The 55771-nt window shown below is 41.5% G+C and carries 40 protein-coding genes (1 of these 40 only partly in view); 24 read left to right on the top strand and 16 right to left on the bottom strand.

The window, feature by feature from the left end; all coding sequences use genetic code 11:
* Both ORQ98_RS09735 and ORQ98_RS09730 read left to right on the top strand, forming a co-directional pair.
* Positions 1-1662: LamG-like jellyroll fold domain-containing protein (locus ORQ98_RS09735; protein WP_274688612.1), on the top strand; the 1662-nt coding region annotated here is incomplete at its 5' end.
* 55 nt (positions 1663-1717) lie between these two features.
* Positions 1718-3556 (top strand): hypothetical protein, encoded by a 1839-nt coding sequence (locus tag ORQ98_RS09730; RefSeq protein WP_274688611.1) that lies wholly within the window; start codon positions 1718-1720, stop codon positions 3554-3556.
* Positions 3557-3571: 15 nt separating this feature from the next.
* Here ORQ98_RS09730 and ORQ98_RS09725 read toward each other — a convergent pair whose 3' ends face one another.
* Both ORQ98_RS09725 and ORQ98_RS09720 read right to left on the bottom strand, forming a co-directional pair.
* Positions 3572-4600 (bottom strand): ABC transporter substrate-binding protein, encoded by a 1029-nt coding sequence (locus tag ORQ98_RS09725; protein ID WP_274688610.1) that lies wholly within the window; start codon positions 4598-4600, stop codon positions 3572-3574.
* 786 nt (positions 4601-5386) lie between these two features.
* Positions 5387-6016, bottom strand: a complete 630-nt coding sequence (locus ORQ98_RS09720; protein ID WP_274688609.1) for a ceramidase domain-containing protein — start codon at positions 6014-6016, stop codon at positions 5387-5389.
* A gap of 528 nt (positions 6017-6544) precedes the next feature.
* Between ORQ98_RS09720 and ORQ98_RS09715 the strand changes: the two genes are divergently transcribed.
* On the top strand, positions 6545-7990 hold the full coding sequence (locus ORQ98_RS09715; RefSeq protein ID WP_274688608.1) for a hypothetical protein: 1446 nt from the start codon (positions 6545-6547) through the stop codon (positions 7988-7990).
* A 129-nt stretch (positions 7991-8119) separates the two neighbouring features.
* Complete coding sequence (locus tag ORQ98_RS09710; protein ID WP_274688607.1) at positions 8120-8692, top strand: DNA-3-methyladenine glycosylase I; 573 nt, start codon at positions 8120-8122, stop codon at positions 8690-8692.
* Here ORQ98_RS09710 and ORQ98_RS09705 read toward each other — a convergent pair.
* On the bottom strand, positions 8672-9295 hold the full coding sequence (locus tag ORQ98_RS09705; protein ID WP_274688613.1) for a LysE family translocator: 624 nt from the start codon (positions 9293-9295) through the stop codon (positions 8672-8674). The two genes, ORQ98_RS09710 and ORQ98_RS09705, sit on opposite strands and share 21 nt — an antisense overlap.
* A gap of 298 nt (positions 9296-9593) precedes the next feature.
* Here ORQ98_RS09705 and ORQ98_RS09700 point away from each other — a divergent pair, with 298 nt between their 5' ends.
* The 13 genes from ORQ98_RS09700 to ORQ98_RS09640 all read left to right on the top strand — a co-directional run bounded on the left by ORQ98_RS09700 (position 9594) and on the right by ORQ98_RS09640 (position 29982).
* Complete coding sequence (locus tag ORQ98_RS09700; RefSeq protein ID WP_274688606.1) at positions 9594-9764, top strand: tRNA (uracil-5-)-methyltransferase; 171 nt, start codon at positions 9594-9596, stop codon at positions 9762-9764.
* Between the two features lie 264 nt (positions 9765-10028).
* Entirely contained in the window at positions 10029-10817 is a 789-nt protein-coding gene (locus ORQ98_RS09695; protein ID WP_274688605.1) for an efflux RND transporter periplasmic adaptor subunit, read from the top strand.
* 18 nt (positions 10818-10835) lie between these two features.
* Entirely contained in the window at positions 10836-12230 is a 1395-nt protein-coding gene (locus ORQ98_RS09690) for an efflux RND transporter periplasmic adaptor subunit (protein WP_274688604.1), read from the top strand.
* Between the two features lie 35 nt (positions 12231-12265).
* Positions 12266-14395 (top strand): site-2 protease family protein, encoded by a 2130-nt coding sequence (locus ORQ98_RS09685; protein WP_274688603.1) that lies wholly within the window; start codon positions 12266-12268, stop codon positions 14393-14395.
* A 124-nt stretch (positions 14396-14519) separates the two neighbouring features.
* Positions 14520-15038: a GNAT family N-acetyltransferase gene (locus tag ORQ98_RS09680; protein ID WP_274688602.1), complete on the top strand. Its 519-nt coding sequence runs from the start codon at positions 14520-14522 to the stop codon at positions 15036-15038.
* 64 nt (positions 15039-15102) lie between these two features.
* The gene (locus ORQ98_RS09675; protein WP_274688601.1) at positions 15103-15606 is read left to right on the top strand and encodes a phage tail protein; all 504 of its coding nucleotides are present in this window, start codon (positions 15103-15105) and stop codon (positions 15604-15606) included.
* 78 nt (positions 15607-15684) lie between these two features.
* Entirely contained in the window at positions 15685-16200 is a 516-nt protein-coding gene (locus ORQ98_RS09670) for a phage tail protein (RefSeq protein WP_274688600.1), read from the top strand.
* 64 nt (positions 16201-16264) lie between these two features.
* Positions 16265-16810 carry a phage tail protein gene (locus tag ORQ98_RS09665; protein ID WP_274688599.1) on the top strand — a complete coding sequence of 182 codons (546 nt, stop codon included), beginning with the start codon at positions 16265-16267 and terminating at the stop codon, positions 16808-16810.
* 93 nt (positions 16811-16903) lie between these two features.
* Complete coding sequence (locus ORQ98_RS09660) at positions 16904-17218, top strand: DUF6916 family protein (protein ID WP_274688598.1); 315 nt, start codon at positions 16904-16906, stop codon at positions 17216-17218.
* 90 nt (positions 17219-17308) lie between these two features.
* Complete coding sequence (locus ORQ98_RS09655; RefSeq protein ID WP_274688597.1) at positions 17309-25036, top strand: DUF4347 domain-containing protein; 7728 nt, start codon at positions 17309-17311, stop codon at positions 25034-25036.
* Between the two features lie 76 nt (positions 25037-25112).
* Positions 25113-26696: a TolC family protein gene (locus ORQ98_RS09650; RefSeq protein WP_274688596.1), complete on the top strand. Its 1584-nt coding sequence runs from the start codon at positions 25113-25115 to the stop codon at positions 26694-26696.
* 118 nt (positions 26697-26814) lie between these two features.
* Positions 26815-27303, top strand: a complete 489-nt coding sequence (locus ORQ98_RS09645) for a type III secretion system chaperone (protein WP_274688595.1) — start codon at positions 26815-26817, stop codon at positions 27301-27303.
* A gap of 12 nt (positions 27304-27315) precedes the next feature.
* Positions 27316-29982, top strand: coding sequence for a hypothetical protein (locus tag ORQ98_RS09640; RefSeq protein ID WP_274688594.1), 2667 nt, complete (start codon positions 27316-27318; stop codon positions 29980-29982).
* Positions 29983-30070: 88 nt separating this feature from the next.
* Here the strand turns inward: ORQ98_RS09640 and ORQ98_RS09635 are convergent, their stop codons facing one another.
* From ORQ98_RS09635 to ORQ98_RS09625, 3 genes are all read right to left on the bottom strand, one after another.
* Positions 30071-31024, bottom strand: a complete 954-nt coding sequence (locus ORQ98_RS09635) for a S8/S53 family peptidase (protein WP_274688593.1) — start codon at positions 31022-31024, stop codon at positions 30071-30073.
* Between the two features lie 299 nt (positions 31025-31323).
* The gene (locus ORQ98_RS09630; RefSeq protein WP_274688592.1) at positions 31324-33159 is read right to left on the bottom strand and encodes a M2 family metallopeptidase; all 1836 of its coding nucleotides are present in this window, start codon (positions 33157-33159) and stop codon (positions 31324-31326) included.
* 404 nt (positions 33160-33563) lie between these two features.
* Positions 33564-35132, bottom strand: coding sequence for a M14 family zinc carboxypeptidase (locus ORQ98_RS09625; protein WP_274688591.1), 1569 nt, complete (start codon positions 35130-35132; stop codon positions 33564-33566).
* A 226-nt stretch (positions 35133-35358) separates the two neighbouring features.
* Here ORQ98_RS09625 and ORQ98_RS09620 point away from each other — a divergent pair, with 226 nt between their 5' ends.
* Positions 35359-35670: an MTH1187 family thiamine-binding protein gene (locus ORQ98_RS09620; protein WP_274688590.1), complete on the top strand. Its 312-nt coding sequence runs from the start codon at positions 35359-35361 to the stop codon at positions 35668-35670.
* A 17-nt stretch (positions 35671-35687) separates the two neighbouring features.
* On the opposite strand, the gene ORQ98_RS09615 is transcribed toward ORQ98_RS09620, so the two are convergent.
* The 3 genes from ORQ98_RS09615 to ORQ98_RS09605 form a co-directional block, all read right to left on the bottom strand.
* Positions 35688-37328: an adenylate/guanylate cyclase domain-containing protein gene (locus tag ORQ98_RS09615; protein ID WP_274688589.1), complete on the bottom strand. Its 1641-nt coding sequence runs from the start codon at positions 37326-37328 to the stop codon at positions 35688-35690.
* Between the two features lie 153 nt (positions 37329-37481).
* Positions 37482-38630, bottom strand: coding sequence for a zinc-dependent metalloprotease (locus ORQ98_RS09610; protein WP_274688588.1), 1149 nt, complete (start codon positions 38628-38630; stop codon positions 37482-37484).
* Positions 38631-38814: 184 nt separating this feature from the next.
* A complete protein-coding gene (locus tag ORQ98_RS09605; protein WP_274688587.1) occupies positions 38815-39549 on the bottom strand; it encodes a hypothetical protein in 735 nt (244 codons plus the stop codon).
* A 316-nt stretch (positions 39550-39865) separates the two neighbouring features.
* Between ORQ98_RS09605 and ORQ98_RS09600 the strand changes: the two genes are divergently transcribed.
* Positions 39866-41551 (top strand): acyl-CoA dehydrogenase family protein, encoded by a 1686-nt coding sequence (locus ORQ98_RS09600; protein ID WP_274688586.1) that lies wholly within the window; start codon positions 39866-39868, stop codon positions 41549-41551.
* Positions 41552-41585: 34 nt separating this feature from the next.
* On the opposite strand, the gene ORQ98_RS09595 is transcribed toward ORQ98_RS09600, so the two are convergent.
* Together ORQ98_RS09595 and ORQ98_RS09590 are read right to left on the bottom strand one after the other, a co-directional pair.
* Positions 41586-42296 carry a L,D-transpeptidase gene (locus ORQ98_RS09595; protein ID WP_274688585.1) on the bottom strand — a complete coding sequence of 237 codons (711 nt, stop codon included), beginning with the start codon at positions 42294-42296 and terminating at the stop codon, positions 41586-41588.
* A gap of 453 nt (positions 42297-42749) precedes the next feature.
* Complete coding sequence (locus ORQ98_RS09590) at positions 42750-42920, bottom strand: hypothetical protein (protein WP_274688584.1); 171 nt, start codon at positions 42918-42920, stop codon at positions 42750-42752.
* A gap of 200 nt (positions 42921-43120) precedes the next feature.
* On the opposite strand from ORQ98_RS09590, the gene ORQ98_RS09585 reads away from it, so the two are divergent.
* From ORQ98_RS09585 to ORQ98_RS09575, 3 genes are all read left to right on the top strand, one after another.
* On the top strand, positions 43121-43855 hold the full coding sequence (locus ORQ98_RS09585) for a substrate-binding periplasmic protein (RefSeq protein WP_274688583.1): 735 nt from the start codon (positions 43121-43123) through the stop codon (positions 43853-43855).
* Between the two features lie 479 nt (positions 43856-44334).
* Positions 44335-45723, top strand: a complete 1389-nt coding sequence (locus ORQ98_RS09580) for a S28 family serine protease (protein WP_274688582.1) — start codon at positions 44335-44337, stop codon at positions 45721-45723.
* Positions 45724-46146: 423 nt separating this feature from the next.
* Positions 46147-46683, top strand: coding sequence for a PEP-CTERM sorting domain-containing protein (locus ORQ98_RS09575; protein WP_274688581.1), 537 nt, complete (start codon positions 46147-46149; stop codon positions 46681-46683).
* A gap of 258 nt (positions 46684-46941) precedes the next feature.
* On the opposite strand, the gene ORQ98_RS09570 is transcribed toward ORQ98_RS09575, so the two are convergent.
* Both ORQ98_RS09570 and ORQ98_RS09565 read right to left on the bottom strand, forming a co-directional pair.
* Complete coding sequence (locus tag ORQ98_RS09570; RefSeq protein ID WP_274688580.1) at positions 46942-50235, bottom strand: M60 family metallopeptidase; 3294 nt, start codon at positions 50233-50235, stop codon at positions 46942-46944.
* 435 nt (positions 50236-50670) lie between these two features.
* Entirely contained in the window at positions 50671-51558 is an 888-nt protein-coding gene (locus tag ORQ98_RS09565; RefSeq protein ID WP_274688579.1) for a LysR family transcriptional regulator, read from the bottom strand.
* Positions 51559-51715: 157 nt separating this feature from the next.
* On the opposite strand from ORQ98_RS09565, the gene ORQ98_RS09560 reads away from it, so the two are divergent.
* Together ORQ98_RS09560 and ORQ98_RS09555 are read left to right on the top strand one after the other, a co-directional pair.
* Entirely contained in the window at positions 51716-52018 is a 303-nt protein-coding gene (locus ORQ98_RS09560; protein WP_274688578.1) for a putative quinol monooxygenase, read from the top strand.
* A 10-nt stretch (positions 52019-52028) separates the two neighbouring features.
* Positions 52029-53042 (top strand): zinc-binding alcohol dehydrogenase family protein, encoded by a 1014-nt coding sequence (locus tag ORQ98_RS09555; protein ID WP_274688577.1) that lies wholly within the window; start codon positions 52029-52031, stop codon positions 53040-53042.
* A gap of 278 nt (positions 53043-53320) precedes the next feature.
* Here the strand turns inward: ORQ98_RS09555 and ORQ98_RS09550 are convergent, their stop codons facing one another.
* The 3 genes in view from ORQ98_RS09550 to ORQ98_RS09540 are tightly spaced (at most 9 nt apart) and all read right to left on the bottom strand, a layout consistent with a single transcriptional unit that may run on beyond the window.
* Positions 53321-54484, bottom strand: a complete 1164-nt coding sequence (locus ORQ98_RS09550) for a quaternary amine ABC transporter ATP-binding protein (protein ID WP_274688576.1) — start codon at positions 54482-54484, stop codon at positions 53321-53323.
* 5 nt (positions 54485-54489) lie between these two features.
* Positions 54490-55341 carry an ABC transporter permease gene (locus ORQ98_RS09545; RefSeq protein WP_274688575.1) on the bottom strand — a complete coding sequence of 284 codons (852 nt, stop codon included), beginning with the start codon at positions 55339-55341 and terminating at the stop codon, positions 54490-54492.
* Between the two features lie 9 nt (positions 55342-55350).
* Positions 55351-55771, bottom strand: the 3' portion of a protein-coding gene (locus ORQ98_RS09540) for an ABC transporter substrate-binding protein (protein ID WP_274688574.1). The gene runs 563 nt beyond the window's last position; only the last 421 of its 984 coding nucleotides appear in the window; the start codon falls outside the window, past its right edge; the stop codon is at positions 55351-55353.

Below are 55771 nucleotides of genomic sequence, written 5' to 3'. Positions count from 1 at the left end.
CAAGGGCAAGATACGTATATTATTGGCAGAAATGGCGATACAACCGCTAACCCTGCTGAAAAGGTGATTAATAATATTGCTACGCCAGCTCAGGCGCCAGATGACAATAGTCAAGCAAGCTATGAACAAGATTATTTGGTATTAGCAGGTGTGCGTCGCGATAATATTCTGTTAATTCGTAATAATGATGATTTACTGGTTAAAGGTTTGAAAGATAATGGCCATCAGGAAACAGTAAGAATTAAACAGTTTTTTAAAGGTGAAGCCTATCAACATATTTCCATCGTTGATGAAAAAGGTGGTCAGTCTGCCATTGAATTGGATGAGCGAGGAAATGCTGTTTTATCAAATAGTGCGGTGATCTCTGGTACAAACAGTGCTGATGATTTATACACGACTGAGCGAGAACAAGGCAGTTATACGCTATTGGGGGAGGCTGGTGATGATCGGCTACAGGCAAAACATACGGTTGTTTCTCAAGCAGATAGCTATACGTTAACAGATGGCGACATTTTGATAGGCGGAGAAGGGAATGACACATTAAGAGATAGCTTGGCTAATGATGTACTGATTGGCGGAGAAGACGACGACATTATTATCAGTTCTTGGGGGGATGACCAAATTGACACAGGAACGGGTCGTAATCAGGTTCGCTTTGCTTCGAATGCCCAGGGAGTGAAGGTAGTTGATGCTAACAGCAGTGAGCAAACAACCTTATGGGTGCCATTTGCCCTGAAGGATGCGAAATATCGCTATGAGCAAAATAGTTTTATAATAGAAGGAAAAGCCCCTAAAAGTGAAGCAGGTAAAAGCTTAACAATCATTTTACCTAATTACCTACAAAATAAGCCAAATGTGGTATTAAAAAGCTATGATGGTAGCCAGGTAGATGGGGAAATGCCAAATCAATATTCTGCCATGGCCCATGGTGCGTATGCCTTAAACCAAGGGGGTAATGACCAATATTTGACTCTAGAAAACTCACCGCTAGCTGGGTTAGATGAGTTTACCGTACAAATGACGTTTAAGTCTGATCGCCACCAGCTAAGTGGTAGTGATTATGTACCCCTAATGTCTTATGCTGGCAGTCGTACTGCTAATGAGTTTTTATTAGGGGTTTACCCTGGTGGTTTGAATGTATGGATAAAGGGCAAGCAATATACCACGTCTGTTAAAGCCACTGAGCTACTTGATGGCCAATATCATGATGTGACGACTAGTTGGAGTAATAACACGGGTAAATTGGATATTTATGTTGATGGTCAGCTACGCGATTCTGTAACCACGGAGCATCATGGTAAACTAGACTCAGCTGGTCGTTTTATCATTGGCCAGGAGCAGGATCAATTAAATGGTGGGTTTGATAAAAAACAGTTTTTCCAAGGTAGTTTGGGGGATGTAAAAATTCTTAGTCAGCAATTGACACCGGCTGCAGTCGCACAAGTGCATGGCTCAGAACTGCTGGCACACTGGAATTTTAACTATAACTGGTCAGATGTGTCGGGTAATGGGAATAATTTACAGCTGGCTCGAGTAGCTGATTTTACTCAAGCTATCGACCCTTATTTTACTTGGGAGCCGTTAACCGAGCAAGCAGTATACGAAGGGGATCAGTTATTACAATTGGCTGAGTTATATAGACAGCTAGATAGAAGTTTCTAGTATGAGTAAGAACTGGGCTTGTTTTATTGAGGAACTGCTATTATACCAATAAGTAGTGAATAAATTGTTATATAGAGCAGTATCATTAAAAATGAGTTTGTCTACCAAAAAGACTGCTGGTGTCTCCACCTCTAGCAGAGTGATTCGCACAACTGTTCTTCTATTACTTGGGCTTGTTATCCTCTATTATTTTGTTGAGATCAAACCAAAAGCCATCAGTGATATTGATTTTAAGGACGCTAACTTTAAAGCTTGTGTGTTAAACACTGGGGTAGAAAAAGCGGTGCAGGTTACAAAGCTGCTCTGTTCATATAAGAATATCACTGCCGTTGATGAAATTACGTTTTTTCCCAATTTAAAAGTGTTGGAGTTGCATGGTAATCAAATAGAGTCACTTGATATTTCAGATAATCAACTATTGGAATACCTGTATATTGAGTCTAATCGCCTGACAAAAATTGACGTTTTTCATAATCCACAGTTAGTGCTGTTAACGGTATATGGCAATAGCATATCGAGCATTGATGTCACGGCAAATACCAGATTAAAAAAGTTATATCTTGGTCGTAATAAGCTGAAATCACTAGACCTATCCAAGAATGTCAAGTTAACCTATTTAGAGGTAAGTGATAATCAGCTCGTTAACTTGGATTTAACCAAAAATAATAAGTTGCAATCTCTGTTAGCCAGTAAAAATAAATTAAAAACAATAGATTTGTCTAATAACAAAGAGCTGAAGGAGCTAACAATCGCCGCCAATCAAATTACTGAATTGAAACTCAATAAAAATATACGGCTGGAAAAACTTTATGTGGGCGATAATGGTTTATTAAATATTGATCTTTCCAAAAATACAAGACTTAAGTCATTAGCGGTAAACTCTAATAAACTTTCAGAAATAAATCTGTCGAGTAATGTGAGTTTAACAGAACTTTATGTGTTTAATAATAGCTTAACTAATTTAGAGTTAAGCAAAAATGCTAATATAAAGAAACTATGGGCTTCTTCTAATCATTTGAATGACCTTAATGTATCTAAGAACCTTGATCTAGAAGAGTTGTTTGTTTCTTTGAATAAACTGATAACACTTGATGTAAGCCATAATGATAATCTGAAAGTATTAAATGTGAGTGGCAATCAGTTAAAGGTAATAAACTTGGAAGAAAATAGAGCTTTGCTAAAGCTTAATGTTGAAAATAATAAAATGGCTGAATTGAATGTTTCAAAAAATATTGAGTTAAAAGAGTTAAGTGCTGGGTATAATGGGTTGAATTCCCTTGATCTTTCTCATAATACAAAGCTTGAAAGTATATACTTATTGTCTAACAATTTATCCGATTTGAATCTGGTAAACAATACAGAACTACATGAGCTTATGGTTAGTGCTAATAAATTAATAGATATAAACTTAAATAACAATAAAGAGTTGGCGGTGATATATGCAGCTAGTAACCAATTGACTTCGTTGGATTTATCTAATAATCGTAAGCTGGAAAAAATTTTTCTGATGGGAAATTTCCTTAGGAAGGTAGATGTTTCTAATAAGCCTGTTTTAAAAATTGTTGATTTAAGTCACAACAGGGTTAGTGAAATACAGTTGTATGAAAATCCGGTGTTAACTCACCTGGATATCAAGAATAACTTTCTAACAAATGTAGATTTGTCTCTTGTGCCAAGCTTGCAGACACTATCCGTGGATAATAATCGGTTAACATCGATTTATGTATTGAAAAATACTCAGCTGCAGAAAATTTTATTACGAAATAACCGTCTTAGAACAATTGAGTTACCTAATAGTGATCAACTTCAGGAAGTTGATCTTCGTGATAATCCTTTTGATCAGGCTACAATTGAATATTTAAAGGCAACAGGGCTATCTCAAATAAGGTTATAGTTCCTTATAGCTTACCTATTGGCCTCGCTGATAAAGTAATCGTAACAACACAAAAAATTTGGCTAATAGGTCTTCTGTATTGGCGTGGTTAGACTTACCTTTTTTACTACTGATATATAATAGCGGCTTGATGTCTTTACTGTTGATATTTTTGCGGGTGATCAAAATAGCTTCGGTAAATATTTTTTCTTTATTTGTTTTTGCCTTATTTTCCAAAATTTCATAAGCTTGTTTAACACCTAAATAGCCAATTTCTATTGGTTGTTGAAGCATGGTACCATTTAGCTTTCCTCTTTTTATTGCTTTTGCTAACTCTTGGCTAATATCAAAGCCAACCGTTTTAACCTTACTGCTAAGGCCTTTTTTCTTGAGTGCCCGAATTAAACCGGTTGTGGATGATTCATTGGGGGCAAAGATACCGTCGACTTTAGGTATATTTTTAAATACTCGCAGGAGGGTATGGTAGGTTGAGCCAACTGAGGTGCCTACATAATCATCATAAACTAATGTTAGCCCAGGGTATTTTTTCATCGTATCAAGAAAACCTTGTTCTCTCAGCATGGTAGAACTATTTCCTTGTTTATAACGGAGGAGCATTATGTGGCCTTGCTGGTTTAATAACTTGGCTAAATATTCTCCTGCTTGAGAGCCCGCCTGGTAATTGTCCGTTGCGATGAAGCTGCTATAACCACTGCCATCCATTCCAGAGTCAATAAGAACAACTTTAACCCCTGAAGCGACTAGCTGTTCAGTGATGGGAACTAAGTTTGACTGGTGGTTAGGGGCGATGACAAGTGCGCTTATGTTACTCTCTAGCATCCGTTGAACATAGCCAACTTGGGATTGGCTTTCATCTCTTGGGCCAGCCCAAGAGATGTTAATATTTAATTCTTTGGCTGCTTGTTTGGCCCCTACATGAACATAATCCCAGTAGATATGATTAGTACTTTTGGGAATGACTGCAATGGTATACTTTGGTTTAGCTTGGCTGTAGGTAACTAAAATACTTAGAAGAAATACTAGTAAGCTATAGGCATATCGCATGAAATAGTTAGCCTGAATACTTTGTAGGTGCAATAAAATTAAGTGTAGGTACAAACTAATAATTTCGGCAACTATTGATTTTTTATTGTGTTTTAATCAGCGCTTTCATTTATCTGACCTATAGTGTGTTAATAATATACTCAATGTACACAGATTTGTTCTTGGCGAAGTATTTAGGTGGGATCAACTAAAAAATAACCCTTCAATGGTGAAGGGTTGTTATTGAAGCTCATTATTTTTGCCTTAATAAGTAACAGTTAATTTTTTTTGTTCTCTTTGTTTGTTTTTTGGTGGCCGCAGGAAGGGCAGCCCAAAATATCGAAATAAAACCGTTTAACTGTTGAATTACACTTCGGACAAGTGGCTTCCAATACATCATCAATAATGAGGTTGTTAATCATCATGTGTTAAATCTCCGTGCAGATAATTTCGCTTAAAGACCCAGAAAAGGGACGTTATCAATGCCTTGTACAACGAGATAAAGCACGAAACAGAACAGACCGACCTTTACATAAGCGTTGTCAAATAAATACATCATGGGTTACCTCTCTATAACTTTATCCTACCTTGGATCGCTCTTGACATAAAATGTCTTTGATTGACGCGTATATTACATGTAATGTCATTTTATGTCAAAAGTTTTAGTTGTAATAACTGTCCAATTAGTAATAAGTATGAAAAATTAGATATATTTCAAACAGTTATATCTAGTCTGGTGGTTGAACTGCATCAAGGAGGCTAAGGAGGTTAGTGGTATAAGGAGGAAGTTATGACTTATACAGAGCGTTACTGGGTAGGCCAGTTTGTAACCAAGGCTTTCATGGTTAGATAAATCAGCCACCCATTACAAAGGTGCCAAAGAAAATGACTGCCAATGACTAAATAGGGGCAAATAGCATTATCTATCGTGCGGAAAAAGAGAGATGTCATAAAGACTGCGGTTGCCCAGATGAGAATTTGAGGGTTGTTTTTTTTCTGGTGAAAATGAAAGGCAGCTAGTACTGCAATAACAAATAATGTGGGGGCATACATCAGTGATCCATTAAGAAGGTTAGGGTATTGTCTGCTGAAATGACTAGCGACAAATAAAACGATCACAATAGCAACAGATTTGCTGTAATGTAGCCGCATAACTTTAAGGCTATAAAACCAAACAAAACACAATTGAAATAACAGGATGGGAATAACATCTGCCTGCATTGCCCAGGCAGTAGCAAAGGTATGAAATAACGTACTACCCATCCCAATCATGATGATTAAGCCAATCAGTAAATAGCCTTCATAATGTATGACTCTTAAAGGCTTAATGGCTTGCCAGCTTGCCCAAGCGGCGATAAAAAAAGCAATATTAGACAGTGCATTGATGGGCTCAGCAAGTAAGCCTGGTCCCAGTCGTTCACAATAAAGATCAATCATTTTATTGTTCTTTTTAATAGGTATATTGTCTTAGGATAGCCATTTTTTGTAATCAATATGTTTTGTGAATAACGCTTAGAAGCGGCTGTCAGCGCTTGTGGTCAAATTAACCCTCTATGAATCAGTTACCTTGATTATTATATCGTTACATGTAATGAACTTAAGTCAGCTTATGAGTTTAGAAGCGTTGTTGTGTGGAGGGCTGGCTATTATATAGAGACTCTACTTAGTGAATATCTGAAAACTTCAGATAAGGTTGTAATAAGGAGGAAAGGGCTATTCAAATTAGAAATAATGTAATTGAGCTTAATTCATATATGCTACAATAGAAACATATCTGAGCTAAGAGGGTAAAGGCTGGCATGAAATGTTCTGACTGGAATTGCACTATACCCTTCGCCAATGATTTTTAGGGGTTGCTGTCATCGTTCCTCACCTCAATCACCTATTATCTTATCTATAGGTTCATGGGGTTTCGTCATTCGACAGTTGTCCTAAAAGCCATGTGCATTGGGTATAAGTAAGAGTATGTTTTTTAAAAAGTATGGCCGTAGCCCAATAGCAAGAAAGTTGCTTTTTATCACTATTGGGGTTAGTACGCTAATTGCTTTTATTATCACTATATCTCAACTAGTATACGACTACTATCAAGACATTCAGCGTATAGAAAGATCCCTTCAGCAGATAAAAATTGCCAGTGTGCCGAGTATTGTTGTGTCTTTATGGAACCTTGATGATGAACAGGTTAAGGTTCAACTTCAATCACTCTTGAAAGTTTCTGAGGTTATTCGAGTAGAGGTTAATATACCTAATAAAAAATCAGTTATTTATGGCGAAGAAGCAAGCGAAGATTTTTTTTTAAAAAAGTATGATTTCGAGCTTTTATATACAAGGGATGACTCTACAAAAATTAACTTGGGTGTGCTGAGAGTTTTTTATGATTTCGAAAATATCTATATAGGGTTAATTGAAAAACTGATATTTATATTCTTGCTGAATTGTCTAAAGACCCTTGCAGTTTCATTTGTTATATTGTTTGTTTTTTGGAAGTTGGTTACCAATCACCTTGTCAGTATTTCTGATCAGCTCGATCGGCATAAAGAAATTTTACTAAATAAAGAACAAGTAGTACTAACAGATCAAGAAAATCTGGGAGAAATTAATATACTGATCAATAGTATTAATAAACTATGTAACTATGTGGTAGACGTTAAAACGGTAGAAGAAAATGAAAGGCAAGCGCAGGAGGATAGGCCGAAATTATTACAAGATGAATATATTGTAGACTACGGGCTGCTGCAGGCAAGATATGAAAAAAACTTTTCTCGAAGTGTCGTTTTTAGGGTAAATAATGAGTTAGCTAATGTGCTGAGTGACTGTGAAAACAATATAAATGAAATAAGTATGATGCATAGCGCTATTGGTGATATAAAGGAGACAAATGCTGCTGTTGATGAGTTGCTAAAGGAATTAAATGTGGTAGTTAATAAAACCAAACAAATAATTACATCATCTATGGTGTTTTCTGATAATATCGGCGATATGTTTAGGTTGGAAGGTAAAGAGGAATTAATATTTTTTTATAAAAATGACTTGGTTGATATTTTTCAAGAGGTTTCCTCATTTTTGAAAAGAAACCACTTAGTAATAGAGGAAGATATTATTTTTAGTGCAGAGTCTACGGTGCTTAGAAGACTATTATGGGTGGTTTTTTACTTGATTTATCAATTAGACAATCCTAGTTCATTAAAAACCAGTGTTTATAAAAAAAATATGGATGTTGTCATTGTGGTTTCTTATGCAATGAGTACCATTCAAAATAAAACTGACCATAGTAGCCCATATACAAAGTTAGCCTTTGAACTGTATGTAATAGAACTGTTTGTACAACAAGAAATGAAAGGTAGCTTTTCATATGAGGTAAATGATGATGCTGGAATATCATGGATTATATCATTTCCTCTGCTAGTTTAACGCAAGGTGAATGTTTACAAATGCTGTATGAACCACTAGAGAAATGCTTTCCCATCGCAATTTTATTCTATAACATAAGGCCGTTATTAGAGATGCCCTAGAGATTTGATAGGCTGATCAGGAGGTTCAATGAATCGGTGTGACTGGGTTAAATCAACACCTTTGGAAACAGATTACCATGATAAGGAATGGGGGGTGCCTGTACATGATGATCGATTACTATTTGAGTTTTTAATTTTAGAAGGCGCCCAGGCTGGTTTGAGCTGGTCTACCATTTTGGCTAAGCGAGAGGGTTACCGAAAAGCATTTGATGACTTCAATGCTAAAAAAATAGCCAACTACTCAGATAAAAAAATTGCCAAGCTATTGGAAAACCCTGGTATCGTCAGAAACAAACTCAAAGTAAATGCTGCAGTAGTAAATGCGAAAATATTTCTACAGACACAAGCTGAATTTGGCAGTTTTGATACGTATATCTGGTCTTTTGTGAATGGTAAGTCCATTCAAAATAAATGGACTTCAATCCAAGATGTACCAGCCAGTACCAAGGAGTCAGACTTGATGAGTAAAGACTTGAAAAAAAGAGGCTTTAAGTTTGTAGGGTCAACGATTTGTTATGCCTTTATGCAGGCAGTAGGTATGGTTAACGACCATACCACTGATTGTTTTCGTTATAAAGCATTAACCAAAGGCAAGCCATAACCCAACAGCTAGCATCAACGAGCCAGAGACTCGATTCAGCAGTCGTACTTTACCACTTTGTTGTAATAGCTTGCTTAATGTACTGCCACCAGTAGCATAAAGTACAAGACATAATAGCTCAATTGACAAAACCATTGCGAGCAATATGACTAGTTGAGGGGTTAAAGGTAAGGCCTGATTAATAAAAGGTGGCAGCAATGAGATAAAAAATGCCCAGCCTTTAGGGTTGGCAATAGCAGTGACAAAACCTTGGCTGGCCAAACTCATAGCACTGGCATTTTGCTGATGGGGCTGGTCAAGGTTAACAGCCATCTTGCCCTTAGATAACCACATTTGTAGGCCTAAATAGCTGAGGTAAGCGCCACCTACATACTTAAATACTTCAAAAATACTGGGGTACTGCAGCATCAGGGTGGCAACACCAATAACTGACGCTGTAGCTACAATGCCAACACCCAACAGCTCCCCCCACATCATCCAAAACGTGCGCTTTACGCCAATAGTCATGCCCATGGTCATAGCAAGCATCATACACATGCCTGGTGTTATGGAAATAAAGAAGAAAGTGGGTATAAAAACAGCAATTAGAGATAGGCTTAATATTTCCGCCACAAAGTCCCCCTTAGACAACTATCCTGCCAGTCTCCTAGTTGTGTTAACAACAGGCTCTAGCCAGTTAAAAGCAAAGATACTCTTTTAGCAAGTAAATTATGCTATGTAGCGTATATGCCTCAGCAATGAATAAGGTTCATAATGAAGATGTATCTGGTTATACTTAGGCAATTGGTTAAGTGGTGTAGACCAAGCGGCAGATGGCTTTAAACAAGGTGAGATAAGCCTGGTGGAAAGCAATCAGTGTAGTTAATATGAAAGCCGCAAGTAGAGCAAGATAGGCAAGCATATGAGTGATGAGAAAGTAATCGATTTTGTGTCTGCAAGGGAGCCCCATGTCCATGCACGTAAAGAACAAAAAGTCAAAGACTTGCAACAGCGGTTTGAAGCCTGTTTGCCTATGAAGAAAAAAACAGTAGCAAAAAAGAAAGTAAAAAAACGCAAAAAAAATAAAAAATAAGATAGTTTAAAAAATAAATATGACCTTTATATCTTAAGGTCCTTCACTGTGTTTATTTTAACTGCAACTGCTTTGCTAGCACTTAAATGAATTGTGGCTGGTATACCTGTCATGAACTAATTCCTCATAGTAAGTTTGTTCCTCTCTTTCTCTGTAAGCAACACTTTGTGGCAGTAAAGGCTATTTTTTTAAGTAATCATTTTTAAAAGAGACATTTCGAGTATAAAGTAAATAAGAAGGGAAATAGTATTTACAGTGGTTAATATGACAAATCAGTGTCAGGGTGATGCAAATAAAATGATAGGGATATTAAAAAAACTAGGGAATACTGTTATTTGTCTTGTTTTTACGCTTACCATTGAAGTGCAAGCGGAGCCTTCAATCCAGAAGCGATCTGAGATAGAGGGCGATATACGGGTATTATTAGTAGCACAAAATGAAGCCCAACTTTCAAGTCAAATGAATGGTCGTATTACTCAGTTTAATGTTGATGAGGGCGATTTATTTAAGAAAGGGGAGATCTTGCTAGCATTTGACTGTAAAGAGCAGCAAGCGAATTTGCAAATGAGTGAGGCGGAACTAACAATTGCTAAGAAAACTTATCAGGCACAGTTAAAATTGTCTAAAATGTCAGCAGCCAGTGAACTGGATGTCGCGATAGCGGCTGCAGAAGTGGAAAAAGCAAAAGCAACCAATGACTTGAATCAAGTGGTTGTTCAGCGGTGTGTGGTTGAGGCACCATACGATGGTTGGGTTGTAAAAAGGCTAGCAAATCCCTATGAAAATGTGGCATTTGGAGCGCCATTATTAACAATTATCGACAACAGTCCCCTACAGTTAGATTTATTTGTGCCTTCTCACTGGTTAAGCTGGTTGAATGTTGGCCATGGCTTTTCGTTGAAGATTGATGAGACGGGTAAGCATTATAGCGCACTGGTCCAAACGATTGGTGCTAAAGTAGATTCAGCCAGTCAAACAGTCGCTGTCAAAGCATCACTGACGGGTAAGCAAAAAGAACTATTAGCCGGCATGAGTGGTACAGCTAATTTTTAAATAAGAAAGGAATCTGTAATGGAAGAAGCTCTGGTTCATGATGCAGCAGAGCAAAATCTTGATCCTCGGTTAAAAAGTTTAGCGGGATTATTGCAAATGGAGCGGGATATCCGTCAGTTGCATAATCGTGATCAGCTAAAGTTTATGATCTGTAATGAAACCCACCGGCTAGTGCCGTATGATCAAGCTATCTTTGTCGTTTTTCCTGTCTCTGACAGTTCACAGCACGATTTACAGTCTGTGAAGGTTGAAGCTATTTCTTCGATATCTCAGGTGGATAGTGATGCGCCTCTAGTCGCTTGGCTAAAATCAGTGGTTAAACACCTAGTCAAAACAGAAGATGCTAGAAATATCAGTGAAATAAAGCCAGATAGTATACCGTTAGTTTTGCGTAAGGAATGGTTCAGCTGGTGTCCTGGTCAAGTCTTGTGGTGTCCATTGATTTCAGCAAGTGGGGTGATACAGGGTGGTTTGTGGTTGTTAAGAAAAAAGCCTTGGTTAAAAAGTGACATCACGATTTTAGATTATTTGTTAGACGCTTATACCTACAGCTGGGAAGCGCTGGCTCCTCAAAAAAACTGGCGACAAGTGCTTTATGCCCATGTAAGCGGGCGTATCAAGTGGTTCCTGTTATTGTTCATTTTATTGGGCTTTATTCCGGTACGAATGAGTGTATTGGCGAATGCTCAGGTGGTGGCGAGAAATCCTATTGTAATCAGTGCCCCAATGGATGGTGTAATTCATGGGATCAATATTACGCCTAATCAAGAGGTCAAAAAGGGAGATGTATTATTTACCTTGGATGATACTAATATTCGTAATAAACATGCGGTAGCTAACAAAGCACTGGAAGTGGCTGATGCAAACTATTTAAGGGCCACACAGCAGGCATTTGCTGACGCACGTAGTAAAAGTGAGCTAGCCATTTTAAAAGCGGTATTGGCCGAGAAGCAGGCTGAAGTTGACTATTATGCTGAGTTGTTAAATCGCACTCAGGTAGTTGCTGAGCGAGCAGGGGTAGTGATTTTTGATGACATTAATGACTGGTTGGGAAAACCTGTCGTTGTTGGTGAAAAAGTCATGACATTGGCGGATATTCACGACACTTGGTTGGAAATATGGCTGCCAGTGGATGATGCTATCGCTTTGGATCAAGGCGCAGAGTTACGACTATTTTTAAATATTGATCCAGTTCGATCAATAAAAGGAATTATCCAACAAACCAGTTATGAGGCCACTTTATCACCACAGGATATTTTAGCCTATCGATTAAAAGCAACGTTTGTTGCTGATCAGCAGTCACCACGACTGGGTTTAAAAGGTGTTGCAAAAGTTTACTCAGAAAGTGTTTCATTGTTTTATTATATTTTCCGCCGCCCACTAGCTGAGGCTCGGCGATGGCTAGGCTTATAATGGATTAATAGGCCGACAGTTGTAAAGGATAAGGAATGGAACCCAGCGTAAGCTTACAATTGAACTCCATACTGCCGCCATTAAGACAGGAAATTCAACTCGTTCAAGGCCCTCGTGATCAACAGGGGGCGCCAACCTGGACATTACACGACCCTGCCAGTAACCGCTTTTTCCGGTTAGGTTGGCGTGAATTTCAGCTGTTAGCCAATTGGTATAAAAGTGTTGTAGTCGATATTATTGCTAGCACTAATCAAATTCTGCCAGGCAAAGTGTGCATTGCGGATGTAGAAAAACTGTTTACTTTTTTACAACAAAATGAGTTATTGAAAATAACCCATCAAGGGGCTTTCCAGCTATTCGATGAGCGTTATCAACGTATTAAAAAATCCTGGCATAGTTGGTTAGCCCAACATTATTTGTTTTTACGTATCCCGCTTTTACGCCCGGATCGGTTTTTAACTAAAACTTACCCTTATCTTCGGTTTCTATTCAGTAAAGTGTGGCTTTGGTGTTTGTTGCTTGTCAGTGGTTGTGGTTTATTTTTAATTACACGACAGCTAGATACCTTTTTACATACCTTTAGTTATTTATTTACTTTCCAAGGTGCAGTTATATTTATTGTCAGCTTATGTATAGTGAAAATTGCCCATGAATTTGGTCATGCTTTTGCCTGTAAACATTATGGTGTCAGGGTACCAACGATGGGGGTGGCTTTTATGGTATTTTGGCCGGTGCTCTATACGGATGCGACTGAAGCATGGAAACTGATTAACAAACAGTCTCGGGCTACCATCGCAATTGCAGGAGTGATGACGGAGCTGGCCATTGCGGGGATTGCAGCCTTTTGCTGGAGCTTTTTACCCCCTGGGATTTTTAAGACAGTTACCTTTATTATTGCTACTACTTCGTGGGTGTTTAGCTTGGTGGTTAACCTCAATCCTTTTATGCGGTTTGATGGTTATTATTTAGTGGCAGATTATTTTGATGTTCCCAATCTCCAACCTCGTGCTTTTGCTTTAGCGCGTTGGTGGCTACGGGAAAAATTATTAGGCATTGGTTTTGAGCCACCAGAATTGTTTTCATCAAGAAAACAGTTCTGGTTGATATTATATGCTTTTGGTACTTGGCTTTATCGGTTAGTCTTATTTCTAGGAATTGCAGTGTTGGTTTATAACCTGGCATTTAAAGCGTTGGGTATCATCTTATTTATCATTGAAATTTATTATCTGATTCTTATCCCTATTTTTCGGGAGGTAGCTGTGTGGTGGAAATATAAAGCTGACATCTCAATTGGACGAAAATGCTTTTGGCTGCTGTTTTTTACGACTATTGTGGTTTTGTTAACTATGCCCTGGCAGGCTCATATTGATGTACCAGCAGTTGTTCGGGCTAAACAATATCAATATTTATACCCCTCTTCGGCTGCTCAAATAGCAAAGGTGAATGTTCAGGTAGGTGATCGGGTTGAATCAGGTGATACACTGTTTGAGTTTCGTTCACCGTCACTAAGCTATCAATTAGCATTAGCAGAAGCACGCTATCAAGCGTTTCAACTGGCACTGGATCGACGCGCAACCACGGTGGAAATGATTGATACCGTGCCCATCATTGCAAAACAACTAGCTGAAATAAAAAATAAAATCACCGGTTTAGAGGCAGAGTTGGCTAATTTAATGATTAAAAGCACATTTGCTGGAGAAATTATGTTGGTCTCTACAGGATTAACACAAAATCGCTGGGTTAATCCAAAGCAACAACTTGCCTTACTCGTTAACAACAGTAGTCGACTTGTTGAAGCTTATGTGAAGGAAGAAGATTTACCTCTGGTTAAAGTGGGTAGCATGGGATATTTTTATCCCGAAGACCCTGATTGGCCAAGTTTTAAATGTCAAGTCACTGAAGTTGAGTTAATCCATAGCGCGCAGTTACAGCAACCTTATTTGGCTTCTATTTATGGTGGTGATATTGCGGTACGTAAGGGAAATGATGGCAAGCTAAATAGCGAACAGGCATTGTTTAAGGTTCGTTTACAGATCAGTGAAAGTATTCCCGTATTTCGTCAAGTTGTCCGTGGCACTGTAGTAGTAGAAACGCAATCTTATAGTATTATTTACTCTTTATTTAGCACAATATTGCAAGTGTTAATTCGAGAGTCTCAGTTTTAAATAAGGAGCCCTTGAAACGGTTGTCTATCGTTTTTTATTCTAGGGGAAATAATCTTGCTGGCGTATATAATTAAAGGAGGGAAGAAGTAGCCACTTTTTACTTTTAACATGTCATGGAATTGAAATGAACAGTTCAACGGATAATTTGAAACTACCTCAAGGATTTGCTATTCGGCCCGCCACTGAGACAGATAAACCTTTTCTCCAATCACTCTATCATTCCACTAGAAACGACCTGCAATATATTAATGCTGACGAGGAGTTTATCAACGAACTTATTGAACAGCAGTATCAGGCACAAAATGTTGGCTACGGTAAGATGTTTCCCAATGCTTGCTATTTTATTATTGAAAAACAACAGCAATCTATTGGCAGAATTACCCTGGACTTTTCCAATGAGATTATTCACATCATAGATATTGCATTTGTGCCTAAGGCTCAGGGGAAAGGCTATGGGAAAGATGCTATTCAAGCACTGCAAATTGCAGCAGGAAAAACCTGTGCACCCTTATTACTGAGTGTTTATGCTAATAATTGGGTTGCTAAAAATCTTTATGTAAAGTTGGGCTTTCAGCTTGAGCAGTCTGCTCCTCCTTATGAGCGAATGATTTGGTATCCCACGATCAAGGAAATGAGTGCATGATCATGTAAGCAAAAAACTGCCTGTGATTATTTCATGAAATAAACAAAAAAAGGAAGGGTCGAATATGTCTGAACCGTTTATTAGCCAAATTAATATGTTTGGGTTTGATTTTGCCCCTAGAACCTGGGCTAAATGTGATGGACAAAATTTACCGATTGCGAATAACCCCAGTTTATTTTCATTATTAGGGGTAGCATTTGGTGGTGATGGTCGTACTACATTTGGTTTACCAAATTTACAAGGACGGGTACCTCTGCATATGGGTAATGGTTATCGAATTGGTAATCAAGGTGGTAGTGAAACAGTTCGGTTAACCGTTGAAAACTTACCTAAGCACACGCACCAAATGCAGGCCAATAGTCAGCCAGCAGCAACCAATGAGCCAAGTAACCAAGTGTTAGCCATGGAGCCCAGTGGAAAAAATATCTATGGTCCAGCCACTAATTTAGTGGAGATGGGAAATGCCTTAATGGCTACTGGAGGTGGTGAGGCCCATTTTAATATACAGCCATCCCAGGTAATAAACTTTTGCATTGCCTTGACAGGTTTATTTCCACCAAGAAACTAATGGAAACGTCTAAGAATTACTTTTTTAGAGGCTCCCATAATTAATGGAAAAACACTAATTTAAGAAAGGAATGGAATAATGGCTGAACCCTATATTGGTGAAATCAGAATCTTTGCTGGTAATTTTGCGCCGGTGCACTGGGCATTTTGTGATAATAACTTGATTCCCGTAACTGAAAATGGCGCGTTATTTTCGTTGTTGGGAAACCGTTATGGTGGAGATGGTAGAAGTACTTTTGCGTTACCGGATATGCGAGGTCGGTTACCAGTCAATCAAGGTACGGGACCTGGCTTAACCCCTCGTAGTATGGGGGAGCGGATGGGGGTAGAGGAAGTGACGTTGACGATTCCACAAATGCCCTCTCATACTCACCAATTGCAAGCCAGTAATAATCCGGCAGATAGTATAGAACCCCAGAGTCGAGTATTAGCAAATGGACAACCTATTTACTCATCTTCAAATGCTAATTTAGTCGCTATGTCACCAAGCCAGGTGGGTAAGACTGGAGGAGATCAACCCCATAATAATGTCATGCCATTTTTATGTGTCAATTTTATTATTGCCCTTCAAGGTATTTACCCCCAACGAAATTAAAGGCAACTCTAAAAATGCAATTTTGTAGAGTCACCTTAACTTTAATAGGTAGGAGTTTTTAATTATGTCAGAACCCTTTATTGCACAAATTCAAATGTGGGGTTGTAATTATGCACCTCGTGGCTGGGCATATTGTGATGGTGGATTGCTATCGATAGGTGAAAATACGGCACTCTTTTCCTTGATCGGTACTACTTATGGTGGCGATGGTCGTACCACGATGGGAATTCCGAATCTCCAAGGGCGAGTTCCCATGCATCCTGGTAATGGCCCTGGACTGACACCTCGGTTATTAGCTGAAAGAGGAGGTAGTGAGTTTGTGACATTAACTCAAGCAACGATGCCTAACCATACTCACCAGCTATATGCTGAAGATGCTAATGCAGAAGAAACGGAAACAACCGCTGATTATTTAGCAAAAGGAGGAACACCTGGTCGAGGCGGGCGTTTTTTCCCCATTGATACATACAATAATCCAGAAAATTTAATGCCATTGTCATCATCCTCTTTAACGGAGACGGGGCTGGGGCAAGGGCATGAAAACAGGCAGCCGTTTTTGACTGTTAATTTTTGTATGGCATTAATGGGTATTTATCCTAGTCGAAGTTAAGCGTATAAATAGGTTAGAAAAGTGGGTGCATGGAGTGCTTGTGCCTGCTTTTAAAATAAGAAATGGAATGTTAATTAATTGGAAACAAAGGGAATGTTAGCAACGTTAACCCATGATGATTTTAATAAACAAGTAAATACCCCTTTTATTATTAAAACTAATACAAGTGATTTGGTTCTTGAATTAACTGAAGTTAAAGTGCTCAGGAAGGCTCAGGAAGAGAGCCAGCGAGACCAGTTTTCTTTATTATTTAAAGGAAACGCCCAGATGTTTTTATCTCAACAAATTTATCAATTAAACCATGAGACAATGGGTGAACTATCGCTTTTTTTAGTACCGATTGGTAGGGAACATCAATCGAGTCATCTTCAGGAGGGAGCCTATTTATATGAAGCTGTATTTACATAATTAATTTTTAGAAGTTAGGTTAAGGAACGTGCACGTTCCTCAGGTCACTTTATAGCCGTTGCAAACAAGCGATGTGCTGGAGGCAAGATTATGCGTCATTATGTTAAAAGCCTGTTAAGCTCCACCCCATTTAAAATCTTTAATGGACGTTTAAACATTTTAAGTCAACAGGCAAATAAAGCTACTTCATTAAAACGTAATGATGTAGCGTCTTTGCCAACAGCGTGTGCTTCTTTATTGTTGCCCTTAGAAAAACGTTATTTATTTGATGGGGCGGCAGTAGCTACTGCGGTTGATGCCACTCAACCACCTGTTGAACCACAACCAGCAAATGATGACGCGGCTGCTCAAGATTTGTTACAGGCACTTAATACGGCAAATGAAGCAGAAAATACCAATGACACTCGTAAAGAAGTGGTTTTTATTGATAGTCGAGTTATTGACTATGAGTCACTGGTAGAGGGTTTAGGCGATAACCTGGAAGTGGTGGTATTAAATACTGATCAAAATGGTGTAGCGCAAATCGCTAACAGTTTGAGTGGTCGGCAGGTCGATGCTATTCACATAGTCTCTCATGGTGATGATGGTAAATTATTTTTAGGTAATACCGTTCTTGACATCAATACCCTGAATAATCATGCCAGTTATTTAACTGCGATCGGTCAATCACTTAACAGTGTCGGGAATGACCGAGGGGATATTCTTTTATATGGTTGTGATGTTGGTCGTGGTGCTGCCGGTGAAGCGTTTGTTCAAGCATTGGCTGGTTTAACTGATGCCGATATTGCCGCTTCAACGGATGATACAGGTAATAGTGAGTTAAGTGGCGACTGGGAATTGGAATACAACACTGGCAATATCACCACGGATACGCCATTTTCAGAGACGGCACTTGCCGCCTATGACTATTTATTTGCGTTACCTATTTCCAGTGACCAGACCACTAATTATGACGGGCTTGGGCTCTCTGATACAGCAGTGATCGCCAATGGGACTGCAATAGATGACATTTCTTATGATGGTTGGCGGTTTAATGGATTTGGGGGAGAAACAGGGATTTATGCCCATGAAGGTAGCTTAACCAATGATGTAAACACGACGGGCACCCGCTTTTATACCAGCGATAGCTCCAATTTTAAATTCACCAGTATTGATTACAATATCGATACTCAAGGTAATCCTGCTAATGCCACTATTACTTTTTATGGTTTTCGTAATGGAGTACAAGTAGAGTCTCAAGGCTTTAATGCGGCAGATACCAGCACTGGTACTTGGACATTAAATTGGGGGTCGGTTGATGAAGTGAAAATCGTGGCCAACACCCACTGGATCTTCATGGATAATTTAAAGGTAGGGGCAGAAATTCCTGCCAATGCCACACCCTCTATTTCAATTAATAATACCAACTTAGCTTATACCGAAGGCAATGCTGCAACCCAGATCGACAGCGCAGGCACTGTCAGTGACTCCGATGGCGATGCTGAGTGGAATGGTGGCTCACTATCGGTGCAAATTACTGGCAACGCTGAAGCAGGTGATCGAATCAGTATTGTCGATAGTGATGGCGATGGTACCGCCATTACTATTAGTGGCACCAATATTTTTGCCAATGGTGTCGATATTGGCGACTTGAGTGCGAGTGGAGGGATTGTCACTGGTGGCACCAAGCTAACGATTACCTTTGATAGTGATGCAACTAATGCCAATGTCCAAGAAGTGTTGCAGTCCATTCGTTATGACTCCACAACGCAAGACCCAGGTACGTCTAATCGCACCATTACTTTTACTGCCACGGATAAAAATGCAGCCAGTGGTTCTGATACCCGCACTATTGCGATGACAGCGGTCAACGATGAACCCACCTTAACCGCCAATGCCAGCAATCCAACTTATACAGAAGGCGGGAGTGCGGCTAGCTTGTTTAGCGGAACGAGTGTTAGCACTGTGGAGTCAGGACAAACAGTGAGTGGCTTAACCTTTACTGTTACCAATGTCACTAACGGCAGTAATGAACGAGTCAATGTGGATGGCACTACTATTGTGCTCACCCATGGCACCAATGGTACAACAGCAAGTAACAGCTTGAATTACAGCGTCAGTGTCATTGGTACCACGGCGACCATATCACTGACTGGTGGCACCTTGTCGGCGGCAGCGACTCAGACTCTGGTGGATAACATGAGCTACCAAAATAACAGTAACTCGCCTAACACCAGCAATCGGGTAGTGACCTTGACCAGTATTCAAGACAGTGGCGGTACCGCTAATGGTGGGGATAACACCGGCTCATTAGCGATTGCTTCAACCGTCACGGTGGTGCAAAACAATGATGAGCCCACGTTAACGTCCAATGGCAGTAACCCAACGTTTACGGAAGGCGGCGCTGCAGCCAGTTTATATAGTGGTACCAGCATCAGTACTGTTGAAGCAGGACAAACCATTGCTGGGCTGACATTTACAGTCACTAACGTTACCAACGGCAGCAGTGAGATTATCAATATTGATGGGACGGCCATTGTGTTGACCCATGGTACCAGTGGTAATACTGCAACCAACAGCTTGAACTACAGTGTCAGTGTGGTGGGTACGACCGCAACGGTTTCTTTGACTGGCGGTACACTGTCTACTGCAGCGACGCAAACCATGATAGACAATATGAGCTATCAGAATAACAGTAATACGCCGAACACCAGTAACCGGGTAGTGACCTTAACCAGTATTCAAGACAGTGGTGGCACGGCCAATGGTGGGGATGATACGGCTTCTGTGGCTATTGCTTCGACAGTAACAGTGGTGGGGGTTAATGATGAACCGACCTTAACTGCCAATGCCAGTAATCCCACCTTTACCGAAGGGGGGGCTGCCGCCAGCCTATTTAGCGGTACTAGCATTAGTACGGTGGAATCGGGGCAAAATATCACTGGGCTGAGTTTTACCATCACCAACGTCACCAATGGCAGTAATGAACGGATCAATATCGATGGCACCACCATTGTGCTGACCCATGGTACTAATGGCAGTACCGCAGGCAATAGTCTGAATTACAGTGTGATGGTGATCGGTACCACCGCCACAGTCACCATGACCGGTGGCAATATGTCGACTGCAGCAGCTCAAACCATGATCGACAACATGAGTTACCAGAACAACAGTAACTCGCCTAGTACCAGCAATCGGGTGGTGACCTTAACCAGTATTCAGGACAGTGGGGGTACCGCCAATGGTGGGGATAATACGGGCTCTTTGGCAGTGGCTTCTACCGTGACCGTGGTACAAAATAATGATGAGCCCACGTTAACCAGCAATGGCAGTAACCCCACCTTTACCGAAGGGGGGGCTGCCGCCAGCTTGTTCAGTGGCACTAATATCAGTACCGTGGAAGCGGGGCAAACCATCAAGGGCTTTACCTTTACCATTTCTAATGTAGCTAATGGCATTAATGAAGTGATCAATATTGATGGGACCGCCATCGTGCTGACCCATGGCACCAGCGGCAGCACGGCAGGCAATAGCTTGAGCTATAGCGTGTCGGTGGTAGGGACGACTGCCACTGTGTCCTTGACCGGGGGTACTCTATCTACCGCCACGGCACAAACGCTGATTGATAACATGAGTTATCAGAATAACAGCAATACTCCCAGCACCAGTAACCGGGTGGTGACCTTAACCAGCATTCAAGACAGTGGCGGCACGGCCAATGGTGGAGACGATACCGCATCCATTTCGGTGGCATCGACGGTGACCATGGTGGGGGTTAATGATGAGCCGACCTTAACCGCCAATGCCAGTAACCCCACCTTCACGGAAGGGGGCGCAGCGGCTAGCCTGTTTACCGGTACCGATATCAATACGGTGGAATCGGGGCAGAATATTACTGGGCTGAGCTTTACCATCACCAACGTCACCAATGGCAGTAATGAACGGATCAATATTGATGGCACCACCATTGTGCTGACCCATGGCACCAATGGCAGCACGGCGGGCAATAGTCTGAATTACAGTGTGATGGTGATTGGCACCACCGCCACCGTGACCATGACGGGCGGTAACCTGTCAGTGGCGGCAGCGGAGACCATGATCGATAACATGAGTTACCAGAACAACAGTAACTCGCCCAGTACTAGCAATCGGGTGGTGACCTTAACCAGTATTCAAGACAGTGGCGGCACCGCCAATGGTGGGGATAATACGGGCTCTCTGGCAGTGGCTTCTACCGTGACCGTGGTACAAAATAATGATGAGCCCACCTTAACCTCCAATGGTAGCAACCCCACCTTTACCGAAGGGGGGGCTGCCGCCAGCCTGTTCAGTGGCACCAATATCAGTACCGTGGAAGCAGGGCAAACCATTAAAGGCTTCACCTTCACCTTGTCCAATGTGGCCAATGGCATTAATGAAGTGATCAATATTGATGGGACCGCCATCGTGCTGACCCATGGCACCAGCGGCAGTACGGCAGGCAATAGCTTGAGCTATAGCGTGTCGGTGGTAGGGACGACTGCCACTGTGTCCTTGACCGGAGGCACCCTATCTACTGCCACGGCACAAACGCTGATTGATAACATGAGTTATCAGAATAACAGCAATACCCCCAGCACCAGTAGCCGGGTGGTGACCTTAACCAGCATTCAAGACAGTGGCGGTACGGCCAATAGTGGAGACGATACCGCATCCATTTCGGTGGCATCGACGGTGACCATGGTGGGGGTTAATGATGAGCCGACCTTAACCGCCAATGCCAGTAACCCGACCTTCACGGAAGGGGGGGCAGCCGCCAGTCTGTTTACCGGCACCGATATCAATACCGTCGAGTCGGGGCAGAATATTACCGGGCTGAGCTTTACCATCACCAACGTCACCAATGGCAGTAATGAACGGATCAATATTGATGGCACCACCATTGTCCTCACCCATGGTACCAATGGCAGCACCGCAGGCAATAGCCTGAATTACAGTGTGATGGTGATCGGCACCACCGCCACCGTGACCATGACGGGCGGTAACCTGTCAGTGGCGGCAGCGGAGACCATGATCGACAACATGAGTTACCAGAACAACAGTAACTCGCCGAGCACCAGTAACCGGGTGGTGACCTTAACCAGTATTCAGGACAGTGGGGGTACCGCCAATGGTGGGGATAATACGGGCTCTCTGGCAGTGGCTTCTACCGTGACCGTGGTACAAAATAATGATGAGCCCACGTTAACCAGCAATGGCAGTAACCCCACCTTTACCGAAGGGGGGGCTGCCGCCAGCCTGTTCAGTGGCACCAATATCAGTACCGTGGAAGCGGGGCAAACCATCAAAGGCTTCACCTTCACCGTGTCCAATGTGGCCAATGGCATTAATGAAGTGATCAATATTGATGGCACGGCCATTGTGCTGACCCATGGTACTAGCGGCAGCACGGCAGGCAATAGCTTGAGTTACAGTGTCAGCGTGGTAGGGACGACTGCCACTGTGTCCTTGACCGGGGGCACCCTATCTACCGCCACGGCACAAACGCTGATTGATAACATGAGTTATCAGAATAACAGCAATACCCCCAGCACCAGTAACCGGGTGGTGACCTTAACCAGCATTCAAGACAGTGGCGGTACGGCCAATAGTGGAGACGATACCGCATCCATTTCGGTGGCATCGACGGTGACCATGGTGGGGGTTAATGATGAGCCGACCTTAACCGCCAATGCCAGTAACCCCACGTTCACGGAAGGGGGCGCAGCAGCTAGCCTGTTTACTGGCACCAGTATAAGCACTATAGAAGCTGGGCAAACGATTACTGGGCTGACTTTTACTGTTAGTAACGTGAGTGATGGTAACAGTGAAGTCATTGTTGTGGATGGGGTTTCGGTAGTATTGACCCAGGGGAATAGCGGTACCACGGCGACCAATGGCTTGAGCTATAACGTGACTGTGGTGGGCACAACGGCAACCGTATCACTGACAGGGGGTAACTTATCTGCAGCTGCAGCTCAATCAGTGATCGATAATATGAGTTATCAAAATAACAACCAAATGCCTACCACTGCGAATCGAGTCGTGACCTTAACCAGTATTCAGGACAATGGCGGTACGGCTAATGGTGGCGATAATACTGGGTCATTAACCATTGCTTCCACAGTAACTGTAGTGGCTAACAATGATGCACCTACGTTGAGCAGCACAGCCAGTAATCCTACTTATATTGAAGATGGTGCTGCAGTGAACTTATTTAGTGGTACCACCATTGATACCGTAGAAACAGGTCAAACCCTAACAGGGTTGAGTTTTAAAGTGAGCAACATTAAGGATGGAGTTAACGAAATCATTAATGTTGATGGCACTCGAATCAGGTTAGTGGATGGTCGTAGCGGGATTACTTCAGTTAATAATTTAAGCTATACCGTTAGTGTTGTAGGGTCAACAGCACAGGTTAATTTAACGGGAGGCTCGTTATCTGTGGTAGCCATGCAAGCTTTGGTCAATGGCATGAGCTATCAAAATAATAGTCAATTCCCTGATACCAGTGAACGGGTAGTCACATTAACTAAATTATCCGACAGCGGCGGTATAGCCAATGGTGGTCAGGATGCGAGTGCATTTACTATTCATTCTACGGTGAGTGTGGTACAGGTCAATGATGCGCCTACTGCAATCAGCTTATCAAGTGATGTCATTCGAAAATCCAATACCACGGGTTTAATTGGAACCTTTGCCACAACAGATGTAGATACGGATGATATTCATAGTTACAGTTTAGTAACTGGTGTTGGAAGTCAACATAATGGTTTATTTTCCATTACGGATAATTTGCTAAAACCTAAAGATTTATCGGCGATAGATGGGGGCACTTATAGTATTCGGGTGGCCGTCAATGATGGAAATGGCGGGCGTTTTGAACGCACATTTACGATTACCATTATTGATGATGTAGCCACCAACCTGAATATTTCCCAACTCAGCGGTAACAGTTCAGCTGATACGACACTTACTGTATCTGACCCAGCTCCCCTGGCCAATTTTGTGCTTGAGCCTATAGGTTCGGAAACTATTTTATCTGATACCGTTGAAACTACTTCTCCTACCTTAACTGTGACACCTGTTGTGAGTACGTTAATTCCTACTATTAATACAACAGCTGATGTTATTACCACCAGTACAGGTATCGCAGCGGGCTTACCACAAAGAGCGGTGGTAGGCTTAGGTATTAATCCAGCCTTTGGTTTTTCCTCTGCAAATGGCGTTGGTTTTAGTGCTAGTGGTGATAGCGGTACCACTGTGCTAGTGCCCAGTGGCAGTGATTCAGCTGGAGGAGAGCCAGGTGTTCAAGTGAGCTTTGGCTCTCAGGCATTGCCAACCAATGCACCTTCAGTAACACCATCCCCTGTGACATCACCTACCCCAGGAGCGAACCCGACAACACCGGTTTCTCCCATTGATAATCAACCCGTAGGGAATGATCAAGGAGCAAATAGTGGCGATCAGCCAGGTAATAATAATCAAGCCAGTCCTACTGATGCACCATCATTAGGTAATGGTGGTATAGAGTTAAATAACAATAGCCAGCAGGCCAGTAATGCAGGCGCAAATCCTAATAATGAGCCAGCTAAGCAAGGCGATAACACCGCTGGTGAACCTGCAACAAATGACACAAATAGTCAGCCTAATGAGCAGAATAAACAGAAAAAAACTGAAGCACAGCTACAATTATTGCAAAACGGACTCAACTTTAATGAGCAGTTACAACTGGTGAGTAATCGTTTTGAAATTGAACAGCTGCTGCTATTAGAAGCTCTGGAAGATATGCTGGAGGAGCCTGATGTTGTTAACGGGTAGTAATAGGTAGATAGCCTGGAAACCTTGGCTATAATATACCCTACATAAGCAGCATAATAATAAAGAAGGATTTCCTATGATAAAGGCCCAAGGACGGGTAGGGTATATCAAGATTTCTATAGGGGTTTTGGCGCTATGTGCGACTGGTTGTGTCGTCACGCCAAAACCAATTGATAAAGAAGCGATTAATAAACGGGTCACTTCTGATCTTGAACAAATGTTTAAAGATCAGGAGCCTGTTAGGGGCGAAATCTCACTTTATGAGGCGATGGCTCGTGCTTTAAAATACAACTTAGCCCATCGCTTAAAAATGCTCGATCAAGTGGTTAAAAACCGCGAACTGGATGTTTCTCGCTATGATTTGTTGCCACAATTAGCGGCGTCTGCCGGTTATAAACACCGGGACAATGTAAATGCTTCCAGCAGCTTTTCTGTTTCTCGCGATACAGAGTCTCTCGAAACGTCGACTTCCCAAGACCAAGAACTATGGAACGCTCAGGCCCGTGTTGTTTGGAATGTTTTGGATTTTGGGGTGAGTTACTTACGCCAGAAACAACAGGCAAATAAAGTGCTGATTGCAGAAGAGCAGCGTCGAAAAGTGGTGCAAAATATTGTGCAAGAAGTACGACAGGCATATTGGCGAGTGGTAGCTGCAGAACAGGTTGAAATGAAACTTAAACGGGTCATGCGTGAAATTGAGTATGCATTAAATACTGCCAAAAGAATGCAGCATGGCGCGCTACAAAAACCATTGCTGACCTTAAAATATCGCCGTGATTTGTTGAAAACGCTGCGTAATTTAATGAAAAAAAAGGAACAGCTTTCCTTGGCTAAAGCAGATTTAGCGCGGCTAATGAATGTTCCGCTGGGTAGCCGCTATCAGGTTGCTCAGCCCCCCTTAGCAACTAATACCGCTGTTGCGTTTAGTGCTCATCAATTGCAAAAACTACAGCTGGCAGCATTAAGCTATCGACCAGAATTAATGGAAATGGACTATAAATCACGCATAGTCAGAAAAGAAGGTAAGATAGCGAAATTGGATTTATTACCTGGTTTATCATTTAACCTGGGTGCTTATTATGACGATAACAGCTTTTTGCTTAACCAAAGTTGGGCTGAAGCGGGTATCCAAGTGTCGTATGATTTGATGAAACTGGCCCGTATTCCTGATATTAATTTACTCCATGAAACGCGAGAAAAGTTAGTCAATATGCAACGTCAGGCATTAACTTCGGCGGTTTTATCTCAGGTGGAATTGTCATTACGGAGCTATCTCGCGGCTAAACAAGATTTGGAGTACTCTATTTGGGCGACAGACATTGAAAAACAACGTTATCAGCAATACCAGGCAGCAAGTAGCAGTGGGGTTGGTGAGCGGTTAGAGCTAATCCAGTCACAAGGGGATTTATTACTGGCGACACTTGATCAGTATTATCAATATGCAGAGGTACAAAGCGAGTATGGCATGGTGCTTAATTCGCTGGGAATTGATCCATTACCCAAAATGATGGTTAGTCATGACCTAACGACAATTTCCAAGACATTACAGCACTACTTTGAAAAAGACTTGCGTCAGCATGTAGGCCAAATAATTAATAGTGGACCGGCTTTGGCGAGTAACACTGTTGAGTCGCCAGGTGAGAAGACAGTACCAGACTAATTTTATATTTTCGCATAAATTTTTATTAATTTTTTTGCAAAGGAACTAAAGGTCACTGTTTTGGTTCCTTCTTGTCATTTGTTTGTCATATAAATCCTTACAATTAACAGCAATTCAGGTGACAGAGAAATCGAGAGTTGCTGTGCAGAATGTAACCGCACAATTAACGCAATGGCTTATTTCAGCTGGTTTTGCAGAAGCAGCGGATAGCAATGATCAAGGGATTTATTGTTTTAATTATGATCAACGCTGGTTGCTGAATATTGAGTCTGTGACTACGATTGAACAACTCTATTTTTATGCTGTATTAACCCGTTTGACAGACGTTGGTAGACAACAACTGGCCGAGTTTTTGTTAAAACAAAATTTATTAGACTTGGCTACAGAAGGGTATAGCTTTGCCCTGGATGACGATGATCATGTCATTCTTTGGCATCGGGTTACTGCAAAAGAAATAACCAATGCGATGGTTTTTCAAGATAGCTTGTTTCATTTTGTAGATATAGCTGATCGGTGGTGGCATCAGTTGCAGGCTTATTCTGATATGTCTCCAGCGCAAACGGCACGGTCTGCTCAAAGCGCAGAGCCTTTAGCGATTAAAGTGTAATGGGGTAGTAAGGTGATGTTGCTTAACCAGTTAACAAACGTATCACGACAGGTGGCGAGTAGTTTTTCTCAGCAGCCAGCCACCCTCGCCAAACTGGGCTTATTAGTGGCAATGCCTGGGCTGGCTAAATCTCGGTTGGGCAAACAGGCCATCCCACTCCCTACAACAACGGTTAACCAAACCGTTCATGCTAGCAAAATAACCCCAATTAATGTCAAAACAGGGCAACTGCTAACACAAGAAAAACCTGGGCCTGAATCAGCTAATGAAACATTGGTTTCTCAGCAACTGGGTCAATGGTCGCCGAGTAAATTGTTAGCCAGTGCAGTTAGTTGTTTTGAGCAATTAGCAGCAAGTGAGAAGCAATCATTAACAGTTAATGCGATTACAGACGTTACTGAGCAACTGAAGGAGATTATCAGTCAGTGGCAAAACCGTCGCCCGGATTATGTGATAAGAGACCTGGTCGATCAAATTATAATACAGGCTGAGCATGGTTTATCTGTATTAGCCAATCAAGATCAGACCGCTGATCAGCTAGCCGACGAGGTGGCTCGGTTGAATGATGTAAAGCAGGAGTGGCGTCAAGTGCGTTATAGTCAACCACAAGCAAATCAGGAATTGCTTGATTGGGTTAGTATGACTGCTAACATGGTGTCAAAAAAAGCACGCCATGCGCTAGCGCCATTGACAGGGAAGTATGACAAAGCAGCAGCCATATCACTGCCTGTTATTCAACAAACCACGCTAGGCACATTAATTCAACTCAAAAATCAATTAGCGCAGTTGTTAACAGTTGGGGTAGAAGGTTTTCAAAAGCAGTATGGCAGTCACCGTATCGCTTTAATGCAAAAACAGCTGGCTGAGTTTGCCATTCCTTTTACTATTGATGATGCGACAACCTTTAATGGACGGGTTGATGATCACCCTGCATTATCTGAAATCAAATTGTTGTTGACCTTGCATCAAGAGAGTTTAAGTCTATCTCCAGCAAAGCGTGGCACAGCTAAAGGATTAATTAACAATGCTACTCAAGCGGGGGAGCGCTTTAAGGCGCATATTCAGGAAAAACAACAATCGCGTATTGGTCAATTATTTCGGCCGGTAAAATTTCGCCATAAAATTCTGCGAAATAATCTGGCTCAGGAGTTGCGACAGGCTAAGCCGAACGTCAAAAAGGCTGATTTACTCAAAGAAAAAGCCAAGCTAGGGGGGGGCTTACAGCGGGCCCATAATACTAGCACTCAGCTTGATCAAATGGCTACCGCAGGAGAAGCAAGTCAGTTGCCGTTAGTTGCAAGTTTGGCACCTAATGCTCTTGGATTAACAGAGGCTGTGGCTGGGGTGACAAGCTCGGTGATAAAAACTCAAGAGGTGTTAAGTAAGGTAAGGCAGTTGCAGTCTAATCAACAAGTGCAATTAGCGGCAAAAGATAAAATAGCGCAATTCTTACAGCAACCTGTAGGCAGACAACAAAACGCTTTTCCACAGTTGGTCGCTGGACTACTCGATCTAAATAAGGGCAAGCTGGGAAAAACTGGGTTTTATGGTTTAGTCGTTGATAGCAGTGATGCCTTGTTTGGTGCATTACGTTATTTAACCAATACAGCAGTAAATGGCACGCGTATTGTGGATACAACGGTTTCTTCTGCAACGGGGGCAAGCATTACAGCCTCAGCAACCTCGGCATTGGCTAGTGCATCAGTTGCATCATCCAGTGTGGCACTAGGGCTATCTACAGCAAAAGCAGTGAAAGCTGGTATTAATCTACATCAACAGCAGGGGAAAGCTCGCCAAGTAGATGATGCATTAGCCAAATCACAAGTATTACAAGCCAGCAAATCAGATAGATCATTCCAGAGAGAAGCTGTTGATGACTTTGCCTATGGTATGGCAAAGCAGCGAAAGGTGTTGCCTAAAGCAATCGACTTGGCTAAAGAAACGGTTTCGGCAACGGCTTATGCTACATCCACTGGTGTTGGAGTGGCTGCGTTGGCGACAGCAGGTACAGTGGGGGTTGGGGTCGCTTCTGCAACGGTAGCTGGGGCAACAGCAGCTGCAGTGGCTGCGACTACTGCATTAGGGGCTGTGGCGTATCACCAAGGCAGGCAGTGGGTAAAGCAACGTAATATTGGCAGCTTGGCGGAGGCATTGGTCAATATTGTTTCTGATAAAACCCAACTGAGAGTGAATCAGTTATTAAACAAGCGCACAGCACAAGGGGCTGAGAAGCTTACTAAAGAGCTGCAAGTTGAGTTGACCCACGCATTGATAAAACGGCTTCCTCACCTGGCTGCTGAGCAATTATTGTTTCAATTAAAACAGGAGCTGGCTCATTGTGTTAAAAGTGCTGCCACTACAGCAACAGTCACCCTGCTAACTCAATATGCAGAGGCAACAAAAGCTGGTGAGCCTCTCACCAAGCCGCAGTTAAAGCAACTTAAACAACAGTTAAAGGCGATTGACGAACAACAACTAGCGCTGCTGGAACGCTCACCTGCTGCCATGTTTCTGCAAGGGATTGGGATGGAGCCAACGGTTATTTTAGGTATTGCCAATGCCTATGATAATGAGCAGCAAGATGAATTAAGTAGACAGTTAATCATGAAATATGCGGGGTTAGCAGATATAAAGGGCGACACCTTAGCGACGGATATTAGGAATCTGCCGATTCATTGATAACATCATATAGAGTAATGGGGTACTTTGAATACCCCGTTACTCTATATCAGACACTTGATTTATTTTCCTTATCGCGATTCCCTCATTAATAAGAAAATAACTCAATAGGCACTAACCCACGACAGTGAGTTAATAGTCGGCTAGGCTGAGCTGGGTGGTGTTTAGGTTGGGCTGAAATCACAACACTGCCATTACTGTTGGCAATATCAATGGCCCACTGTAGTTGTCGTGAACACTGTCCTTGTAGTGCAATCGGTAACACAATAGCCTGGGCAGGATGCTGATTTTTAGGGTAGCCAGGCAAGGAAACACCGGATGCCCATATAATACCTTCTACCAACTCAGAGGCTAAAATCTGGCAGGCGTTACCTAATTTAATAGGTAGCAAATTAATAGGATGGTTACTGTCGGCTTGGTTGAGTAGCAAGCTAGTAAGTGCTGTAGCAACGATATTATGATGATAGCGATTGGTACGACAGAAGCTGCCTTCTTGCTGATGACTAATTTGCAAGCCTGTTAATAAGGCAGATGATGTCTGTTGTGGGTACCCTTGAGCAAGTAGGGCAATCGTCGCAGATTGATTGAGTTGTTGATGTAAATGCCATTGTTGATTGAGTTTGAGCTGTTGTGAGGCTGCTTCAGGTTCACTATAAACAGGGGTCATGATCCAGTCAGGCTCAGCATACTCTATATAGTAATTAGTTAATACTAAATCAATAATCTGCTCTAAATCTGTTGCTGACTTGTACTCATTCAGTCGGTAAACATTGGCACCTGTACCCAGTGTTTTCACATAAGTTAAAGGAAACCCCTGTTGATAGCTCCACTGCAAAAAGTAATCTTCCACTACCAGTGTATTTTTATTGTCATGAAATTTAACAATAATTCGATTAGTGTAGCCTTTACCAGGCAGGTTAGGTTCTTCCCCAAACGCGTTTCCTACCAAACACATCAATAGCAGTAGGGATAGTGAAAGTAAGCGTTTATAGAGAGAATGGTCAGTTGCTAAAACAGATTTGTGAGTAAAAGTATAAAACATGAAGGCTCCTTCCTTCCGGTTAATCATTGCTGAGTGGCTGCAATCTCGTTGCTGTTAGGTATGATGAATAAGTGGTGTATGACAAACAGATAACCTCACTATGTCAATAGACTAGAGTGGGTATTTGACAATAATCTGTCGATTTGGCACAAAGTTTATGACTAATTTACCTAGTGCGAGTTAATTGTATTTGAGTCCTTTATCAGGACTCAAATTATGGGCATCTTTAATAATTGTTGATTGCGAATTTACCAGAAGGCTAGAGACAGCAAACAACGGTTATAGGTGCCTTATTATTATCAACCACAGTTGCGGTTTTTATTTTGTTGATCAAGCCAAACTTTCAGTGGTGCAAAGTAATCTAAAATAGCTGAGGCATCCATTTCTTGCTGGCCAGTCATTTTTTCCATTGCTTCTTGCCAGGGGCGGCTTAGACCCATTGCAAGTGTGTCTTTAAGACGTTTTCCTGCGGTCTTACTACCATAAATTGAGCAACGATGAATAGCTCCTTTATTGCCGGCAATTTCACATAATGCTTTATGGAATTGAAACTGTTGAATAAAGGCCAGGAAGTAACGGGTATAAGGCACATTACCTGGAATATGGTATTTGGCACCTGGGTCAAAGGCATTGGCATCTCTGTCTATGGGGGCTCGAACGCCTTGGTATTTCTCCCGTAATTCCCACCACAGTTTGTTGTAGTCTTCAGGAGCAACTTCACCAGCAAATACTTTCCAGCGCCACTGGTCAACCAGCAAGCCAAAGGGTAAGAACGCAATTTTATCCAGCGCTTGTCGCATTAGCATACCCAAGTCATTGCTCGGATCAGGAATTTTATCAATCAAGCCTATTTGTTTTAAATATTTGGGGGTGATTGAAAGGGCAATGGTGTCGCCAACGGCTTCATGGAATCCATCATTTGCACTGCCTCTAAATAATAGGGGTTGATCTTTATAAGCCCGTTGATAGTAATTGTGCCCTAACTCATGATGGATGGTGGAAAAGTCTTCCCCGGTTTTTTGGATGCACATTTTAATACGAATGTCGTCTTTATCATCCAAGTCCCATGCAGAGGCATGGCATACGACATTATGATCAACAGGCTTTATAAATAGAGAGCGCTGATAAAATGTCTCAGGTAGTGGTGCAAAACCTAAAGATGAAAAAAAGTTTTCAGCGGTTTTGACCATTTTCAGCTCATCATAATTATGTATTTCAAGCTGCTTTGTTAGGTCGATACTATTATCAGGCCCTTCGGGTTTAACCAGGTCGTAAACATTGCCCCAGGTTTGTGCCCACATATTGCCTAACAAGTGAGCCGGAATAGGTTTATCTTGAGGAACAATTTTTTCTCCGTAATGCTCACCTAGTTTGGCTTTGACATGGCATTGCAAGGAGTCATAAAGCGGTTTCACCTGCCCCCAGAGCCGGTCCAGCTCTTTAGGGAAATCATCCGCAGGCATATCATATTTTGAACGCCACATTTCGCTTAAATTGGCAAAACCTAATTCTTGGGCACCTTTATTGGCCAGCTCTACTTCTCGTTCATACAGCGGTCGCATAGGCGGAGACACCTGGCGCCAGCCTTGCCAGATATCAAGTAATTCATCAGCATCTCTTGACGTTGCCATGATTTTACTCATTGCGGTTAGATCAAGGCATTTATCTTCACTAGGGCAATATTCTCCCTTGCCATACATACCTTCCAGTTTGGTTTGAATAGTGGCTAGCTCTGTATTTTCCTGTTCATTTTGAGGCGCTGGTAGGGTTAAACTCATTCGTAATAAGTCGAGTTTGCGGCGAGTGGTTGGGTCTAAGGGGTAATCATTATACTGGGCGGCATCAGTGGCAGCTTTTACATAAGCCGCTGTTGATAATTCGTTAAAGTGTGCGGCAATTTCGGCTGAATCATCTGTAATAAAATTGTTATACACCCAGGCTGCTTTACTGTTTAGGCGATTTATTTTTTCGAGTTTGGTCTGGGTTTCGGCTAGAAACAGTCTAGCATCAGAGAGGGTGCCTTGTTGAGTGGGGTTGGTTTGTTGTACAGGGTTATTCTGTTGAACTATAGGGTTCGCACAGGCTGTTGTACCGACAATTCCTATGGCAAAGAGTAAAGACGAGTGTTTTTTCACAGTTAATCCTTAATAGCTGGACTGGTAATGTTCAATCCAAAAATAAACTATTTTTTTAGTTTGAAGTTAATAAGTAATAACTCTCGAAAATTTATAATAATTAATGTGTTTTTTTATTTAAAATACTACAGTTATTCCCAGTAAATAGCTAGAGGCGTACAGCTAACGAATTGAATAACGGCAAGACTTAGCAATAAAGTACAAATAATGATGGGTTGTTTTTTGAACTATGCTGGTGTTAAATATCACCTGACATAAAACAAGGATTATAAAGGGATTAATAGGATTGCAGGTTCTATTATGATGGCAGCGGGTGTTTATATTGGCGAGCGCAGCTAACAGTGAGTTAAGCTTGTTGTCGAAAGAAAAGCCACAATATGTTGTGGCTTTTTGTTTGGTTATTTTTAGCTTCTTTTAGCAATAGCGGTTTGTTTTTCTTTTACTGGCGCAACAAATAAATAGGGGTATTTAATTAATAGCCCACGATACTCTTGTTCCTGGTAGATGGAAGTAGATGAGCGAGGATCAAATAATAAAGTAACAAAACGTCCCATTAATTGATTGGTTGGTATAATCAGATCACCGGATTTTAAACGAAGGTTAGTGGTGTTTTGCTCTAGTTTTACATCAAGCCAATCACGCACACCAGGCTTATGAATTTCGTCTATGTTTACGGATTGTACGCGCCAGCGTTCAACTCTGGCAATGGTAGGTTTATCAACCACTTGATACTGAATATGATGGGCTTTCAATAGGGTGGCAATTTTTTTTGTTTCAGCTGTTACGACATAAGCAGAAGGCGGGGCGATAGGTAGCTGAGCCGCAATCCTGTCGTTGTTGTTAAAGGTTTTATATACTTGTTTACCGGTTTTGACTTCTGTTAAGGGTACTTTGATTTGTTTTTGTTGATCATTATTGGTAAAGGCAATATCTAAAAATACATGGTCTGCCACATGACTGGCGGTTTTATGCTGGCTTCTGGCTTGTTCAGTGAGTTTAAGAATTTGGTCTTTATCCTTTGCGACTAGCGTTAAAAAGTTAATTGCACTTAATTGCTGTTTTTCAACTCGTTGCTTAATATTGCGTGGTGTTGGGTATTGGCCTTGTTTACTATCTAAACGGTTTTCGACTAACACTGATAAGGTGCCTCGCATGGCGGCATAATTTCTAAAATTGGAAATGCCGATACCCCCTCGTGCAACTGACTGTTGTAACCGGGTAATTTCTCCACGATATCGGGCGGCGGCTAAACCTGCTTGATTAACATTATTGATTAATTGAGGCAGAAATTGTTTTTCTGCATATTGGCGAAGTGGCGGGTAAATGTTGGGGTTATTACCCACTTCAAATTGGGCTTGCACATCGGTCATATAACCTTGTTCTTTTGTCAGAATGCGTTTAAACACCCCGGACTCATGTACATCATATACCACATGTGGTTGATATTGATTCAATGCATCAATATACATTTGGGTTTCATCGGCAGACGCAGCAATGTAGTCTACATTGGGGTTGGTTCTGGCAGCATTGTAGCGGGACTTAAGATCTCGCCCATCTGGGTTGGCCAAGGCAACAATGACCAGGTTTAATTGTGTTAATAATGCTGGGTGGTTACCAGCAATGAGTTCTTTTGCCAGGATTTGCAATGCCTCTGCACCCGAAGGCTCATTGCCATGTTGAGAGCCAACCAGCATTACGGTAGGTTTTTCTGCTTTGCTCTCACCCTTGGCTAAAAAGGCAGGATCATTAGAAACCAGTAGCGCATAAACGGGACGCTTGCCTGCTGAAATTCCCAGCTGTTTTAAACTAGCAGTGGGAGAGCTATCAGCCAACTGTTGTAAGTATTGTGCGACTTGTGTCGCAGAAGGTAATTGGTAATCTTTACTGCTTTCAAAAGGAGTGAGGGGGATATTTTGAGCAGTGACGAGGGGAGAAACGCATAATAAGCACAAAACCAGCTTTTTTAAAAACATATTTAACTCGCCTTATTTCCATGTTGTTGAGGCGGATCGTTGCAGATCCCTGAAACCTTGTCGACTACCGCAATCACACTTTGTTTGGAAATTAACGGCTATTTATGAGTCAAATAGGGATAGTCCCATGAAATTGGATCGCTATCTGGGCTGGACTGTTATTTAGACTGGATAGTTATCGGGATTTGGTTAAGCTGAAAATAGCGCAACAGCGGAGTTTTGCACTATGCAAGTATCAGTCGATTTTTGCTTGATTCCTCTAGGGGTCGGTGTTTCTTTAGCCAAATATATAGCGGCGTGTAAGCCTATTCTGGATCAGGCTACAGTGAGCTGGGAACTCCATGCTTATGGCACACTGATTGAGGGTGACTGGGATGATGTGTTTACGGCCATCAAGGCCTGTCATCAGAAAGTTCATGAGATGGGGGCTCCTCGAATTACCACTACCTTGAAAGTAGGCACTCGTACCGATAAAGAGCAAACGATGTCAGATAAAGTGGACAGTGTAATGAAACTGTGGCACGAAACGGCAGAGTAACAAACGGCCGAAGTACATTACAGGTCTGTTTTGCTGAGCGCGTAGCATGGGACTGGGTCTTGTCGCCCTTTTAAGCTGGCTTGGTGTAAGGACGCTGCAGGTGGCTTAATACCTGCCTGGTGAGCAAGCGCCGCTGATACAATAACAGGTGCCTGGTATTGTTTAGATAAGCCTTCCAGACGAGCGGCGACGTTCACATCATCACCAATTGCGCTCACCATTTCGGCAGTGGGTGGACCCATACTGCCAACGATGGCCCGGCCAAAGTGCAAGCCAATACCCACCTGAAGTGGTTTATCCAGTTCAGACGCGACTCGTCGATTAAGCTGTTCAAGCTTTTCTAACATGGTTTTTGCACCTTTTAATGCTTGTCGGCATGCTCGCTGAGGGTCACCACCGTGAATACCATACAGTGCCATCAACCCATCACCCGCAAATTGAGCATAATGGCCCTGGGTCTGAGAGAGGGCTTCGGTCATTTCTGAAAAAAACTGGTTGAGAATAAACAGTACGTCATAGGGCAAGCGTTGCTCTGCCAAGCGGGTGGATTCACGCAAGTCTAAAAATACAATTGCCACTTCCTGCTCTTGACCTTCCAAACCACCTGGCTTCAAGCTTTCCTCAGGAGAGGCTTTGGGGGCTAATAAGGGTTGAATGGTGATAGCGCCTTTGGGGCGGCTTTGGCAGGCTAAGCGAACATCCCGAGGAGCCTTAATTTTAGTTAATGCTTGTTGCTCAAGTGGTGAGGGGGGCGGTATATAGTCAATACCTTCCAGTACCCGAACACGACAGGTGGTACAGCGAGCTCGACCACCACAAACTGCTGCATGGTTAATGTTGTACTGGCGTAGGTTGTCTAACAGGGTAATCTCACGATTTAGTGGTATTTGCTGACCACTCGCCAAGGTGATGGTAGCGGTGGCTTGCTGTTGAACCCAGCGCTTCAGCCACCGTAAAATAAAAGGTGAAATAATAAGAATAGCGAGTAACCATCGGCCTTGAGATACCCAGCTGCTAATCGTCGTTGTAGTGTCAGTCGTAATATTAGCTTCAGCAAGATGCATCAGTAGTATATCTTCTGAAAAGTCTCTGAGTAGTTGCTGACCGGCTGCAACAAACCCGGCTAACGCTAGGGTAGGAATTAGCACTGCAATACCGAGTAATGAAGCCTGGTATTTTCGGTAACCAGCATACACCCTTAACCAGTAGTGGATACCTAAACAACCGTGCGTCCATACGATTAAGAGCGTGATAACTTGTGTTACCGCTTTGGTTGTATCGAAATGCCAGAAGATGGCCAGTACTGACATATATTCATGATTAACACTTAGTAATTCTTCAGCAGCAAATGTACCGGCGATATGCTCGATCAGTAGAAATGGTATGGTTAACCCAGTGATCAGTTGTACCAGTTGCCACTTGGCAAGCTTCAAGCTGTTGTGCTGGTAAATGCTGTAAACCGCGTTGAGAGCATGAATGATGAAAGCAGACAGTAAAAGAGTTTTGCCAATATCTGCTTGCCATGGACCAAGTAACCACTGTTGCCACTGGTTTTGAGTTTGGAAACTAATGATACCAGCAGCATGATTAAGTAAGTGGGTTAACACAAAGGTGAATAAAGTAAGGCCAGAAATTAAACGTAGTTTGGCTTGCCACATAAATGATACATATAGATTATTTGCTAGATGCTTCACTAGCATAGTGAAATTTAGTCAAAAGTCACGTATCGGTATTTTTGTAAATAGAAGACAAAAAGCCCCAAAAAAGGGGCTTTGAATAATGGCATCGATTTGAATGGTGACTTTGAGTAGTTACTGCATTTGTTGCTTAATTTTTTGGTAATGCTGCCAGGCAACCCGCTTTTCTTTATATAGGCCTCTTAACTTCTGTACAGATGCGTAATACTCTTTACGAATGGTATAACGCTGTTTGTAAGCATCAATAAGTGTGCGCCAAGCTCCCCAGATATTCTGGCGACTCCACCAGGCTTGACGAAACTCACGCCAGCGTTGCCATAATGCATAGCGGGCTTGACGAAGTTGCTGACGTAATGATCTTAATTTGGTTTTATTTTCTGTAATTTGCTGATTAATTTCATCTAATTTCGCTTTAGCTTTTTTCAGCTCCTCTAACAGTGGATTGTTGTTTTTTACTTTGGTGGGAAAATACTTGGCAATTTGTGGGGTCGTGACTCCTAGGGCATAGGCAGCATCTGCTCCCCAATAAGTGTCGTGGCGGTCTACACCGCAGGGACTATCTTGACACTGTATGTTAGGGCTGGAAAATTTATAAACTTTGCCTTTCCAGTAGTTGACGTTATAGGCCGATTGATAGGCCATAATGGTTACAAATTTACCTTGTTCACCATGACCTAATGCATAGGGATAAGTACCACCACTGCCGTCTTGTTTGCGGGAGTGAAGTAGCCCCATGTTATGACCTAGCTCATGGGAAGTGACATATTCTCCACATGTGGAAATGGCAACATGGCTATACATGTAGTTTTTATAGTAACTGTTGGATAAGTTACCATTAGATTTGTAACCACCAACCCAGGCAACACCACAGCTGGCGTGACTAGTATGATAAGGCCGATATAACATCACCATATCGGCGCCATATTTTTCCCGTAATTGGTCAACCTGGCTAAAAGCGGGGTCAGATTTATTCGTTAATGCTCGTAAGGCCGTGCCTGCATTGCCGGTATCGGAATAATTGACTTGATGGGTATGGACCGCACGTAGCTTTAGATTTAACCCACTGTCTTGATAAACCTGGTTGGTCACGGCCATTAAGTGGTCTATACGCGCAGTAGGATTGCCACCATATAAACTGGCTGCGCCAGGCGTATATAAAACTAATACATCAATTTCAGTTTGACTTGCTACAGCATGACTTGCAAAGGTTAATAGCCCTGCTTGCAACGTTGCCAGAGTAGAGAGAAAAAGTTTGTTTGGCATGATTGAGTCTCATCTTCAGTCTTTACATAACAAACCTCCCTGTATCCAGTTCGCATCCGTTAAAGACGAAGGTTGTTAAACCCACGCAGTATTTTTGCAATTACCTTTTATTGGTGATTAAGCCTCCTGTATTTTTTAAATTAACCATAAAAATAAATTGCTGATGAAAAACAGAAACGATTATCTAGCTTTCTAAATTTGGGGTGGCTAATTTACCAGGCTTTATATTATCCACACTGCCTGGTCTATTTAGTTGTTCGACAGGAATATTTTTATAAACAATGCCTCTTCCTCCAACGGCTTCCAGTGAATAACTGCCTTGGGGGGTGGTGATCGTTGCAAAACTGCTATTAGTGCCTGAGGTCACGACCACTGGGTAGCGATCACCATGCCCATCCAGATGACCAGAAAGTACCGTGGCACCTGTTTGGCTGTGAGTGACTTGTCTGATAGTGGCCGCTACTTGGTAACCTCCCGGTAATTCAAATGATAGCTTGTCACCAGTCTGTTTATTGTCCAGTTGCTCTTTATCAACTTGTACAGATTGCTTTTCAGTAATCCGTTCATCTAGCGGTATTGATTCAGCTTCAGCGGTATAACTGGCTTTCCAGGCTGATGATAAATCGGCTGGTAGAGCATCCAGTTGAAACTCTGCAGCGGTTTCCTGTAACAGCTGGTCATCCAGCAAGTCATCTGATTTTAGTTGAGCGAGCCATTGCTGTTCGTTCAGTTGCTCTGGAAGCTTCTCATCGGTTTGTGGTAGTGAGGGTGAAGACTGTTGGTGAGGCGGTGTGGGCTTGGGTTGATTGGTGTGAGGAGCGGTGGAGGGCTGTTGCCAGTAGTTAAAAACAACGGTAAGGGCTGCACCTAGTAATACTACACCAACACCGCCAAAAATAAGTTTAGTTTGAGTTGCCATTAGCCGTGCCCTATTTTAAAAGTCATTTTCCAGGCACTAAGTTAAGCAAATAGCATAAAATTGATTTAACCGGTGCTTGGCATGAATGTCTCGCGATTATTATTGCCAGAAAAAGTGTGAACTACCAAGCAAAAATCTGGCTGTATGTAGAATCGTTTTGAATAAGTCCATTACTAAAATAGTGTGAAACCTATGTGACCCAATCAAATGGAGAAAAGTAAAAAAGACAATATTTGTTTTAAATTGAAGTCTATTCGTGATATTGATGTTGGAATATATGAGTTAAAAGGACTGTTTGGTAAAGGATAACCAGCGAATGTCGCAAATGACTGATCAACCGTGTCCCAGTCAGTGGGCAGAGACTCATCAAGTATTCAATCAACCTACCCCGCTAGAAAACTACAATGTATTTAGTAGTGATTTAACGCTACAACACTGGATGCAGGGATTTGCAGGTGGTTGGGGGCATAGCCGTTGTGTGGCTTATGGCAAGGCCGTTGGGCATGAATTATTGCAAGCGGGTTTTTTAGCTAACAAATATAAACCTGAATTTAACAGCCATGACCGGTTTGGTCACCGCATTGATCAGGTGGATTATCACCCGGCTTATCATCAATTGATGAAGGCGGCCATTGAAAGTGGTTACCACCAACTGCCTTGGCAGCAACCCAGTGAAGGGGCGCATGTGGTCAGGGCCGCTTTAGGTTACTTACATGCCCAGGCAGACCCAGGTACCGGGTGTCCACTGACCATGACATTTGCAGCGGTGCCGACGATTCGCCAGCAGCCTGAGCTGGCCAAAGTCTGGTTACCCAAAGTGTTTGCAAGACAATATGATCCTGATAATAAGCCTTTTTTTCAAAAATCTGGGGTAACCATCGGGATGGCGATGACAGAAAAACAGGGTGGTTCTGATGTGCGGGCAAATACGACAGTTGCAACTCCAGTTAAGCAGCGAGGCTCTGGTCAGGCTTATGAATTGGTGGGCCATAAATGGTTTTGCTCAGCCCCTATGTGTGATGCTTTTTTAGTACTGGCCCAGGCGGGAGGTGGTTTGTCTTGTTTTTTAATGCCAAGGTGGCGTCCCGATGGTTGTAAAAATCAATTTTTGATCCAGCGCCTGAAAAATAAAATGGGTAATGTTTCTAATGCATCTTCTGAAGTGGAGTTCCGTGGTGCCCTGGCCTGGCTAGTGGGTGAAGAGGGACAGGGCGTACCGACTATTATTGAAATGGTGGCATTAACCCGATTTGACTGCATTATTGGTTCAGCAGGATTAATGAGACAGGCTGCTGCTCAAGCATTGCATCATACAGCTGGACGACAAGCATTTGGCCGCCCCCTTCAGCAGCAACCACTAATGCAAAATGTGCTGGTTGACTTGGCCATTGAATCAGAAGCGGCAATTGCTTTAGGTATGCGGGTGGCTTTTTCGCTAGATCAACAAGATCATGAACACCACCGGTTATTTGTTCGGCTGGCTACCGCTGTGGGCAAATACTGGGTGTGTAAACGCTCTGTTCAGCATAGTTATGAGGCTATGGAAACCATCGGGGGAGTAGCAGTGGTAGAGGATAATATATTACCCCGTTTATATCGAGAAGCACCGATTAATGCTATATGGGAAGGCTCTGGCAATATTCAGTGTTTGGATGTATTGCGTGCTATCAGCAAACAACCAACGACACTTGAAGTTTTTTTTCAAGAAGTAATGCTCTGTCAAGGCAGTGATAAATATTTGGATAATTTAATCCACAACTTAAAACAAATGGCTGTTAAATTATCCCACGCCAGTTCGACTGATGGACAATGGCAGGCACGCCAATTTGTAGAAAAACTGGCACTAGCATTACAGGCCAGTATTTTAATTAATGAGGGTGAATCTATAATTGCAGAAGCATTTATTGCTGGCCGATTGGCAGAATCCCATTATCAATATGGTACTTTGCCTGCACTGATTAATGCCTCTGCGATTATTGAACGAGCCACGCCCCAGCTTTGATTTAACATGGATATTAATCAATAAAATACGTTTATTAAGTACGCATCACAATCACTTTGGTACCTCTTAAACCATTGCCTGGTAAGTCGATAAAGTCTTCGTTAAGCCATTTGGCATCTTCGTGAAAGAGTCGAACGCAACCATGACTGGCATGATAACCAGGTACGGTGTCAGATCCATGTAAGGCGAAGCCACGGAAGAAAAACATGCAATAAGGCATGGCAGCACCTCCTCTAGGTAGTGGGTATTTAGAGGAAATACAGCCAGCCCCTTTTTTTCGAATAATAGAGAAATTACCGGCAACTGTACGACAGGGGCGTTTTACGTCAGGGCACCAGGATTTACCACCAGAGAGAGGACCCCAACGGATTAAATTGCCATCAGGGTCATAAGCCCCCCAGGCGAGCCGATCCAGATTAACCAGTAATAGTTTTTGCTGGGGGGCTTCAATACGATATTGGAAAGGAGAAATATCCATTAATTGCATTGAGTCAATATCGTGGGGAATCGCAATGGTGACACCTGGCCGCAATGGTGTGTTCATCCGATTAAGGCGGCGAATAATATCCCGCTTTTCAGCTTTGGGAAATAAACTGTACCAACTATCCCCTTTTTTAGTAAGCACACATTTTACATGGTCATATTGACAAAAACGCTGGCCATAATATGCGCCATTAGCTGATGCAGTGATTGCCACCAGCAGGGGAAGGGGGATCAGCATTAAAGAAGCAATTTTACTCCACATCGCTACTACTCTGCATCTTGCTGAATTGCTAATCAGGGGCTTGTCAAACCAGCATTTGCTGGTGTTGCACTTTCCCCTTAAGTCATTTGCTACCTTGATGACTTATTACCCTGTTAGATAATAGATTGTAGAACAAGTTTCTAAAATTTGTAGGTAAGGATTTTTATATTACCGAATAGCAGTAATAAAATAACTAATAATTATTGATTTTTATGTATCTAGGATCGGAGATAAATGGCTATGATCAATAAGATAGGTGTTTTGTTATTCGTGTATTGTGTGTGGTTTTTTAATGAGGGTGTTTAATAGGTTACTATATTTTTATATTATATTTTTCTTTGTTGTGTGAATATGGTAAGTAAATTAGCAGGTGTTAAAACTCAATAAAATCCTGTATTAATGCGTAAGCATCTTTACAGTTTAAATTTGAGATTTCCAAAGATAGTTTTTTCTCTAAATCATCTGCTTTAATTTTTTTGCTTCATCTGGGCACTGTTTTGAAAACTTACCGATAAGCTCTACTATAGAGATATTAACAGCTTTTATACTGACTTGAGTCGTATTATCTTGAGCATAGATAATGCCTGCTAAAGCTAGCAGTAATAGACATAATAACTGATTCATACCACTACTCCATAAAATATTAACTATTTCTTAAGCAGTCTGAATAATATTATTGTAAAGTCGGAATGCTCTGCTAAGGTATTTTTATATATTATTCTGAAGTAATGTGCTTTTATTTTTATTAATTAAGAGTATAAATAAAACTGTAATTTGAAATTATAATTTATTGGTCAGTAGATATCATAAATATGCGGGTAGTAATGATGAAAACGCTAATGTTAATTTGGCTTTGTGTTTTTTCAAGCATTTGTAATGCAGCAAAGATAGTTGGTACTGGTGTAGTATGGCCCCCTTTTTTTATACAAAATGATTCTGGTCAGGGTATTGCTGTAGAAATTGTAACAGAGGCACTTAAGCGAGAGGGCTATGAACTCGAAATGAAGTTCTTACCCTGGGCTAGAGCAGTTGATGGTGTAAAAAAAGGAAGTTATGATGCACTGGTTGGGGTTTGGTGGACTGAAAAACGGACTAAATTTCTTAGCTTTAGTGACCATTATTTAGAAAATAGTATTAAATTTATTAAGCTTAAAGATGATGACTTTGAATACAATGGTCTATCTAGCTTAGATAAGAAAAAGGTAGGAATCGTTAGAGATTATGGATATGGAGATGAGTTTCTCAGCGCAAAAAACTTTAACAAACCTATTGCCAGTAGTATCATGAAAAACTTAAAGAAACTAGTTGCAAAGCGAATTGACCTCACGCTTGGAGATGAGATTGTTACTAGAGCATTAATTGCAAACCAAGAAGATACAACATTAATAGAAAAAATAGCATTCACCGAAAATGCATTATCAATCAATAAGCTTCATTTTGGTGTTGGACTAGTAAAACCTAACCATAAAACTATTATTGATAAATTCAATAGTGGGCTTAAAAAAATAAAGTCAGATGGTACATTTAATAAGTTAATGATGAAATATAACTTAAAATAATAGTTGTAAACCAAGAAGAAGTGATATGGTAGGGATGAAAAATATCCAATGACTTGGTCAAAAGTGTTTTGTAATAATATAAGGAATTAGATTGTAGAACTTAGTTTATCTGCATTCCATCATTACTACTTAGTTTTAAGATAAAACTAATAAAAAAACTGATAAGCTTACTTTGAATCTGAAAAAATAGGCTTATATTCTAATGTTGTTAGCTCTTTTTGATTAACCTTTGATGAAGCTACTATTTCAATTATTACATGCAATGAAAAGAAAATTTATCAGTGGCTAGTGTTAATTCACCTTGAGTAATGCCTTAATGTAAGTAGCAACGGTTTTGCTTGCCTATTGAGCAAGTGAACTATTGCTGTATATAAATGTTTAAAGTATTGTTGTGAAATACTAAGTTAATAGCAGGGACTTGGTAAGTACTCAGTTACAGTCTAATAAAAATAATGATATTTGAAATTTAAGGACTAATAATGTCTAGGATGGACCACAAAATACGTACGTTAATTGCAGTGCTTTTCTGTTGTATTCTAAATACCACCCAAGCCAATGATCAAGATATCTTTGCTTATTTACAGGCTATACCAGGGATGGTGGTTGAAGAGTTGGATGATCCACCCGAAGGTTACCGCTATTTTTTACTTAATTATGAGCAACCAGTCAATCACTTGAGGCCTGGACTGGGGACTTTTAACCAGCGAATGGTACTGTTGCATCGAGATGCTGAAGCCCCCACTGTACTGGCTACTAATGGCTATTATACGTCAGTAAGTACTTATCGCTATAATTTAACCAGAATACTGGGTGCTAATCAGTTAAAAGTTGAACATCGTTACTTTGCTGAGTCGAGGCCAGAACCGTTGGACTGGCAATATTTGACGATCAGGCAGGCTGCTGCTGACCATCATCGCATTGTGGCGGCCATTCGCCCCTTTTATCAGGGAAAGTGGGTATCCCGAGGTAGTAGTAAAGGAGGGATGACTGCATTGTATCACCGTCGTTTTTACCCTAATGATGTGGATGGCACAGTAGCAAATGTTGCTCCACTCAGCTTTGGGCGACTGGATCATCGTTATGTGACCTTTCAAAATCAAGTGGGAGAGCGGAGTTGTCGGCAAGCGCTAAAACGCTATCAGCGACATTTATTAGAACGTCGTGAGTCGATGAAAGCATTAATTAGTGATTACGCCAAAGAGCAGAACTGGCAGTTTAGTGTGCCTGGTGGTTTAGATCAGGTGTTAGATTACACTGTGGCAGAATTATATTTTCAGTTTTATCAATATGGTTCCCTAGACAGTTGTCATGAAATTCCAGATGGTCAGGCCACTGATGAAGCTTTATTTGAGTTTATGAAAGAGTGGGGGCCTCTGTCATTTATGACTGATGCTGGTATTAAGACATTTGAACCCTATTTTTATCAGGCTATTTCCCAATTTGGTTATCCTAAATTATTGACCCGTCATTTAAAAGACTTACTGTTGTTTGATCCTAATGATTATCGGGTTTATGTGTCTGAGTGGCCAGAGCCTTTTGATTGGCATGCCATGTGGGATGTTGCTCAGTGGGTGGCTTTTAACAGCCGCAATGTTATGTTGATTTATGGTGAAATTGATCCCTGGACAGCCGCCGCATTTTTCTTACCCAATTCAACCTATCGAAGCACCCATAAATTTATGGTAGCTAAGGGTAATCATGGGGCTAATATTACGACCTTAAACTCACAAGACCGCAGACGTGCTGATCAGCTGTTGAGGCGTTGGACTGGTGTTAACCCTATAGAAATAGAAACCCTTGATGAACAAAATGAAGGGTATGATGAAGACTTATATCCCTACTTAACTTTCAATAAACATATTAAATAGCCAAATAAACAACACAAAAAGAGTAAATTAGGTCACACTTGCTCTTTTTGTGAGAGAGATAACACTGAAAATATGGGGTTAATCGTTATCGGATCTCCCCTTATTTTATATCACAAGTAATATATTAAAAAAATTTACAGTTTTTATGTGATGGTTTATACAAAATTACACGCTATTGAGTGCGACTTGAACACTTAGTTATCATTATATAAGTTTAATCAATGTTTAAAAAACGTTGGGTTACTCTAAATTTTACAGCTATTTAAAAGCCGTATTGGTCAACGGATATGAACGTGTTTTATCATTATTATTTTATAAAAAAGTCTATATAAAATAATGAGTTATAATTGTTGGCATCGGTCTTGCTGTAAAGGCATCCATGATTAGGAAGTGCAATAAAACCTATATATGGAAGGTCATATAATGAGCAAAACTATTTTTCAAAAAAGTAAAAAAGCATTAACAATCGCTGCTGCTGCAACTGCGTTACTTGCATCACAAAGCGGTTTAGCGGCTATTTTAAGCGGTGATTATAACATTAATGCTAACCGCCAAGGTGCTCAAACCTTTAAGTGGGATGGTGGTAATACTGCGACTATTAGTGGGCGTCACAACAACTTGGGTTATACGATTCAATACCACAATGTTAGGATTCATAAGCATACCAATAATGTTGATTGGTTGATCGCTTCAACTGGTCGAATTACTTACGATAATGGCCATAGCCATACTGTTGGAATACATCGATATGGTAGAGCTGGCCTAAATGCGCTTTATTTATTTGGTAATAATAATACCATTCATAACTGGACAAGAAGTTTACCTGGCGTAGACCTTCACTCTAAAGTGACCTATGTTCAACCACCTAAGCCTCCTGTACCTGTTCCAGCTCCTGCTTCAATTCTGCTAATGGGCTTAGGCTTAGCGGGCGCTGGCTTACTTAAAAAGAAGAAAAAGTAAGTAATTACGCGATAAGCTTTACGCTTAACAGAGTCTGTTACCATTCGCTTGAATGGCAACCTTTCAAATATGGATCAACAGGCTCTGGTATGTATGTCTAGCGTACTTTCTAATCTACTACATTTATTATTGCCTGCTAATTAGCAGGCTTTTCAGTATATACCTCACGAATTATTTTAGATTTGACTATACCCTTCGCAAGTATAAAAAAAGCCCTGCAAATACAGGGCTTTGACTTTATGTGTGGAACATTTTTAATTAAATGCCGTATTGCCATAAAGGTTTTTTCGGTTTGGGTAGTTCCATATGCGCTACTTGTTGTTTAGCATTTTCAGAAACTTCAATTTTCCATTTCTCAAAGAAACTACGCAAGTCTTCTTTCGCTATGGCTGAGCCTGTCACTAATAGGTAATCAGCTGCAGACTGGTTTTTTGCTTTGGCATAACCGCGTTGATGATAATATTCACGGGTTTTGGTATATAGCTGAGTGTAAAAATCCCATCCATAAGCAAGTGTCAATTGATGGTAAAATACTAAACGCTCAAACGGTCCCGTAATGTCATCCCAACCTTGGCCTTCCTCTAATAGACCCGCTACTTTTTTATAGGTCTGTGCAATTCGGTTAGTTTGACCAAATTGCTCTTGCTGGTAGAGAGAAAATAAATTATTAGTAACTTCAACTGTACCTGGTAGCATCCAGTCACTTTGTTGGTAGTTATGACCAACCTCGTGATAAGGTCCCCAGCTTTTTACGTTATCTAACTTTTGTAATTTAGCAGGCAGGTAAGCCATGATGGGGTAACCCGAATGCATCCAGCCAGCACTGATAGTTAAATCAACATGATAGCGGTTAGGTAAACTTGGAGTACGGTGTGGAATAGCACCGTCTGTTGTTAAACCCATTAATTTATAGGTGTTATTGGTAATTTGTTGCCAAGTTTTCGCATACGTTTCTACATCTGAAATCTCTTGTAGCTGGTCTTTAGGTAATAGCACAATCATGTTGCCACTATGGATTTCACCCCAAGGCGCTGGATAATGTTTAAGTGTACTGTTCCAGTCGCTATTGCTATGTTCCCCTAATTTAAAGTAAGGGGCTTTAACTGCACCTTGAACTGTTAACTGCGCTTGAGCATTGCGATAGTGTTTAGATCCAGTAGTGAAATAAATTAGTCCACCATAAGGGTTATTGATAACATTTTTACCGACATTCAATTTTTGAGTGAAACTGACCTGTGGCGGACGTGGCCAACTATCTTTGTTTTTAGTCGTCGCAATATTATCTGTATGACCATTGACACGAACTTCAATCTGGCTTGGTTGACCCGCTTTGATATGGTTATCAGAGGGTGAGTTTACTGTGATAACAATATTATCGCCGGCTTTGGCATATAACCCAGTACTTAACCAATAAGGGTTGGTTACACTGGTTTTTACCCAGCTACTGTGTTGCTGATTAAAGTCAAAATTAATGGTTTCAGTCACTTTAGCTGCATCAGCTTGAACAGTACCTAGTTGCTCATAACCATTAGCAGGTTTTTGATTTGGTTTTAAGCTTTTTGTAGCTGAATCAAGGTAGGCCATTATTTTTGTATATGGCTTACTGTTTATGTTATAGAGCTTATATTTAATCGCTTTAGTTTGGCTGTCTTCCGATAGACCAAGGTTATTCATTGCACTGTTTGGCAAGTTAGCTAGTGCGCTAGCTGCACCAATAACGGTTTTATCAAAAGTTTCTGCTTCTTTTGATTGTTGCTTGCTATAAGGTAGTGGCTCTTTACCTTCTTCAATCGCTTTGAACCATTTAAAGCGGTTGCTTAAGTTTGCTTCAAGCAGTTGTTGAAAATCTGGTTTGCTGCTGATGGAGTCTGTCCAATGCCAAGTGCCTTTCCATATAATTCCGGCTTTTGCAATTAGGTCTTGACCTTCAGCGGCTTTAAAGTTGATATCCCAGTTCCATACTTGGTGGCCCATAATTAGGCTACCACCTTGCTTAACATAGTTTGCAAGAATTTCTGCTTCTTTAGGGTCTTCAATTCTTGGGTTAACAATGGCAATTGGATATTCAGCTGGATTAAATAGTGCTTTATTATTGATAATATTATCAATTCGATGGGAGTTTATTTGATAACTATCATCAAAATCACCATACCACCATTGAACTAATACATTTAATTTCTCGTTGCTGGAAACAACAACCTTAGCATAGTTATTTTGATTGCGCTCTGTTAACCAATGTAGTGAGTTTCGTACGAATTGAGTCATATTAGAATTCGTTGACGAATTTTTTAAGCTGCTCAGATAACTATGCAGTTCACGGCCAAATACCATCATGCGACCCTCACCATAGCGGCCGGCAGCGATGGTTCCTTTCCCTTGTTCAGGTTCTTTTGCATGAACTAAAAAGCCATTAAAATTATAAGCGCTTAATTGGCTGATCCCAGATCCGGCATATTCAATTTTATCAATATTTTTATAAAGTTTAGCTAAATCACTCAGGTGAGAAATTTGTTGTGTTGATAGGAGTTGTAAAGACTCATTTAAATTATTGACTGCTTCATCAACGATGACTTGAGTTAGCTTGGTTTTATTTAATAGGCTTTCTGCTGAATTTAATATGCTTGTTAAAGTAGCTACGTCACTTGGATAAAACTGACCATTTGCAACGCCGGTTTTAGTTTGGCTAATGACGTCTTTAGCTTGTTTAACTTTATTTTTTAGAGCGGTGGTATCAATGGCTGGTACAGTAGGTTTATTCGTTTGATCCGTTGTAATAATAAGGGATGAAACAATATCATTCAGGCCATTAGCAACGAAACAACGGTTTTTGCCAGTAAAGTTCCAGCTACGGCCTTTAAAATTATCATGTTCATATAATTCTGCTGACATGCCTTTAGGCACTTTAATTGATGAAATGTCATCATTTCGCATACCTAGCCTGCGCAACTGGCTAAGCGTATAACGCCCAGGTGCTAGGTTAACTTGATAGCCATTGAATCCGCAGTGTTTATAGATTGAGACTTGGGTTGACTGCTCAGTTGTCTGATTGCCGCCCGTAGTGCCTGTTGGTTCAGTTGTAGAAGCTATTGATTGCCAGCGTTGATTAGAGCCGCCGTGGTAAGTATAGGTGATTACCTTGCCTTGCTCAGTGCCTGATGCGTCAAGGACCATACGAGGGTTTGCCTTATTTTGGTAAACCCCGCTTACAGCTGACCATTTTTGATGAGTGCCTTGGTGACACTGCCATACAAAAGCTTCACTGCCATTTTGAGGGTAGCGACCAGCTTCCAGACAAAAGTTTGCTGCTACTTGAGGACGAACCCGGCCAAGGGAGTCTTGGTGCCATAATTGTGATGTTAAGTTTTCACACTTGGCTAGCGCAACAGCACTGCCATTTGCTACAGGTAGTTGCTTTACTGTTAAGCACTGGCCAGAGTGACCAACTTTAAGCTGTTGATATTGGGTATTACTGGCTGCTACTTCCAGTGCAACTAAATTCAGTGCAAATACTGTAGATAGGTTAATGGCTGAAATAAAAGAAGACTTCTTCATAACCGTTTAGGTCCTCGTTAAACAATAAAAACTTCAAGCTGCTGATAGTCCTCAGCGAGCTAACTTACTTCTCTTAACGGTCGTGTTGCTTTGAGTAGGGCTTAAATGTGCCGATTTATGTTGTTTTATTTATATTTGTGAAGTGGCTGAGATTGTACGGACTGTAAGTTTTTGTAACGTGAACTAATTATCACTGGCTGTTTGTCAACGCAGTATTAGAGGCGTTAATGTGATTTAGTTGGCATAAACTGAGTGACAGATGTCTGTCAGGCACATACAGAAATTGAGTCATAGTAAGAGTTGAGACTGTAGTCAGTCGTTACTTATAAAGCCTTTAAGTTTAATCATTCGATAGCTTTTATTAATATGTTTGAGAATGGTCTGAACGTTCGTTTTAGTTTTGCTCTATTTTTCTTGTATTCAAATTCGCGAGTATTAAATAGGCTGGAATGTAATGTTGATATATTTTTCTAGATTATATTCCATAATAAAATCAATAAAGGTACGTTGTGCTTTTGGCAAATGAGTACGACTAGGATAAAGCAAATAATAATGGTTATCAGGAATTTCCCAGTCAGGTAAAACCACTTCGAGCTGGTTGTTATTAATTTCATCAATACAAATATAAGAGGGTAGTAAGGCAATACCATCCCCTAATATTGCTGAGTTAAATAGAAATGAGATGCTGTTGCTCATCCATTCTGATGCTGGTTTGTGAGCTCTTTTCTCATTGCCTTTCTGTAATTGCCATATAGGTAATGATTGGTGTTTTAAACAGCGATGACTCACTAATAATTCAGGGGACTCGGGACGACCATATTGATTTAGGTAATCTGGAGAGGCAACTAATACACGACTGATATTACCTAAATGACGGCTAATTAAGTTTGAGTCACTTAGCTTTCCGGCTCGAAAAGCAAAATCGAACCCTTGGTCTATTAAGTCAACATATTCATCAGTGATAAAAAGCTCAAGGGTAATTTGTGAGTAGCGCTTGCGAAAGGTATTAAATAATAGGGGCATAAGGGAGTGCGATGATACTTCTGGACAAGTGATGCGTAAGTTGCCTGTAGGATGCTCTTGCAGGCTGGTAATCGCACGTCGCCCCTGGTTGGCTTGTTGTACCATTTGCTGACAATAGTTAAAAAAGACTTCGCCAGCACCAGTTAAGTGTACTTTACGGGTAGACCGATTGAGTAACCTGACCCCGACAGTGGCCTCTAGCTGTGCTACTTTTTGACTGACTGTTGACTTGGGTATATTGAGCTTCTGACCTGCAGCAGTAAAGCTACCCATTTCTACTACTGAGGCAAAGATAGCCATTTCATCAAAACCTAACATGAACTGCTCACTATTGTTCGTATATATGAACAAAGTATACAAAAAATCTATCTTATAAGAACAATTCCTCTAACCTACAATGAATGCATTCTTTCTTTAGTAACTGCAAATCTTTAATAACTGAAAAGATGAGTGACTGATGAGTACCCCATTGACCATTGTTGCCATTATTCAAGCTAAGCCAGATAAGCAAGCATTAATAAAGGCCGAGTTGGAAAAGTTAATCGAGCCTACAACTGGTGAAGCAGGATGTCTCCAGTATGAGTTACATCAGGACAACGAGCGACCAGAGCAGTTTTTATTTTATGAGAGCTGGGCTAGCCGAAACTTATGGCAGCAGCACATGAACAGTGACCATATTCAGCGTTACTTACAAGCAACTGAAGGGGCAGTAGCACATTTTTCCATTATGGAAATGACCCAAGTAAAGTCATACAGATGAGGATAAGTGGATGAAAGCAATAGGTTTTACAGAATCATTACCGATTACAGATGAGCATAGTCTATTTACGTTTACGACAGAGCAACCGAAACCTGAAGCAAGGGATTTGCTCGTTAAGGTAGAAGCGGTGTCAATTAATCCTGTTGATACTAAGGTACGAAAAAAAGCTGCTAGCCAGGATCAGCTCGAGAAACCACGGATTTTGGGTTTTGATGCAGTGGGAACAGTTGTATCAGTGGGTGATCAAGTGACCTTATTTAAAGAAGGGGATACCGTGTTTTATGCCGGCGATATTTCTCGTTCAGGTAGTAATGCTGAATATCAGTTAGTGGATGAGAGAATAGTCGGCCATAAACCCAGTCAGTTATCTGCCGCCGAGGCGGCGGTATTGCCTTTAACCGCATTGACTGCTTGGGAAGCCCTATTTGATCGACTGGCAATTAAGCCTGGGGACGGTGCTGGAAAAACGATACTTATCATTGGTGGAGCAGGGGGGGTTGGTTCCATAGCGATTCAGCTGGCTAAACAGGTTGGCAAATTTAATGTGATTGCTACGGCATCACGCCCCGAAACCAGTCAATGGGTCACCGAGTTAGGTGCTGACCAGGTAGCGAATCATCATAACTTAGTGGAAAGTGTTAGGGCATTGGGTATCGAGCATGTCGATTATATCTTCAATACCGCTGATACTTATGGGCACTGGGATGCAATGGTTGAGTTAATCAAGCCACAAGGGGCAATAGTGGGTATTGTTGAAAGCAGTCAGCCTGTGGATCTTAGCCAGTTACAGTTTAAGTCAGTAGCGTTTCATTGGGAGGTTATGTTTACCCGTTCATTGTATAAAACAGAGGATATGATTCAACAACACCATATATTGGAGCAAATTAAATCGCTGGCTGATCAAGGTACCATCCGATCAACGTTAACTGAAACGCTTACTGGGCTAGATGCTGAGACTTTAAAAATTGCCCATCAAAAAAGTGAAAGTGGAAAAATGATGGGTAAGTTAGCGGTTGTTTATTAGTCTGAATATTTCATCAAACTGTGGAAATATTAGCGCTTAGCTAGTTAGTAAGTAATTTCCACATTCACGCCGGTATATCTACGAATGTTGCTATTATGACCAGCTGCTAAACTAGACCACAGTTAAGTTACTCGCTTGACTCCTAATTGGTACACTTTCACGCTCTGGCATCCCTCCTAATCTGCCAGAGCTTTTTTTTGCTTAAAATTTACCTTCAATTTTTTTCTATAGCAACTAAGTGTTTTTTTCAAGTGTCTTGTAAAGGATTTAATGGCTTGTTAAGCCACTAAATCGATCACTTTGGTTTTCGACAACCAGCCTTTAAATTCCCCCTGCTTATTGGTGACCGCAACCGGTAGTTTGGAGGTAAGCAGCTGGGGTAACACTTCCTGTAACTCGGCATCATCTGGAATAGTGATAGCCTCCTGCACATAACGACCAATTTCTTTTGCTTGCGCCTGATTAGCTTTGGTGATATCCAAATGGGTCACAATGCCTTTTAAGGCTTTTCCCTCTAACACACAGGCATAATCAAGCCCCTGTTGCTTAAGTTTTTCCAGCGCTTTTTGCGGAGTTGTACGGGTAGTTAAGGTAATGCCAGGCTGTTTGGTGGCGTGGCCTGCGGTAAGTACTTTGCCTCTATTGACGTCTTGGAGAAAGGCCTGCACATAGTCATTTTCTGGGTTAAGCAAAATATCTTCCGGGGTGCCTTCCTGAATCAATTCACCATCTCGTAGAATGGCAATTCGATTGCCCAAGCGCAAGGCTTCGTCCAAGTCATGGGTAATAAAAATAATGGTTTTATTGAGCTTTTCCTGTAATTCCATCAACTGATCTTGCATTTCTCGGCGAATTAATGGGTCGAGAGCGCTAAAGGCTTCATCCATTAATAAAATATCTGGATCGGTCGCTAGTGCGCGGGCCAGACCAACCCGTTGTTGCATACCGCCAGATAATTGATCGGGATATTGATTTTCAAACCCAGTTAAGCCTACTTGATCAAGCCAATAAAGGGCTTTTTCTTCACGAGCTTGTTTGCTAATGCCTTGAATAGCGAGTCCATATGCAACATTGTCGATAATGGTTTTATGGGGTAATAAACCGAACCGCTGAAAAACCATACTCACTTTATGGCGACGGAAGTCTTCTAACTCACGTTTAGACATGGCCATCACGTCGATACCATCAACAATAATTTGTCCTGCAGTGGGCTCAATCAGTCGATTAAAGTGGCGAATCAACGTGGATTTTCCAGAGCCAGATAGACCCATAATGACATATATCTGACCGGCTTCAATATTCAAATTAATATTGCGTAGCCCAATGGTGTGGCCGCTTTTTTCCAATAGTGCTGGTTTGCTTAAACCCGCTTTTGCGTCTTCTAGCCATTTTTTTGGGCGAGGGCCAAACAGCTTATAAATATTGCGAACTTCAATTTTCATGCAAACTACTCCTGTTGCTGTCGGCGTTGGCCAAAGGACTGAGTAATACGATCAAATAAAATGGCTAGAGCGACGATAGCCAAGCCTGCTAATAAACCTCGGCCTACTTCCAGGCGATTGATGCCCATTAATACTTCCTGGCCTAACCCTTTGGCGCCAATCATGGAAGCAATAACTACCATCGCTAATGCCATCATTGTGGTTTGGTTGATGCCAGCCATAATATTGGGTAACGCCAGGGGTAATTGAATACCCAGCAACTGTTGTCTGGTGTTAGCGCCAAAGGCTTGGGAGGCTTCCAGAACTTCTTTATCAACTAGGCGAATGCCAAGATCCGTCAACCGAATTAACGGCGGCACAGCATAAATAACTGTGGCAATAATGGCAGGGATTTTTCCTAAGCCAAATAACATTACCACGGGAATCAAGTAAACAAAGCTGGGCATGGTTTGCATAATATCCAGGATAGGTAAGATGATTTTCCGCAGCCAAGTTGATCGTGACATTAAGATGCCGGTAGGAATACCAATCAGAATGGATAACCCAGTGGCCACAATCATTAAGGCCAAGGTTTGCATGCCTTGATCCCAAAGCCCAATGGCACCGATAAAAGCCAGTAAAGCGGGCATCGCCAGGGTCAATTGCCAGCGGCGACTACCTAGCCAGGTTAATCCTGCGACCACTAACAGTACTAACCACCAGGGTGACTGCCGTAACCCTTGTTCAAGCCATATCAGTAGATCAATAAAGGGTTGGGTAGCTTGTTCAAGAATATCCCCATACTCTGCTACCAGGTTTTCAACGGCATTATCAATTGTTTTGCGCAGTTTGCGTGCAGGAATCAACTCAGGAAACATCGGGTTACCTCACAGTGCAGCTTTAACTTGCTTAGCAACGTCACCTGGTACCCATTGGGTCCATAAAGACTCATAATTTTTTAAGAAATAATGGGCTACTTCGGTAGACTCTGCACCTTCTTCATCTGCCCAGGCTAGTAATTTGTTGACCTCCTGGGTGGGGATTTTCACTTTGCTAATAAAGTCTACCAGTTGTGGTGCTGCTTTAGCGAAGTCGGTGTGGATCCCAGTTTTAATTGCCGCGATAGGGTAATTGCCAGGATAAGGTTTAGTACATTCGGGGTTAGTGTTGCAAATGTGGCCAGTTTTGTCGTAGGGAGGCATTGTGAGTTTCACCATATCAAATTTGCCTAATACCGCAGTGGGTGCCCAATAGTAAAATAAAATAGGCTTACGACGTTTGTAGTGTGAGGTGATTGCTGCTTTTAAT

It is taken from the genome of Spartinivicinus poritis (assembly GCF_028858535.1).
In the GTDB taxonomy this organism is placed as follows: Bacteria; Pseudomonadota; Gammaproteobacteria; order Pseudomonadales; family Zooshikellaceae; genus Spartinivicinus; species Spartinivicinus poritis.
This window is presented reverse-complemented; position numbering and strand designations above follow the sequence as displayed.

Bases quoted from the DNA above. Each gene is read 5' to 3' on its own strand.
- ORQ98_RS09725 (WP_274688610.1), bottom strand. From the start codon at position 4,600: ATGCGATATGCCTATAGCTTACTAGTATTTCTTCTAAGTATTTTAGTT.
- ORQ98_RS09720 (WP_274688609.1), bottom strand. From the start codon at position 6,016: ATGATTGATCTTTATTGTGAACGACTGGGACCAGGCTTACTTGCTGAG.
- ORQ98_RS09715 (WP_274688608.1), top strand. From the start codon at position 6,545: ATGTTTTTTAAAAAGTATGGCCGTAGCCCAATAGCAAGAAAGTTGCTT.
- ORQ98_RS09710 (WP_274688607.1), top strand. From the start codon at position 8,120: ATGAATCGGTGTGACTGGGTTAAATCAACACCTTTGGAAACAGATTAC.
- ORQ98_RS09700 (WP_274688606.1), top strand. From the start codon at position 9,594: ATGAGTGATGAGAAAGTAATCGATTTTGTGTCTGCAAGGGAGCCCCAT.
- ORQ98_RS09695 (WP_274688605.1), top strand. From the start codon at position 10,029: ATGACAAATCAGTGTCAGGGTGATGCAAATAAAATGATAGGGATATTA.
- ORQ98_RS09690 (WP_274688604.1), top strand. From the start codon at position 10,836: ATGGAAGAAGCTCTGGTTCATGATGCAGCAGAGCAAAATCTTGATCCT.
- ORQ98_RS09685 (WP_274688603.1), top strand. From the start codon at position 12,266: ATGGAACCCAGCGTAAGCTTACAATTGAACTCCATACTGCCGCCATTA.
- ORQ98_RS09680 (WP_274688602.1), top strand. From the start codon at position 14,520: ATGAACAGTTCAACGGATAATTTGAAACTACCTCAAGGATTTGCTATT.
- ORQ98_RS09675 (WP_274688601.1), top strand. From the start codon at position 15,103: ATGTCTGAACCGTTTATTAGCCAAATTAATATGTTTGGGTTTGATTTT.
- ORQ98_RS09670 (WP_274688600.1), top strand. From the start codon at position 15,685: ATGGCTGAACCCTATATTGGTGAAATCAGAATCTTTGCTGGTAATTTT.
- ORQ98_RS09665 (WP_274688599.1), top strand. From the start codon at position 16,265: ATGTCAGAACCCTTTATTGCACAAATTCAAATGTGGGGTTGTAATTAT.
- ORQ98_RS09660 (WP_274688598.1), top strand. From the start codon at position 16,904: ATGTTAGCAACGTTAACCCATGATGATTTTAATAAACAAGTAAATACC.
- ORQ98_RS09655 (WP_274688597.1), top strand. From the start codon at position 17,309: ATGCGTCATTATGTTAAAAGCCTGTTAAGCTCCACCCCATTTAAAATC.
- ORQ98_RS09650 (WP_274688596.1), top strand. From the start codon at position 25,113: ATGATAAAGGCCCAAGGACGGGTAGGGTATATCAAGATTTCTATAGGG.
- ORQ98_RS09635 (WP_274688593.1), bottom strand. From the start codon at position 31,024: ATGTTTTATACTTTTACTCACAAATCTGTTTTAGCAACTGACCATTCT.
- ORQ98_RS09625 (WP_274688591.1), bottom strand. From the start codon at position 35,132: ATGTTTTTAAAAAAGCTGGTTTTGTGCTTATTATGCGTTTCTCCCCTC.
- ORQ98_RS09620 (WP_274688590.1), top strand. From the start codon at position 35,359: ATGCAAGTATCAGTCGATTTTTGCTTGATTCCTCTAGGGGTCGGTGTT.
- ORQ98_RS09615 (WP_274688589.1), bottom strand. From the start codon at position 37,328: ATGTGGCAAGCCAAACTACGTTTAATTTCTGGCCTTACTTTATTCACC.
- ORQ98_RS09610 (WP_274688588.1), bottom strand. From the start codon at position 38,630: ATGCCAAACAAACTTTTTCTCTCTACTCTGGCAACGTTGCAAGCAGGG.
- ORQ98_RS09605 (WP_274688587.1), bottom strand. From the start codon at position 39,549: ATGGCAACTCAAACTAAACTTATTTTTGGCGGTGTTGGTGTAGTATTA.
- ORQ98_RS09600 (WP_274688586.1), top strand. From the start codon at position 39,866: ATGTCGCAAATGACTGATCAACCGTGTCCCAGTCAGTGGGCAGAGACT.
- ORQ98_RS09595 (WP_274688585.1), bottom strand. From the start codon at position 42,296: ATGTGGAGTAAAATTGCTTCTTTAATGCTGATCCCCCTTCCCCTGCTG.
- ORQ98_RS09590 (WP_274688584.1), bottom strand. From the start codon at position 42,920: ATGAATCAGTTATTATGTCTATTACTGCTAGCTTTAGCAGGCATTATC.
- ORQ98_RS09585 (WP_274688583.1), top strand. From the start codon at position 43,121: ATGATGAAAACGCTAATGTTAATTTGGCTTTGTGTTTTTTCAAGCATT.
- ORQ98_RS09580 (WP_274688582.1), top strand. From the start codon at position 44,335: ATGTCTAGGATGGACCACAAAATACGTACGTTAATTGCAGTGCTTTTC.
- ORQ98_RS09575 (WP_274688581.1), top strand. From the start codon at position 46,147: ATGAGCAAAACTATTTTTCAAAAAAGTAAAAAAGCATTAACAATCGCT.
- ORQ98_RS09570 (WP_274688580.1), bottom strand. From the start codon at position 50,235: ATGAAGAAGTCTTCTTTTATTTCAGCCATTAACCTATCTACAGTATTT.
- ORQ98_RS09565 (WP_274688579.1), bottom strand. From the start codon at position 51,558: ATGGCTATCTTTGCCTCAGTAGTAGAAATGGGTAGCTTTACTGCTGCA.
- ORQ98_RS09560 (WP_274688578.1), top strand. From the start codon at position 51,716: ATGAGTACCCCATTGACCATTGTTGCCATTATTCAAGCTAAGCCAGAT.
- ORQ98_RS09555 (WP_274688577.1), top strand. From the start codon at position 52,029: ATGAAAGCAATAGGTTTTACAGAATCATTACCGATTACAGATGAGCAT.
- ORQ98_RS09550 (WP_274688576.1), bottom strand. From the start codon at position 54,484: ATGAAAATTGAAGTTCGCAATATTTATAAGCTGTTTGGCCCTCGCCCA.
- ORQ98_RS09545 (WP_274688575.1), bottom strand. From the start codon at position 55,341: ATGTTTCCTGAGTTGATTCCTGCACGCAAACTGCGCAAAACAATTGAT.